This is a genomic window from Vibrio sp. Vb1729 (assembly GCF_033338655.1).
GTDB classification, from domain to species: domain Bacteria; phylum Pseudomonadota; class Gammaproteobacteria; order Enterobacterales; family Vibrionaceae; genus Vibrio; species Vibrio alginolyticus.
The window spans coordinates 488532-546202 of record NZ_JAWOTB010000011.1 but is presented as its reverse complement, the minus strand read 5'-3'; the positions used below and the strand labels follow the sequence as shown (position 1 = coordinate 546202).

55 protein-coding genes (2 of these 55 cut by a window edge) are annotated in these 57671 nt (G+C 45.4%); 20 read left to right on the top strand and 35 right to left on the bottom strand.

The window, feature by feature from the left end; all coding sequences use genetic code 11:
• The 6 genes from mmsB to R7E29_RS07240 form a co-directional block, all read right to left on the bottom strand.
• On the bottom strand, window positions 1-391 hold the start of the coding sequence (gene mmsB, locus R7E29_RS07265; protein ID WP_054576060.1) for a 3-hydroxyisobutyrate dehydrogenase. It extends 506 nt beyond the left edge of the window; the window shows 391 of its 897 coding nt (coding positions 1-391); the start codon lies at window positions 389-391; its stop codon lies beyond the left edge, outside the window.
• A 19-nt stretch (window positions 392-410) separates the two neighbouring features.
• On the bottom strand, window positions 411-1541 hold the full coding sequence (locus R7E29_RS07260) for an enoyl-CoA hydratase/isomerase family protein (RefSeq protein ID WP_054576061.1): 1131 nt from the start codon (window positions 1539-1541) through the stop codon (window positions 411-413).
• 10 nt (window positions 1542-1551) lie between these two features.
• Window positions 1552-2328 (bottom strand): enoyl-CoA hydratase, encoded by a 777-nt coding sequence (locus R7E29_RS07255; protein WP_054576062.1) that lies wholly within the window; start codon window positions 2326-2328, stop codon window positions 1552-1554.
• Between the two features lie 49 nt (window positions 2329-2377).
• On the bottom strand, window positions 2378-3532 hold the full coding sequence (locus R7E29_RS07250) for an acyl-CoA dehydrogenase family protein (RefSeq protein ID WP_054576063.1): 1155 nt from the start codon (window positions 3530-3532) through the stop codon (window positions 2378-2380).
• A 93-nt stretch (window positions 3533-3625) separates the two neighbouring features.
• Window positions 3626-5119 (bottom strand): CoA-acylating methylmalonate-semialdehyde dehydrogenase, encoded by a 1494-nt coding sequence (locus R7E29_RS07245; protein WP_054576064.1) that lies wholly within the window; start codon window positions 5117-5119, stop codon window positions 3626-3628.
• A gap of 70 nt (window positions 5120-5189) precedes the next feature.
• The gene (locus R7E29_RS07240) at window positions 5190-6368 is read right to left on the bottom strand and encodes a thiolase family protein (protein WP_046264876.1); all 1179 of its coding nucleotides are present in this window, start codon (window positions 6366-6368) and stop codon (window positions 5190-5192) included.
• A 209-nt stretch (window positions 6369-6577) separates the two neighbouring features.
• On the opposite strand from R7E29_RS07240, the gene R7E29_RS07235 reads away from it, so the two are divergent.
• The 7 genes from R7E29_RS07235 (at window position 6578) to R7E29_RS07205 (ending at window position 14209) form a co-directional block, all read left to right on the top strand.
• Entirely contained in the window at window positions 6578-6964 is a 387-nt protein-coding gene (locus R7E29_RS07235) for a MerR family transcriptional regulator (RefSeq protein ID WP_005373242.1), read from the top strand.
• Window positions 6965-7009: 45 nt separating this feature from the next.
• Window positions 7010-8179 (top strand): isovaleryl-CoA dehydrogenase, encoded by a 1170-nt coding sequence (locus R7E29_RS07230; protein ID WP_054576065.1) that lies wholly within the window; start codon window positions 7010-7012, stop codon window positions 8177-8179.
• Window positions 8180-8293: 114 nt separating this feature from the next.
• A complete protein-coding gene (locus R7E29_RS07225) occupies window positions 8294-9901 on the top strand; it encodes a carboxyl transferase domain-containing protein (protein WP_054574658.1) in 1608 nt (535 codons plus the stop codon).
• Window positions 9902-10006: 105 nt separating this feature from the next.
• Entirely contained in the window at window positions 10007-10789 is a 783-nt protein-coding gene (locus tag R7E29_RS07220) for an enoyl-CoA hydratase-related protein (protein WP_054576066.1), read from the top strand.
• Entirely contained in the window at window positions 10782-12830 is a 2049-nt protein-coding gene (locus R7E29_RS07215) for an acetyl/propionyl/methylcrotonyl-CoA carboxylase subunit alpha (RefSeq protein ID WP_054576067.1), read from the top strand. Before R7E29_RS07220 ends, R7E29_RS07215 begins: the two co-directional genes overlap by 8 nt.
• Complete coding sequence (locus R7E29_RS07210) at window positions 12811-13713, top strand: hydroxymethylglutaryl-CoA lyase (RefSeq protein ID WP_053307595.1); 903 nt, start codon at window positions 12811-12813, stop codon at window positions 13711-13713. Before R7E29_RS07215 ends, R7E29_RS07210 begins: the two co-directional genes overlap by 20 nt.
• 175 nt (window positions 13714-13888) lie before the next feature.
• Complete coding sequence (locus R7E29_RS07205) at window positions 13889-14209, top strand: DUF1840 domain-containing protein (RefSeq protein ID WP_005373256.1); 321 nt, start codon at window positions 13889-13891, stop codon at window positions 14207-14209.
• A gap of 98 nt (window positions 14210-14307) precedes the next feature.
• Here the strand turns inward: R7E29_RS07205 and R7E29_RS07200 are convergent, their stop codons facing one another.
• Window positions 14308-15174: a mechanosensitive ion channel family protein gene (locus R7E29_RS07200; RefSeq protein WP_054576068.1), complete on the bottom strand. Its 867-nt coding sequence runs from the start codon at window positions 15172-15174 to the stop codon at window positions 14308-14310.
• Between the two features lie 333 nt (window positions 15175-15507).
• On the opposite strand from R7E29_RS07200, the gene R7E29_RS07195 reads away from it, so the two are divergent.
• On the top strand, window positions 15508-16056 hold the full coding sequence (locus R7E29_RS07195) for a sugar O-acetyltransferase (protein WP_025767897.1): 549 nt from the start codon (window positions 15508-15510) through the stop codon (window positions 16054-16056).
• A 9-nt stretch (window positions 16057-16065) separates the two neighbouring features.
• On the opposite strand, the gene R7E29_RS07190 is transcribed toward R7E29_RS07195, so the two are convergent.
• Window positions 16066-17499, bottom strand: coding sequence for a PLP-dependent aminotransferase family protein (locus tag R7E29_RS07190; RefSeq protein ID WP_081008266.1), 1434 nt, complete (start codon window positions 17497-17499; stop codon window positions 16066-16068).
• 136 nt (window positions 17500-17635) lie between these two features.
• Between R7E29_RS07190 and R7E29_RS07185 the strand changes: the two genes are divergently transcribed.
• Genes R7E29_RS07185 through R7E29_RS07175 form a run of 3 tightly spaced genes read left to right on the top strand, consistent with a single transcriptional unit; the run spans window position 17636 to window position 20185 of the window.
• Complete coding sequence (locus R7E29_RS07185; protein ID WP_054576069.1) at window positions 17636-19000, top strand: cytochrome ubiquinol oxidase subunit I; 1365 nt, start codon at window positions 17636-17638, stop codon at window positions 18998-19000.
• Between the two features lie 28 nt (window positions 19001-19028).
• Complete coding sequence (cydB, locus tag R7E29_RS07180) at window positions 19029-20036, top strand: cytochrome d ubiquinol oxidase subunit II (protein ID WP_047101326.1); 1008 nt, start codon at window positions 19029-19031, stop codon at window positions 20034-20036.
• 20 nt (window positions 20037-20056) lie between these two features.
• Window positions 20057-20185 carry a DUF2474 domain-containing protein gene (locus R7E29_RS07175; RefSeq protein WP_074190543.1) on the top strand — a complete coding sequence of 43 codons (129 nt, stop codon included), beginning with the start codon at window positions 20057-20059 and terminating at the stop codon, window positions 20183-20185.
• A gap of 133 nt (window positions 20186-20318) precedes the next feature.
• On the opposite strand, the gene R7E29_RS07170 is transcribed toward R7E29_RS07175, so the two are convergent.
• The 3 genes from R7E29_RS07170 to R7E29_RS07160 form a co-directional block, all read right to left on the bottom strand.
• Window positions 20319-20825 (bottom strand): hypothetical protein, encoded by a 507-nt coding sequence (locus R7E29_RS07170; protein ID WP_020480907.1) that lies wholly within the window; start codon window positions 20823-20825, stop codon window positions 20319-20321.
• On the bottom strand, window positions 20818-21543 hold the full coding sequence (gene hxpB / locus R7E29_RS07165; RefSeq protein ID WP_054576070.1) for a hexitol phosphatase HxpB: 726 nt from the start codon (window positions 21541-21543) through the stop codon (window positions 20818-20820). Before hxpB ends, R7E29_RS07170 begins: the two co-directional genes overlap by 8 nt.
• Before the next feature lie 129 nt (window positions 21544-21672).
• On the bottom strand, window positions 21673-22554 hold the full coding sequence (locus R7E29_RS07160) for a LysR family transcriptional regulator (RefSeq protein ID WP_054576071.1): 882 nt from the start codon (window positions 22552-22554) through the stop codon (window positions 21673-21675).
• Window positions 22555-22651: 97 nt separating this feature from the next.
• Here R7E29_RS07160 and budA point away from each other — a divergent pair, with 97 nt between their 5' ends.
• The 3 genes from budA to R7E29_RS07145 are packed head-to-tail and all read left to right on the top strand — an operon-like array spanning window position 22652 to window position 25925.
• The gene (gene budA / locus R7E29_RS07155; RefSeq protein ID WP_017633685.1) at window positions 22652-23437 is read left to right on the top strand and encodes an acetolactate decarboxylase; all 786 of its coding nucleotides are present in this window, start codon (window positions 22652-22654) and stop codon (window positions 23435-23437) included.
• 29 nt (window positions 23438-23466) lie between these two features.
• Window positions 23467-25170: an acetolactate synthase AlsS gene (alsS, locus tag R7E29_RS07150; protein WP_054576072.1), complete on the top strand. Its 1704-nt coding sequence runs from the start codon at window positions 23467-23469 to the stop codon at window positions 25168-25170.
• Window positions 25167-25925: an SDR family NAD(P)-dependent oxidoreductase gene (locus tag R7E29_RS07145; RefSeq protein ID WP_064354692.1), complete on the top strand. Its 759-nt coding sequence runs from the start codon at window positions 25167-25169 to the stop codon at window positions 25923-25925. The genes alsS and R7E29_RS07145 overlap by 4 nt, the downstream gene beginning before the upstream one ends.
• Before the next feature lie 288 nt (window positions 25926-26213).
• On the opposite strand, the gene R7E29_RS07140 is transcribed toward R7E29_RS07145, so the two are convergent.
• The 9 genes from R7E29_RS07140 to R7E29_RS07100 form a co-directional block, all read right to left on the bottom strand.
• Entirely contained in the window at window positions 26214-26810 is a 597-nt protein-coding gene (locus R7E29_RS07140) for a methyltransferase domain-containing protein (RefSeq protein WP_054576074.1), read from the bottom strand.
• A 136-nt stretch (window positions 26811-26946) separates the two neighbouring features.
• Window positions 26947-28149 (bottom strand): phenylacetate--CoA ligase family protein, encoded by a 1203-nt coding sequence (locus R7E29_RS07135; RefSeq protein ID WP_054576075.1) that lies wholly within the window; start codon window positions 28147-28149, stop codon window positions 26947-26949.
• Between the two features lie 9 nt (window positions 28150-28158).
• A complete protein-coding gene (locus R7E29_RS07130; RefSeq protein ID WP_017633695.1) occupies window positions 28159-28980 on the bottom strand; it encodes an ABC transporter ATP-binding protein in 822 nt (273 codons plus the stop codon).
• Between the two features lie 80 nt (window positions 28981-29060).
• Window positions 29061-30305, bottom strand: coding sequence for an ABC transporter substrate-binding protein (locus tag R7E29_RS07125; protein WP_005373285.1), 1245 nt, complete (start codon window positions 30303-30305; stop codon window positions 29061-29063).
• A gap of 45 nt (window positions 30306-30350) precedes the next feature.
• A complete protein-coding gene (locus R7E29_RS07120) occupies window positions 30351-31418 on the bottom strand; it encodes a branched-chain amino acid ABC transporter permease (protein ID WP_005382737.1) in 1068 nt (355 codons plus the stop codon).
• 11 nt (window positions 31419-31429) lie between these two features.
• Entirely contained in the window at window positions 31430-32323 is an 894-nt protein-coding gene (locus R7E29_RS07115) for a branched-chain amino acid ABC transporter permease (protein WP_005373295.1), read from the bottom strand.
• Window positions 32323-34275, bottom strand: a complete 1953-nt coding sequence (locus R7E29_RS07110) for a long-chain fatty acid--CoA ligase (protein WP_054576076.1) — start codon at window positions 34273-34275, stop codon at window positions 32323-32325. The genes R7E29_RS07115 and R7E29_RS07110 overlap by 1 nt, the downstream gene beginning before the upstream one ends.
• Complete coding sequence (locus R7E29_RS07105) at window positions 34275-35075, bottom strand: ABC transporter ATP-binding protein (protein WP_005373297.1); 801 nt, start codon at window positions 35073-35075, stop codon at window positions 34275-34277. Before R7E29_RS07105 ends, R7E29_RS07110 begins: the two co-directional genes overlap by 1 nt.
• A 242-nt stretch (window positions 35076-35317) precedes the next feature.
• On the bottom strand, window positions 35318-36955 hold the full coding sequence (locus tag R7E29_RS07100) for an electron transfer flavoprotein-ubiquinone oxidoreductase (protein WP_054576077.1): 1638 nt from the start codon (window positions 36953-36955) through the stop codon (window positions 35318-35320).
• Between the two features lie 155 nt (window positions 36956-37110).
• On the opposite strand from R7E29_RS07100, the gene R7E29_RS07095 reads away from it, so the two are divergent.
• The 3 genes from R7E29_RS07095 (at window position 37111) to R7E29_RS07085 (ending at window position 40904) form a co-directional block, all read left to right on the top strand.
• On the top strand, window positions 37111-37863 hold the full coding sequence (locus R7E29_RS07095; protein WP_054576078.1) for an electron transfer flavoprotein subunit beta/FixA family protein: 753 nt from the start codon (window positions 37111-37113) through the stop codon (window positions 37861-37863).
• Window positions 37860-38786 (top strand): electron transfer flavoprotein subunit alpha/FixB family protein, encoded by a 927-nt coding sequence (locus R7E29_RS07090; RefSeq protein ID WP_054576079.1) that lies wholly within the window; start codon window positions 37860-37862, stop codon window positions 38784-38786. Before R7E29_RS07095 ends, R7E29_RS07090 begins: the two co-directional genes overlap by 4 nt.
• Before the next feature lie 87 nt (window positions 38787-38873).
• Complete coding sequence (locus R7E29_RS07085) at window positions 38874-40904, top strand: acetoacetate--CoA ligase (protein WP_155489398.1); 2031 nt, start codon at window positions 38874-38876, stop codon at window positions 40902-40904.
• 178 nt (window positions 40905-41082) lie between these two features.
• On the opposite strand, the gene R7E29_RS07080 is transcribed toward R7E29_RS07085, so the two are convergent.
• Window positions 41083-42633 carry an alpha-glucoside-specific PTS transporter subunit IIBC gene (locus tag R7E29_RS07080; RefSeq protein WP_054576204.1) on the bottom strand — a complete coding sequence of 517 codons (1551 nt, stop codon included), beginning with the start codon at window positions 42631-42633 and terminating at the stop codon, window positions 41083-41085.
• 55 nt (window positions 42634-42688) lie between these two features.
• Window positions 42689-44017 carry a 6-phospho-alpha-glucosidase gene (locus R7E29_RS07075; RefSeq protein ID WP_005373308.1) on the bottom strand — a complete coding sequence of 443 codons (1329 nt, stop codon included), beginning with the start codon at window positions 44015-44017 and terminating at the stop codon, window positions 42689-42691.
• A gap of 180 nt (window positions 44018-44197) precedes the next feature.
• On the opposite strand from R7E29_RS07075, the gene R7E29_RS07070 reads away from it, so the two are divergent.
• On the top strand, window positions 44198-44905 hold the full coding sequence (locus R7E29_RS07070) for a GntR family transcriptional regulator (protein ID WP_005373312.1): 708 nt from the start codon (window positions 44198-44200) through the stop codon (window positions 44903-44905).
• 19 nt (window positions 44906-44924) lie between these two features.
• On the opposite strand, the gene mnhG is transcribed toward R7E29_RS07070, so the two are convergent.
• From mnhG to R7E29_RS07025, 9 genes are all read right to left on the bottom strand, one after another.
• Complete coding sequence (gene mnhG / locus R7E29_RS07065; protein WP_005373314.1) at window positions 44925-45218, bottom strand: monovalent cation/H(+) antiporter subunit G; 294 nt, start codon at window positions 45216-45218, stop codon at window positions 44925-44927.
• Window positions 45218-45496: a cation:proton antiporter gene (locus R7E29_RS07060; protein ID WP_005373317.1), complete on the bottom strand. Its 279-nt coding sequence runs from the start codon at window positions 45494-45496 to the stop codon at window positions 45218-45220. Before R7E29_RS07060 ends, mnhG begins: the two co-directional genes overlap by 1 nt.
• On the bottom strand, window positions 45489-45965 hold the full coding sequence (locus R7E29_RS07055; protein ID WP_005373320.1) for a Na+/H+ antiporter subunit E: 477 nt from the start codon (window positions 45963-45965) through the stop codon (window positions 45489-45491). Before R7E29_RS07055 ends, R7E29_RS07060 begins: the two co-directional genes overlap by 8 nt.
• Window positions 45962-47458, bottom strand: a complete 1497-nt coding sequence (locus R7E29_RS07050) for a Na+/H+ antiporter subunit D (protein WP_054576081.1) — start codon at window positions 47456-47458, stop codon at window positions 45962-45964. Before R7E29_RS07050 ends, R7E29_RS07055 begins: the two co-directional genes overlap by 4 nt.
• Window positions 47455-47808 (bottom strand): Na+/H+ antiporter subunit C, encoded by a 354-nt coding sequence (locus tag R7E29_RS07045; protein ID WP_054576082.1) that lies wholly within the window; start codon window positions 47806-47808, stop codon window positions 47455-47457. The genes R7E29_RS07050 and R7E29_RS07045 overlap by 4 nt, the downstream gene beginning before the upstream one ends.
• Complete coding sequence (gene mbhE / locus R7E29_RS07040; RefSeq protein ID WP_318082518.1) at window positions 47808-50477, bottom strand: hydrogen gas-evolving membrane-bound hydrogenase subunit E; 2670 nt, start codon at window positions 50475-50477, stop codon at window positions 47808-47810. Before mbhE ends, R7E29_RS07045 begins: the two co-directional genes overlap by 1 nt.
• A 164-nt stretch (window positions 50478-50641) precedes the next feature.
• On the bottom strand, window positions 50642-50833 hold the full coding sequence (locus tag R7E29_RS07035) for a hypothetical protein (protein WP_005373328.1): 192 nt from the start codon (window positions 50831-50833) through the stop codon (window positions 50642-50644).
• A gap of 109 nt (window positions 50834-50942) precedes the next feature.
• Complete coding sequence (locus R7E29_RS07030) at window positions 50943-51878, bottom strand: universal stress protein (protein ID WP_054576083.1); 936 nt, start codon at window positions 51876-51878, stop codon at window positions 50943-50945.
• Window positions 51879-52270: 392 nt separating this feature from the next.
• Window positions 52271-52990: an SDR family oxidoreductase gene (locus tag R7E29_RS07025; protein ID WP_054576084.1), complete on the bottom strand. Its 720-nt coding sequence runs from the start codon at window positions 52988-52990 to the stop codon at window positions 52271-52273.
• Window positions 52991-53125: 135 nt separating this feature from the next.
• Here R7E29_RS07025 and R7E29_RS07020 point away from each other — a divergent pair, with 135 nt between their 5' ends.
• Window positions 53126-54034, top strand: a complete 909-nt coding sequence (locus R7E29_RS07020; protein WP_005373334.1) for a LysR family transcriptional regulator — start codon at window positions 53126-53128, stop codon at window positions 54032-54034.
• A gap of 90 nt (window positions 54035-54124) precedes the next feature.
• Here the strand turns inward: R7E29_RS07020 and R7E29_RS07015 are convergent, their stop codons facing one another.
• Window positions 54125-54898, bottom strand: a complete 774-nt coding sequence (locus tag R7E29_RS07015; RefSeq protein WP_054576085.1) for an AraC family transcriptional regulator — start codon at window positions 54896-54898, stop codon at window positions 54125-54127.
• 99 nt (window positions 54899-54997) lie between these two features.
• Here R7E29_RS07015 and R7E29_RS07010 point away from each other — a divergent pair, with 99 nt between their 5' ends.
• A complete protein-coding gene (locus R7E29_RS07010; RefSeq protein WP_053304701.1) occupies window positions 54998-56134 on the top strand; it encodes a multidrug effflux MFS transporter in 1137 nt (378 codons plus the stop codon).
• Window positions 56135-56248: 114 nt separating this feature from the next.
• Here R7E29_RS07010 and R7E29_RS07005 read toward each other — a convergent pair whose 3' ends face one another.
• From R7E29_RS07005 to R7E29_RS06995, 3 genes are all read right to left on the bottom strand, one after another.
• A complete protein-coding gene (locus tag R7E29_RS07005; protein WP_017633710.1) occupies window positions 56249-56659 on the bottom strand; it encodes a hypothetical protein in 411 nt (136 codons plus the stop codon).
• A 101-nt stretch (window positions 56660-56760) separates the two neighbouring features.
• Entirely contained in the window at window positions 56761-57249 is a 489-nt protein-coding gene (locus R7E29_RS07000) for a hypothetical protein (RefSeq protein ID WP_017633712.1), read from the bottom strand.
• A gap of 21 nt (window positions 57250-57270) precedes the next feature.
• Window positions 57271-57671: the 3' portion of an imm11 family protein gene (locus tag R7E29_RS06995; protein WP_017633713.1), read on the bottom strand. Its footprint extends 166 nt past the window's final position; only the last 401 of its 567 coding nucleotides appear in the window; its start codon lies off the right edge, out of view; its stop codon occupies window positions 57271-57273.

Sequence of the window (57671 nt, the reverse complement as noted above, 5' to 3'; positions counted from 1 at the left end):
CTGTTGCTGCGCCCGCAACGCCACCAGATACTGGTGCATCAACAAAACTGATACCAAGTTGCGATGCTTTTTCGCCAACCAAACGAGCAGTCGCCGGATCGATGGTGGAAGAATCAATCAGCAAGGTACCTGATTCGACGCTATCTAAGATGCCATCTTGACCAAGATAAACGCTTTGAACGTGTTGGCTCGCTGGCAGCATAGTGACAACCACGTCAACACCTTGTACTGCCTGCTGAACGGAATCGGCACTTGAAGCGCCCAATGCGGTCAACTCCTCAACTGCGTTTGGGTTCAAATCAAATACTTCGACGTTCAAGCCCGCTTTGAGTAGATTCTTAGCCATAGGCGCACCCATGTTACCAAGGCCAATAAATGCAATTTTGTCCATATCGTATTTCTTCCTTGTACTAAAGTGCCGCTATAGCTACCGACGGTGCGGTCAGTGGGTATTCTGCTGAGTCAATTGGCGAGAAGAAGCGCTCCAAAACTTGTGGCGTTACGTCAGAAACCGTGCGATGTTGCCAAGTCGGTTGATTGGTTTTATCAATAATCAGCGCACGAACCCCTTCTCTAAAATCACCTTCTAAGCCACAACGTAGTGTTAGGTTAAATTCCATATCAAAACACGCTTTCAAAGAGAGGTTTTGATACTGCGTTAACTGCTGATAAGTGATACTGAGCGACAACGGACTGCCATAGTTCAGTGACTTCTGCGCATTGACGAACCACTTGTTATCAACGTTAGCACGGCTGATTGCATCAACAATTGACGCTAAGTCACCCGAACATAACTGCTCAATCAATTCCGCATAGGGCATCAACATCCCTTCGGTTGGCTCGTCCACGTGTACCGAACGCAGCGTAGTGGCGATTTTTTCGTTGATGTTCGCTTCACCTTTCCAACTTACCGATGCAAGCAGATCCAGCAGCACTTGCTTGTTTTCTGGCTGTGCAATCCATTGGCTTAACCCCAACGCTTTCATATCTGTTGCGTTAATTTGGCAAGCAGTCAAACTTAAGAACAGTGCCAAATGTTTTGGCAACTGGTTCAGGAAGTACGTCGCGCCTACATCTGGGTAAAGGCCAATTTTAATCTCTGGCATTGCAAAGCGTGTGGTGGTTTCTGCTACGCGATGGCTAGCACCCATAAATAAGCCCACACCGCCGCCCATCAAATAACCATGTCCCCACGCGATGATCGGTTTTGGATAAGTATGGATAAGATGATCACAGCGATATTCGAGGTCAAAGAAGGTTTCCATCGCTGAAAACGCAGAATCAAAATCTTGCTCTTTGTTTTCAAGTGCACGATAGATCGCTTGAATATCTCCGCCAGCACAAAACGCTTTTTCACCTTGAGCATGCAAGAATACCGCGACGACGCTGTCGTCCGTTTGCCATTCACTAAGCTGTTTGTACAACTTCTCAATCATCACGTAACTCAACGCGTTGAGAGCAGTTGGATTATCAAGCTCTAGCACACCAATAATAGAGCCATCAGCGCACTTAAGTTTTGAAACATTTACTGTACCTGTCATTTGGCCTCCGCTAGCTGTTTGTCCATTGTGGCTTGCGCTTTTGCAAGAACGCATTCACACCCTCAGTCTGATCTTGTGTATTGAACAGCTGTAAAAACAGTTCACGCTCTAAAACCAATCCAGCTGCGTGAGTTTGGCTGCGTCGACCTTGAATTAGCGTTTTGCACGCAGACACAGATTTCGGTGATTGACCTGCAACACGCTGTGCTAGCTCCATAGCCGCTTCGAGTGCTTGACCTTTCGCCACCACCTCTTCGACTAACCCAATTTTTTCCGCTCGCTCGGCCGTCACACGCTCGCCACACAGGATCATACGCTTCGCCCGACCTTCACCTACCAACGCGGTCAGGTTTTGTGTCCCACCCGCACACGGCAACAAACCTACCGATGCTTCAGGAAGTGCCATTTGTACTTGTTCTTCTGCGATACGAATGTCACACGCCATCGCCACTTCCAGACCGCCGCCCATCGCATAGCCATTAATCGCTGCGATAGAAACCCCATCGAATGCAGAAAGCGCTTCAAACGCTTCACCAAATGCGAACGCCATGTCTGCTGCTTGTGATTTATCACCCGATGCAAAGTTATTAAGATCTGCTCCAGCAGAGAAGAACTTCTCGCCTTCGCCTGTTAAAACCAACGCATAAATAGAGCGATCATTGCTAAGTTCAATCGCCAACTCTTTTAGCTGATTCAAAGACTCAAGTGTCCAAGTGTTCGCTGGCGGATTACTAATCGTGAGCTTGGCAATATGCGCTTCGCGCTCTAATTTGATTTGTGCCGTCATAATCTTTCAGTCCTTTTTAATTTCTTTAGGTAAGGCTGTGTCTCGCTGACTAAAGCAGCTCAACGCCTTCCGTTAGTAATCGTCTTGCGACGATCAGACGCATGATTTCGTTGGTACCTTCAAGGATTTGGTGAACACGAACGTCTCGGAAATGGCGCTCGACTGGATATTCTTTGATGTAGCCATAGCCACCGTGAATTTGCAGCGCCTGATCGCAGACTTTAAAGCCCACATCAGTAGCAAAGCGTTTTGCCATGGCACAGTACGCACTTTTTTCTGCGTGCTGGGCATCGAGTTTAGCGGCAGCGAGTCGCACCATTTGACGCGCAGCGACCAGCTCAGTCGCCATATCAGCAAGCTTGAACTGCAACGCTTGAAATTGCGCCAGTGAACGGCCGAACTGTTTGCGTTCGTTCATGTATTGCTTGGCTTCGTTCAGTGCTTGTTGCGCAGTACCGACGGAACAAGTAGCGATATTGATTCGACCACCATCAAGGCCAAGCATGGCGAACTTAAAGCCTTCTCCCTCTTCACCCAACAGATAGTCAGCCGGAATACGAACATTTTCGAAGGTAATCATGCGAGTTGGCTGGCAGTTCCAACCCATTTTGGCTTCTTTTTTACCGTAGCTAATGCCTTCGCAATCAGCAGGAACAACGAATGCAGAAACGCCACCCGCTCCTTCGCCGCACGAACGCGCCATCACGACAAGAACGTCCGTATCACCCGCACCAGAGATAAATACTTTTGCGCCATTCAGGACAAACTCATCGCCGTCACGCACTGCACTGGTCGTCAGTGAAGCGGCGTCAGAGCCTGCATTAGGTTCGGTTAAACAGTAGGAAGCGAGCTTTTCACCCGAAATTAGATCCGCGCTAAACTGCTGCGCCACTTCGGCTTTGGCAAAGCTGGTGATCATCCACGTCGCCATGTTGTGAATGGTCATAAACGCAGTAGTCGCGGTACAACCCATAGCCAACTGCTCGAAAATGGTCGCCGCATCCAAACGAGACAATCCCAAACCACCATGCTCTGGCGGCGTATAGATGCTCAGAAAGCCAAGTTCACCTGCTTGACGCAGTACATCTTTAGGGAAATGATGGTTTTCATCCCACTCGGCCGCGTGCGGCGCTAACATTTGGTCTGCAAACTGCTTTGCTACTTCGGCAAACGCGAGTTGATCTTCGTTTAATTCAAAATCCATCTTGAAGTCCTAAGGTCTAATTCGTTGCATTTGTATCCGAGCCAAGCCCACTTAAACGGTGGCGCTTGGCTAGAGGTGTCGCTAATCCAGTAATTAGCTAAGTTGAATGGTCATGTTTGGACCGCTTGGAATGTCATCTTCAAACCAACGCGCGGTGACAGTTTTCGTCTCGGTGTAGAAGCGAACCGCTTGTTTACCGTAAGCATGCAGGTCGCCGTAGAAGCTGCCTTTCCACCCAGTAAATGAGAAAAATGGCAATGGCACCGGAATCGGAACGTTGATGCCTACGTTACCTACTTCGATATTGTGTTGATACTTTCTCGCGGCAGCTCCGTTCGCCGTAAAAATAGACGTACCATTACCAAAGCGGTTTGCATTGATCAGTTTAATCGCTTCATCTAGGTCATCCACTTCCATAGTTAACAGCACAGGCCCGAAAATTTCTTCCTGATAAATCGACATGTCTGTGGTCACGTTGGTAAACAGTGTTGGCCCCACCCAGTTACCGTTCGGGAAGCCAGGCACTTGGTAGTCTGTTCCATCCAGAACACAATTCGCGCCTGACGCTTTGCCTTCATTAATCAGATTCACCACTCGCTGCTTCGCTTGAGGGCTAATCAGCGGACCATAACCGGCGGTTTCATCATCCCACGCGCCAGGCTGAACCTGAGCTAACGCCTCTTTAAGCTCTGGAATCCATTCTTTGGTTTCGCCGACAAATACGGCAACCGAAATCGCCATACAGCGTTGGCCTGCAGCACCAACTGACGCGCCAACTAGGTTATTGATGACTTGCTGTTTGTTTGCATCCGGCATGATGACCATATGGTTCTTAGCACCTGCAAATGACTGCACGCGTTTCAGGTTGTCTGTACCTGTTTTGTAGATGTACTCACCAACGGGCACAGAGCCAACAAAAGAGATCGCACGAACAACTGGATCAGTCAGAATGCGGTCGACTTGCTCTTTGGTCCCGTGAACAACTTGCAATACGCCTTTTGGTGCGCCAGCTTGTTCAAACAGCTCCGCCAGTTTCATTGCCGTTAGTGGCACTTGCTCTGACGGCTTCAAAATAAAGGTGTTGCCACAAGCGATCGCCATCGGGAACATCCACAATGGGATCATCGCAGGGAAGTTAAACGGTGTGATGCCAGCACAAACACCGAGCGGTTGAATGTAAGAGTAACCATCAATATTGGTTGCGACATTCTCAACCGTTTCGCCCATCATTGAGCTACAAATGTTCGCCGCTTGTTCTACGACTTCAATCCCACGCCAAATGTCACCCTTTGCATCCGCGAGGGTTTTGCCTGTCTCACTTGAAAGCAGTATCGCCAACTCATCGTGTTGCTCTTTTAGCAAATGTTGGTAACGCAGCATCAATCTAGCACGCTCCGGCGCTGCAACTTCTTTCCAGCGTTTGAACGTTTCTGTTGCGCTGGCAATCGCCGCATTCATTTCCGATTCCGTGGCACAAGGTACTTGTGCAATCACTTCGTTGGTTGCCGGGTTGGTTACATCTAGCCATTGTTTTGAATCGGAGATGGCAAATTCACCACCGATATACTGCTTTACTTGTTCTGTCATGATGACATCCTTGTATTTTTCAGCTTGTTACTGACTACTGTTATGTAAGTGAAACTTTGTTGAGAGTGATTTAGCAGATTTCAATCGCGATAGCGGTAGCTTCGCCGCCGCCAATACAAAGCGATGCAACGCCACGCTTACCACCAGTTTGTTTTAGCGCATGAATCAAAGTGACAAGGATTCGATTGCCACTTGCGCCTATTGGATGCCCCAGCGCACAAGCCCCTCCGCGAGGGTTCACTTTGCTCTCGTCCAGTTCGAGTGCTTTTACCGCGTATTGAGTCACGACAGCAAAAGCTTCATTGATTTCCCAAAGGTCCACGTCCGATTTGTCCCAGCCCGTTTTTTCCAGCAGCGATTCAATCGCGAAGACTGGTGCGATGGTGAACTCATCAGGCTGTCTTGCATGCGTGCTGTACGCGACAATTTTGGCTAGAGGCTGAAGGTTTTCCTGACGACCAAACTCACTATCGACTAAGATCATTGCCGACGCACCATCCGAAATGGAACTAGAGTTTGCTGCGGTTACGCCGCCATCTTTGGCAAACGCAGGGCGTAAGGTAGGAATTTTAGTGACGTCGAGTTTGCTCGGTTGCTCATCATCTACAACCAAGGTTTCGCCGCGCCGACTTTTTACGTTAACAGGCACGATCTCTTCTTTGAACAAACCTTGCTCGATTGCTTGCTGCGCACGAGTCACCGACTGCTGCGCCCAGGCATCCATACTTTCACGGCTGAACTGATACTTTTGCGCCGTCTGTTCTGCAAAGACACCCATCAGCTCGCCTTGGTAGGCATCCTGCAACCCGTCATAAAACATGTGATCAAGCACTTGCTCGTGACCTAAACGGAAACCATCACGCGCTTTCTTTAATAGATAAGGAGAAGACGACATGTTTTCCATGCCACCAGCGATGACAGCATGCGCATTACCAGATTGAATAAGGTCATATGCCAGCATCACGGTTTTCATACCCGATCCACAAACTTTGTTCAGTGTCGTACAACCAATCGATTGTGGCATTTCAGCTTTAAGGCTTGCTTGTCTTGCCGGCGCTTGCCCCACACCGGCGGGTAAAACGCACCCCATCAACACTTCGTCTATTTTGTGCACATCGAGTTGGCTTTCGGCTAGCGCCCCTTGAATGGCTTTCGCACCGAGTTCCGTGACATCTGTTGAAGCTAATGCACCTTGAAAAGAGCCGATAGGCGTTCGCTTAGCGGCAACAATCCATGTTTCATTTTTCATTCCATTAACCTTTTGTTGACGTTTACGTCATAACTATACTAACATTTACGTTAACGTCAAGTTTGAGGTTATTGTTTGTTCGAGTGATTCTTTTATTTCGAGTAAATGCGAGTGATATCAAGGCTCAAGAGTGGATGTTGTTTGTTTACTTTAACGTTAACGAATTGTATATTCATGTAAATGTTATACGAAAGTCGTAAGGTTAAGGAATGAACACATTTAAGATCAGCGAGCTCGCGAAAGAGTTCGACATTACTACTCGAAGCATTCGCTTCTACGAAGATTTAGGTCTCCTAACTCCAGAACGTAAAGGCAACACTCGAATCTACAATGGTCGCGATCGAATTCGACTAAAGCTGATTTTGCGAGGTAAGCGATTGGGCTTTTCTCTTGCAGATATCAAAGAGTTATTTGAACTCTACGATACCGATCAAAGTACTGAGCAGTTGAACTATATGATTCGGTTGATCGAAGAGAAGAAGGCAGCATTGCAACAGCAAGCAAACGACATTCAAGCGGTAATGATGGAGTTAAATGCTGCGCAGTTGCGATGCCAAAACACACTGAGATCCATGAAAGGCGAAAAAGTCACCTAACACCTCAACTCTGGGATGTAGGTGACGTAAAGGCAAGGACACGCAATGAAATCTACCTACTCTTCCCTGAACTTTGTTTATGACGAAAATACCGATTTGCTTCGCGAGCAAATCAATAGTTTTGCTGCAAGAGAAATTGCGCCGCTAGCGCAATCTATCGACCAAACTAACGACTTTCCAAACCATCTTTGGTCCAAATTAGGTGACATGGGTCTTTTAGGTGTGACCACCAGCGAAGAGTTTGGTGGTGCAGGCATGGGCTATCTCGCCCACGTTATCGCTATGGAAGAAATCAGCCGAGCATCCGCTTCGGTTGCGTTAAGTTACGGCGCTCACTCCAACCTTTGCGTCAACCAAATCCACCGTAACGGCACACAAGCGCAAAAAGAGAAACACCTACCTAAGCTCATCTCCGGTGAACATATCGGCGCCCTTGCTATGAGTGAACCCGGCGCCGGCTCTGATGTGGTCTCTATGCAGCTTAAAGCGGAACGTAAAGGCGATATTTTCCTGCTAAACGGCAACAAAATGTGGATCACCAACGGCCCTGATGCACACACCTATGTTGTCTACGCAAAAACCGACCCAAGCCAGCACTCCAAAGGCATCACGGCGTTTATTGTGGAACGCGGATTCCCTGGATTTACTCAAGCACAAAAACTCGACAAGTTGGGTATGCGCGGCTCGAATACGTGTGAGCTGGTCTTCCAAAACTGCGAAATCCCTGCGGAAAATATTCTCGGCGAAGAAAACCAAGGCGTGAAAGTATTGATGAGCGGCCTCGACTACGAACGTGTGGTGCTTGCAGGCGGCCCACTTGGCATCATGCAGGCGTGTATGGATATCGTTGTGCCTTACATTCACGACCGTAAACAGTTCGGTAAATCCATCGGTGAATTCCAGCTAGTTCAAGCAAAAATCGCGGATATGTACACACAAATGAATGCCGCTAAAGCGTATGTTTACGCCGTCGCTGCCGCTTGTGATCGCGGTGAAACCACACGTAAAGATTCTGCTGGCGCGATCCTCTACAGCGCAGAGCTGGCAACCAAGATGGCACTGGATGCGATTCAACTACTTGGCGGTAACGGCTACATCAACGAGTTTGATACGGGCCGTTTGTTGCGAGATGCCAAGCTGTATGAAATCGGTGCGGGCACTTCAGAAATTCGCCGCATGCTTATTGGTCGCGAATTGTTTAACGAAAGCGCCTAATCAACATACCTAGGCGTTCTGAATCTAAATAAATTCCTTATTCAACCTAAATCTTATTCAACATAGATAAAGGCGGGTGGTGTCACCCGTCTACCGAATGGAGATCGGCTATTTATGGCTTGTTTGACGACCAATATTAATACCCACTCAGAGCAGTATCAGGAAAACTACCGCTCTATGGCGTCACTTGTAGATCAACTTTATACCGTGACTGCCCAAATAGAAGATGGTGGCGGTGAGAAAGCCCGCGAGCATCAGCAGAAGAAAGGCAAACTTCCGGTACGTGAGCGCATTCTTGCCCTACTCGACCCTGGTTCGTCCTTTCTAGAAATTGGTCAATTTGCTGGCTGGGATGTGTATCCAGATTACGTTCCATGTGCTGGAGTGGTTGCCGGTGTGGGTGTAATTGACGGCAATGAGTGCATGATCGTCGCGAACGACGTGACGGTAAAAGGCGGCAGTTACTACCCACTCACCGTGAAAAAGCACTTAAGAGCACAAGAAATTGCAGAAAAATGCCAACTGCCGTGTGTTTACTTAGTCGACTCTGGCGGCGCTAACCTACCCCGCCAAGATGAGGTATTCCCAGATAAAGACCATTTTGGCCGTATTTTCTACAACCAAGCCCGTATGTCGGCCAAAGGCATTCCACAAATTGCGGTGGTCATGGGGCTATGTACCGCTGGCGGCGCTTATGTTCCTGCGATGTGTGATGTTTCCATCATAGTCAAAGAACAAGGTACGATTTTCTTGGCAGGTCCACCTCTTGTAAAAGCAGCGACAGGTGAAGAAGTCAGCGCGGAAGATCTTGGTGGCGCAGACGTTCACTGTCGCACCTCTGGTGTGGCGGACTATTACGCAGAAAATGATCACCACGCGTTAGAGTTGGCAAGACAAGCGGTTTCACAAATCAACCACTTGAAACCCGTTCAACTCAAGCAAAAAGCACCTCAGGAACCACGTTTTCCTGCCCAAGAGCTGTACGGCATCGTCGGAACCGATCTTAAAAAGCCGTTTGATGTTAAAGAGGTCATTGCCCGAATTGTTGATGATTCCCAGTTCGATGAATTTAAAGCCTTGTTCGGCGAAACCTTGGTCTGTGGCTTTGCCCATATTCACGGTATGCCGATTGGCATTGTCGCTAACAACGGCATTCTATTTTCGGAATCAGCACAAAAAGGCGCGCATTTTATTGAGCTGTGCGCACAACGCAAAATTCCTCTGCTCTTCTTGCAGAACATCACGGGCTTTATGGTCGGTCAGAAGTACGAAGCCGAAGGCATCGCCAAACATGGTGCGAAAATGGTAACTGCTGTTGCGTGTGCAGACGTGCCGAAGTTTACCGTGGTTATTGGTGGATCGTATGGCGCAGGAAACTACGGCATGTGTGGCCGCGCTTATGATCCAACCATGATGTGGATGTGGCCAAACGCGCGCATCTCCGTCATGGGTGGAGAGCAAGCGGCTGGCGTGATGGCGCAAGTGACCCGCGATATCAAAACTCGCAAAGGTGAAAGCTGGAGCGCGGAGGAAGAAGAAGCGTTCAAACGTCCAATTGCGGAGCAATATCAGACTCAAAGCCATGCGTATTACGCCAGTGCTCGCCTGTGGGACGATGGCATTATTGATCCTGCAAAAACCCGTGATGTTGTCGGCATTGCTCTGTCTGCTGCGCTTAATGCGCCGATACCAGACAGCAAATTTGGCATCTTCCGTATGTAGTCGGATGCAAGGCAAACCTTAACTCCTCGCAAACACCGATGTTTATACAAGTAACGGTTAGCGAGCATTGGAATAGAGACTGAAATGTCAGACAAAGGAAGTCACATGACCGGACTACTGCTTGAAAAAGACAGCAATGGCGTTGCTTGGTTGAGCCTCAATCGACCAGAAAAACACAACGCGTTTAATGACGCATTGATTGCCTCACTAATTGAGACACTAGAACAGCTCGAAAAGGACGATTCTCTCCGTGCACTGGTGTTTACTGCACAGGGAAAACACTTTTCTGCGGGAGCAGATCTGGGCTGGATGCAGTCAATGGCAACCAAAACCGAGGGTGAAAACCTGCAAGATGCACAGCAACTAGCAAAACTTTTGCATACGCTGGATACCTTTAGCAAACCAACCATTGCTATGGTGCACGGCGCTGCATTTGGCGGCGCGCTTGGGCTTATCTGCTGCTGCGATATCGCTATTGGTACACCTGAAAGCCGCTTCTGTTTGAGTGAAGTGAAGCTCGGTTTGTTACCCGCCACCATCGGACCTTACGTAATCCGAGCGATTGGACAAAGACAGAGCCGACGCTACTTTTTAACCGCGGAACTGATTGATGCCGAAACCGCACTATCGATGAGTATTCTTCATCAGATAGACGCTCAACCACGTGAAGCCGTCAATCGCACCATTGATCACCTGCTTAACAACAGTCCACAAGCCATGCAGGCAGCAAAAGCACTCTGCTTACGTTGTGACAATCAACCTATCGATCACTCATTAATTGAATACACCAGCCAAGCTATTGCAACCGCTCGCGTGTCCAGCGAAGGACAAGAAGGACTAGCTGCATTTTTTGAAAAGCGCGCCGCCAATTGGAGGAATCATGTTTAAAAGAATACTGATCGCAAACCGCGGTGAAATTGCCTGCCGAATCATTAAAACCGCAAAAAGCATGGCTATAGAGACGGTTGCCGTCTATTCCGAAGCGGATCGCAGCAGCTTACATGTTAAACAAGCGGATTTCGCTGAATTCATTGGCCCCGCTCCGGCGAGTGAATCGTATCTCGATATCGATGCGATTATCGGCGCTGCGAAAAAATGGCAAGCCGATGCTATCCACCCTGGGTATGGTTTTCTTTCCGAGAACCCGAAACTGGCGAAAGCGTGCAGCGAAAATGGCATCGCCTTTATTGGCCCTTCCACCAGCGCAATTGAAGCAATGGGTTCGAAGTCGCACGCCAAAGCCATCATGTCTGAGGCGAACGTGCCCTTGGTTCCCGGCTATCACGGCACAGACAACAGCGTAGAGCACTTATTAGCGGAAGCTGAAAAAATCGGTTACCCAGTGATGCTTAAAGCAACCCAAGGGGGTGGCGGTAAAGGCATGCGAGTAGTCAATAGCGCAGCCGAAATGCCTCTGGCCATCGACGGTGCGCAGCGTGAAGCACTTTCAAGCTTTGGCGATAAGCAGCTTCTAATCGAAAAATGTATATTGCAGCCTCGCCACGTTGAAGTTCAGGTATTTGCTGACCAACATGGCAACTGTGTCTATCTTTCTGATCGCGATTGCTCCATTCAACGCCGTCACCAAAAAGTAGTCGAAGAAGCACCAGCTCCCGGTCTTAGTGATGAACTGCGTAAACAAATGGGTGAAGCTGCGGTTCAGGCCGCTCAAGCGATCGACTATGTTGGCGCTGGCACGGTGGAGTTCTTACTCGATAGCCGAGGTCAATTCTACTTCATGGAGATGAATACCCGTCTGCAAGTTGAACACCCTGTCACTGAATTGATCACCGGCGTTGATTTGGTGGAGTGGCAATTCAAAGTCGCAGCTGGCGAGCATTTACCTATTTCGCAATCTGAAATCACCCACAACGGTCATTCAATTGAGCTGCGAATTTACGCAGAAGATACAGACAATGACTTTATGCCGTCGACTGGCCGCATTGACTACTTAAAAGAACCCGTATCAGACAGTAATGTGCGCCTAGCGTACGTACGAGTTGATAGCGGTGTTACCCAAGGCGATAGCATCAGCGAATATTACGATCCAATGATCAGCAAGCTGATCGTCTGGGGGCAAACTCGTGATATCGCTCTAAAGCAGCTTAAGCAGGCGTTAACTAAATATCACGTACGTGGCGTAACGACAAACATTGGTTATCTGCACAGCATTATTTCGCAGCCAGCCTTTGCAGAGATTGAGCTTGATACAGGTTTCCTCGTCACACATCAACAAGGCATAAATGAGCAGCAAGACGTGTCGGATTCAATCTGGCTTACATTGGCGGCGGTTGCTCGCCGGAATGATCTGATTTCAAAATCAGACAGCTCAACGTTACCCGCGCCAACCAAACGAGGTTTTAGACTGTCGGTTGACAACGTTTACCGATTTAACTTCACGGATGCCAATGCCAACCATCAAGTACGTTTGCAACAATCATCGCAAGATACAGGATCTCACTTCACTGTCCGATGCGGCGAGGATCTGCATCAGGTCATCCTGCTTGAAAGTGACAACCAATTTATCGTCGATATTGATAATATGCGTTACACCTTTAATGCACTTAGCGATGAACAAAGAACAACACTATTTTATCTTGGTCAGCAGCGCACGTTCGCTCATCAACCTAACTTTGACTCTGCAAAAGATGTAGATGATGAACTAAGTCCAACCGCACCACTCAACGGCATAATTTCAGCAGTTATGGTGGCTAAAGGTGACGAAGTGGCGGCGGGCGATCCGCTTTTGGTACTCGAAGCAATGAAAATGGAATACACCATCACGGCTCCGGTCGCAGCAACAGTCGACGAATTGTTTTATCAGCACGGGGACCAAGTACAGCACGGTTCCATACTGCTGAATTTGTCTTTGATATCGGATAACGTCAGTGAAGATAAGGAGCGCGAATATGCTACCAGCGAAGGTTAATATCGTCGAAGTCGGCGCTCGTGATGGTCTGCAAAATGAAACGGCAGTGACGCTGGTTGATAAAATCCGTTTGATTAACCAACTAAGCAGCAGTGGCTTAAAGCATATTGAGGCGGGATCTTTCGTCTCTCCAAGGTGGGTGCCTCAAATGGCCGATTCCGATCAGGTGTTTGCTGGTATCTCAAAAAAGCCTGACGTGGTTTATAGCGCGCTCACACCAAATCTCGCAGGGTTAGAACGTGCGCTGGAAAGCGGTGTAAAGCGAATTGCGGTGTTTGGCTCCGCTTCAGAAACGTTCAGCCAGAAGAACATCAACTGCAGCATTACCGAAAGTCTCGCTCGATTTGAACCCGTTATCGAATTGGCGAACCAGCACAACATTCCTGTACGCGGGTACTTGTCTTGTACCATGGTGTGTCCATATGAGGGAGTAATCAAGCCAGAGCAAACTACCAAGGTCGCCAATACGTTGTTTGATATGGGATGTTATGAGATTTCGCTCGGTGATACTGTCGGTAAAGCAACGCCTAATCGCGTTATCGCCATGCTGGATTCGTTGTTAACGCTACTGCCAAAAGACGCGCTCGCGGTACATTTTCATGACACCTATGGACAAGCATTAGCCAATATCTACCAAGCCTTGTTAATGGGCATCAACACCATTGATAGTGCGGTTGCTGGTTTGGGCGGCTGCCCTTACGCGAAAGGTGCCAGTGGCAATGTTGCAACGGAAGATGTACTTTATCTGTGTGAGCAACTTGGGATTGAAACGGGCGTTGACCTTAGCGTCATCAATGAAGCGGGTTGGCAAATTTGCCGTGCGTTAGGAAAACCTCCAGCTTCTAGGGTCGCATTGGCTCTAGGCGATCCGTATAGCTTGTAAATCATCAACCATCATAATCAAATAATGTATTTAAACGGGCATGCAGACGTACGTGCCCGTTTTTTATTGCTACTCATAAAAACCTTAACGCTCAACGGTCTTCATCACATTAATTAGTGCCTGATTTCAGCTACAATTTAGTTTCAAAGCGAACATATAAAACAGGATCAGGTAAATGCTCATAACATTTCGTTGTCGAAGCCACTCAAACGTCACAATGTTTGGTGATATTGCATTAGATATGCTCAAAATGATGGGTCACAGCGGCACTGTGCCGGGATCAATTTCCGCTCAAGATGTTCCTGACGCGCTATCAAGATTAACTTCTGCTCTATCGGCGAAAAATGCAGCTGAAGAAAACCTCCCTACTGATGTAGACGAAGAGGAAGAACAAGCAGAGCCCGCGGTAAGCCTAGGACGCAGAGCGTTTCCACTGATTGAGTTGCTAAAATCAGCAATCAAAGAAGAATGCGAAGTCATGTGGGACAACCAATAACGCCTTCAAACTGGTTTCTAGCGAGGTTAATCCGTGTTGTGACCGCCTCGCTATCACTACTCGAAGCCAAGATAAGGGCACCAACACCGCTTATCGCCCTATCCGTTTCTCTCCCTAGACAACTTGATTTGCCCATCAATGTGCACATCTTGTTGTGGAAACGCGATTTCAATACCGTGCTTTTCGAAAGCTTCATAGATTTCAAAACGTATGGCACTTGCGACCGATCGAATCCCGCCCTCAACCGTTGAGTTAATCCAAAAATAAGATTCGAAGATCAAAGCATTGTCACCAAAGTCTTGAAAAAACACGTCTGGAGCTGGCGAACTCAGAACTTGCGCTTGCTGCGAAGTCACTTCCGCCATTAAGGCAGCAACCTGTTTGACATCGCTCCCATACGCGACACCGACGACGACCGAGCCACGAACTAATCTGTCGCATAACGTCCAGTTGATCACCACGTTCTCAATCAACTGACTGTTGGGTATGAGCATATGAACACCATCGGTTCGCCTGATTCTCGTTGAGCGTGTATTTATTTGCTCGACAGTGCCTTTGGCGCCCTCAACCTCTAAAAAGTCCCCAATTCGGATTGGCTTTTCACCAATCAAAATCCAGCCACTTATGAAGTTGTTAATGATGTTTTGCGCACCAAAACCGAAGCCGATAGCGATGGCACCAGACAGAAAGGCGAACGCGGTGATTGGCACATTGATCATCGAAAGTGTGGTCATAAAAATAATGGCTAGAGCGATGACAAATAATATCCGTTTAACCAAATGAATCACGTTTGGATCTTTCCCCGATGAGGACATTCTTGACGTAACGGTTTTGATTAAAATTTTGGACAACCATAAAGCGACAATCACCCATGTCGGCACCATCAATATCGCCCACAACGTGATAGGTTGTTCGTTAAAGGTAAACAGTGTTGTTTCTAAAAATGAAATGACCCGTTCGAACATAAAGTGCTCACTCTTGATTCATCGTTGCCAGCAAGCCAGAGCGCATAAGTCATAAATTTTTGGATCAATCGATAGCGCAGCGGCTCAATTAAGTTCTTCTTATTAACTATATTGTAATCTACGTAAAACGCTTCGAGTGGTTTCCCACTTTGGCTTCAACCGATTAAGCCATTTAGGGAATACGTCTTTGTGAACTAAACGAGCCAATCAACCAACTGGATACGCAAGGCAAATCAGTGATAACTTTCTGATTTTTAAGCATCAAATTTTCACTTCGAATCACTCTCACTTATTATGCACCTTATTGCAAATAACATTGATGGAATGATTGTTATGTCAGAACTGACTCGGATGCGCTCTGGAGAAACCTATAATTGTCTGGATGAAGAACTAAAGCTAATGCGCGCCAAAACTGCGCAGCTTGTCTTCCAATTTAACCACGAGCCAAACCCAGATATCCGTAGACAACTATTGGCGGAAATGGGCGTCCAATTAAAAAACAGCGCCTGTATAGAGCCACCGCTACAACTTACCTACGGTTGTCACTTGTCCATCGGAGAAAACACCTACATCAACTGGGATGCCATTATTCTGGACAATGGGCAGGTTGAGGTTGGCGCGAACGTCATGATTGGGCCTAGAGTGCAAATTTACACAGCCGCTCATTCACTCGATACACAAAGACGCTTAGCCGGAGATGAGATCGCCAAACCGGTAACAATTGGCAATAACGTTTGGATTGGTGGGGGCGCAATCATACTGCCGGGCGTGACCATTGGCGATGAGGCCGTCGTCGGCGCTGGCTCTGTCGTAACCAAAGACGTTGCGCCGGGCGATCGAGTTGTTGGAAATCCGGCGCGCTCCATTAAACCAAAAAACTGAAGAAAGTCGCTATTTCGCCAAATGCTCGCGAATAATATTAGCAAGCAGATTGAGAGCATGAACATATTTGTCATTGAGCTCAAAAGAAGCGTTAAGACGAATACAGTGATCGTATTGTTCTGTCAGGCTGAACATCTTTCCCGGTGCGATGCTGATATTACCTTTTAGCGCTTCTCGATATATCTGCAAGGCATCAATATGCTTGGGAAGCTCTAACCAAATAAAGTACCCACCGCTTTGGCTTAACACTTTGACTGCTTCAGGTAACAGCTCACTAAGCAGAACCGTCATCTTACTTTTACGTTCAAACAGCTTTTTCCGTAACTGCTTCAAATGAGATTCATAATTGCGGCTTGTTAAATAGTGTACCAATGTCATTTGCACTGGTGCACTCGTCGCTAATGTACTCATTAACTGTAACTTTTGTACCTCTAGCGCCCGCTTTCCCGCCGCAACCCAACCAATACGTAGCCCTGCGATTAACGATTTTGAAAACGAGGAGCACAACATGGTATTGCCCGTGTCATCAAACATTCTTAGTGGGTAAACCGAGTCATTCTCGGCATGCAGTTCGCTGTACACATCATCTTCAATCACTGGCACGTTATATCGCTGTGTCAGCTCAATCAGCTTTTGTTTTTTCTCGTTGGTGAGCGTAAAACCCAGAGGATTTTGGAAGTTCGACATCAGCCAACATGCTTTCACATCGTGTGTTTGCAGCGCTCGTTCCAATGAGTCTAGGTCAATGCCCGTGACTGGGTCTGTTCTTACTGAGAGCGCTTTCAAACCTAACCGCTCTAAGGATTGCAATGCACCATAAAATGCAGGCGACTCCACAACCACCCAATCTCCCGGTCTTGTGCAGGCTTGCAAACTGAGCGTTAACGCCTCCAGCGCGCCTGCCGTAATGACAATTTCATCGGGTGAAATTTCAATGCCTTTCGCAGCATAACGCTTCGCGATGATGGTGCGTAATTGCTCGTTTCCCGGCGGTAAGTTATCAAAGGTGGTGGAAATCGGCATATTGCGAGCGGCTGCGCTCATCGCCCGATTCACGTGATATCGTGGGTACAAACTTGGGTCTGGATAGGCAAAGCCAAAATTGATCATGGATGGATTTTTACTCGCCTGCAGAACATCAAAGATAAACTCATTGATGTCTACCTGCTCAGTCCACGAAACCGCGGCTGGCGCTTGGGGTTCATTTGAGCTCTTAATATTGGGCGCGACTCGATAACCAGATCGCGGCTGTGACGTGACCCAGCCTTGAGATTCCAGAATTTGATACGCGTGCAACACCGTCATCAAGCTCAAACCCGAGTGTTCAGATTGGCGACGCAGCGAAGGCAGCTTGTCACCCGGATGCCATATCCCCGATTTTATCTGCCTTTTAAGCTGTTCCACTAACTCTTGATACTTCGCCAAACGCAAATCCCCTTCCATAAAGCCGAATTCAAAATAATAACACTTCAATATTTAATCTGTTATAGGTTTATAGTCACTGTCTGTACCTACTTCCCTCATTCCGCTCCTTTTAAAATAGCTCTCTCATAAAACTTAAAAGATCAAAGGAAGTTTAATGTTTGGCCTCGACGCATTTATGCTTGCACGGATACAGTTCGCCTTTACGGTATCCTTTCATATTATTTTCCCCGCTATCACCATAGGTTTGGCCACCTATCTCGCCGTGCTGGAAGGCTTATGGCTAAAAACACGTAATCCCGATTACCAAAAGCTCTATCACTTCTGGTCGAAAATTTTTGCGGTTAACTTTGGAATGGGTGTTGTATCTGGTCTTGTCATGGCCTATCAATTCGGCACCAACTGGAGTGGTTTCTCCGACTTCGCTGGTTCTATCACAGGCCCATTACTGACTTATGAAGTGTTAACGGCTTTCTTTCTCGAAGCCGGATTTCTTGGCGTAATGCTGTTTGGGTGGCGTCGCGTCGGCGAAAAGCTGCACTTTTTTGCAACCTCGATGGTGGCGTTAGGAACGATCATTTCAACCTTCTGGATTCTCGCCTCCAACAGTTGGATGCAAACGCCACAAGGCTATGAAATTGTCGACGGACGTGTGGTGCCAACCGACTGGTTTGCTATCGTTTTCAATCCTTCATTTCCTTATCGTTTGGCGCACATGAGCGTCGCGGCTTTCGTCAGTTCAGCACTCTTTGTAGGCGCGTCAGCCGCTTGGCATTTATTGAGAGGCAATCAATCGACTTCGGTAAAAACCATGTTTTCGATGTCGCTCGGGATCTTAGTGTTCCTTGCGCCACTCCAAGCCGTGATTGGCGATGTGCACGGGCTAAACACCTTGGAATACCAGCCCGCCAAAATCGCCGCCATCGAAGGACATTGGGATAACAGCGATGGCAAACCAACCCCATTGATATTGTTCGGCATGCCAAACATGGAACAAGAACGCACAGACTATGCCTTAGAAATTCCTGTTTTAGGAAGTTTGATCCTACGCCACAGTTTAACTGAGCCAATCCCGGCGCTGAAAGACTTCCCGAAAGAGGAACGACCGAACTCACCTATCGTCTTTTGGTCATTTCGAATCATGGTCGGGCTAGGACTTCTGATGATTTTTCAGAGCTTCTACAGCATATGGTTACGAAAAAAGAACACGCTTTATACCTCGCGTTGGTTCCTCAAGTTTTCATTGTTTATGGGGCCATCTGGTCTTATCGCAATACTCGCTGGCTGGTTTACGACAGAGGTTGGTCGGCAACCTTGGGTCGTGTATGACGTACAAAAAACGCGTGATGCGGTTTCTGCACACGGAGACCTACAAATGAGCATCAGCCTGCTGTGTTTCCTTGTTGTATACAGCTTGGTGTTTGGTTTTGGGTATTACTACATGATCCACCAAATCAAGAAAGGCCCCGATGCAATCGAACACGATGAGCACGACATGACGACCGTTTCAGGTCGCATTTAGAATTTGTCACAAAGTGAAGGTAGAAAATATGCATTTTGATTTATCCGTGATTTGGTTCGCGATCATCGTTTTTGCCACTTTGATGTACATCATCATGGACGGCTTCGATTTGGGTATTGGAATACTGATGCCCTTCATCAAGGATGAAAAACAAAAAGACGTCATGGTCAACAGTGTCGCGCCAGTTTGGGATGGCAACGAAACTTGGATTGTGCTTGGAGGCGCATCTCTATTTGGCGCTTTTCCGATGGCTTACGCGGTGATTATTGAAGCGCTAACCATCCCTTTAACGTTGATGTTGATTGCTTTGATCTTTCGTGGAGTCGCATTTGAGTTTCGCTTTAAAGCATTGGAAAACCACTTAAAGTTCTGGGATCGCTCTTTTATGGTCGGCTCGATTTTAACCACGTTTTTCCAAGGCATCGTTGTTGGCGCGGTAATTCAAGGCTTTGCGGTGGAAAACCGCGTCTTCGTAGGTAGCCAACTCGACTGGCTCAGCCCTTTTCCCATCTTCTGTGGTTTGGGTTTAGTCGCAACGTACGCGCTGCTTGGTAGCACATGGCTCATCATGAAGACGGAAGGTGAACTGCAAAACACGATGCACCGCTTCACTAACAAAACACTACTGGCGATGATCTCCGCATTAGTCATTGTGAGCGCTTGGACTCCACTTGCTTACCCTGCCATTGCGGAAAGATGGTTTTCTCTGCCTAATTTGTTCTACTTACTGCCCGTACCTGTCATTACTGGGCTGGTATGTTTGAAGATTGCCGACTCCGTTAAAAAGCGTAAAGAGCGCAGCCCTTTCGTGATGGCGTTAGTGATCGTGATTCTCGGGTTCGCTGGGCTTGGCATCAGTATCTGGCCAAATATCATTCCTCCTAGCATATCAATATGGGAAGCAGCGGCTCCTGCAAGCAGTCAGCGCTTTATGCTCGTTGGAGCAGTGATCATCATCCCGATCATTCTGGCTTACACCTTTTGGAGTTACTACGTCTTCTCCGGAAAAGTAAAAGAAGGCGAAGCGTACCATTAACGAGTTGATAAGGAGTGAGTATGAAAATCAAAAATTGGTGCCGCCAATGGGCTTGGATGATTGGAATATGGGTCGTTAGCGTCGCTGCATTAGGGTTAGTGTCTATGTTATTTCGCGTCATGATGACCGCTGCAGGGTTAAAATCTTAGCGCGGCATTTTTAAGTCAATAAAAAATGGATGCCTCTAGATCTTGTGTAAGAGCTAGAGGCGTTGAACCTAATACTCAATCTTAATGAAAAAGCCAAGCGTTAAGAATCTACTCAAAACATTCTTTCATAAGTCTACATTGCCTGAAGTCGTTCATGCATGCTTACGAGATCAAAAGGTTCAAGCTTTTTCGCAATGCTCAGTAATGCTTCCTTTTTATCTTGCGGTAAACTTTGAAACTTCGACTCTAAACGTAAATCCACTTTGCTAAAAAGTAGCTTTCTAATTTGACTAGCTTTTGCCTTTGATAATTGCAATCCATCATTATCGGAGGTTTCAATTATCATGATAATTCTTGCTAAATCACTGAATTCATCATCAGAGCATAAATAAAGTGATTGTTTGTATAAATAGCCAACCGAAATTTCAAAATCAATATTAAGCGCTTGAATCTGACCGACAATGTTTTCACTCATATCATTTTGAGAAGCAGAGTTGATACAATCATCAAATCGCCTTTCAAATGTAACAAATCGATTATTGAGCTCGTCCAACATAGTCGTATCTTTTGCGAATGATTCTATAGGTAAAACCAATAAGAACATTGGCAGTAGGTATTTTTTCAGCGACCGACTATTCACAATCAAGTCCTTCTTCTAAAAAACTTTCATGCGGTGTTGGTGCAATTGTTTCTTTCAAATTCAAGTCCATTAAACTCGCCAAATGGCTTTCATTAAACTCTGATAGCTTTTGCAGCTTTAGACTGGCTTCATTAAACTCTTGGTAGAACTTATCAGGTTGAGGTATCACGACTGTTTTTATGTTTGCTCGTGTTGCCGCAAGCATACCCGAATAAGAGTCTTCAAAGGCAATACAGTTACTTGAATCTACACCTAGTTTATTGATTGTTAAAAGGTAGACATCTGGCTCTGGCTTACCCTGCTCTACATCGTCTGACGATGATATCGCGTCAAAGTAACTGGCAATACCGAGTTTGTTCAAAATGATGGGAATGAGTTGATAAGGTGAATTAGTAGACAACCCTATCTTAAACCCTTTTTCCTTAAGCAATTTGAGTGTTTCTGTAACACCCTCTAATTCGCATCCTTTTTCAATTATTAATGTCTCCACTTTATCCACAACAGCATTCTCTACTTCCTCTAGGCTCTTTTCTTGCCAAGGATTACGTTCATACCAAAACCTTGTTACTTCACCTGTCGTCATAGTTGCAGTCTGCTTTGACAGCACTTCGGTCACTTGGACACCAACTGATGAAAACACCTGCTTTTCCGCTTCCTTCCACAAAGGTTCTGAATCAATCAGCAACCCGTCCATATCAAAGACCGCAGCGTATATCATTGGTACATCCTCAGTAAGTTCTATTCGTTGAGTAAGATTTGTCTATTCAACCAAAGCATAGCTTTGCATATAACGAGTGAGAGTATCACATTTGCCTGTGGCTATCAGAGCCAGTTCGATGACTCATCTTTAAGCCTCAACATGACCGATGTGCATGGCTACTTTTAGCGCTTGTTTATTGAGATTAGATGCCTCCCAAGCAACAACAACACGACTAATGAGAGGGATATCCTCAATCTCGGCGACTGTCGCGGAATCATCGAGATGTTCAGCCAGTGAGCGCGGTACGAGAGCGATACCTAACCCGGCCTGCGCCATGGCAATCGTCGTACGAAGTTGCGGTGCTGCGAACTGTGGTTCGAGCCTTACTCCTGCGTCGGAAAAAAGTGTGCTCATGCCATCAAACAATGCGGGGCCCGTCTCTCGTGGAAACAGTAAAATTTTATGGCCTCTCAACTGTTTCATCTGGATACAGGGATATTTTGCCAGCTCGTGGCCCGCCGGAATCACTGCGACAAACGGGTCGTTAAACAACACCTTGTGCTCAAAAGGCTCACTGGCGTAACAGGGTAGCCGCATGATTGCGAGATCAAGTTGTTTGCTTTTTAACTGAGTGGCAAGCTCTGGCATTGATAGTTCCGCCGTCTGTAAATGAACCCCATTCTCTTGAATACGCCCAATCCTCTCCAATACCTTAATGCAGGTTGATGTTGACGTCGCGAACCCAATTTTAACCTGCGTATTTTCACCACGGGCAATCTGTCGGGCTTTTGCTTTAGCGCGTTCCACATCAGCAAGAATATTTACCGCATCCGTATAAAAGACTTGCCCTGCATGGGTCAGTTCTACTCCTCTAGACAAGCGCTTAAATAAGTCCACGCCAAGCTCGTGCTCTAGCTTTTTGATTTGTTGACTCAAAGGAGGTTGCGCAATCCCTAACTGTTCAGCTGCTCGGGTAAAGTGACGAGTCTCGGCGACCGCGACAAAATACTTCAGGTAGCGAAATTCCATATATTTTCCATATCAAAATAAATCTTTTTTATATTGGATTTAGCACCGTGTAGAAGTCAATCTAAATATACTCTTCATTGCATAACTGGTCTTACTCATGCGTGGATTTTATAACCCTCTATGTGCTTGTTCGCTTGAAGTAGCGAAAGAATTTTCTGAATACCATCACGTTACCGGAGATGGTGAGATTTATCAGACTTCGTTAATGAGTGCTTTGATCGCTGGTGTTTACGAAGGCTCAACAACCATAGAAGAACTGCTGAAACATGGGGATTTTGGTTTAGGTACGTTCAATGAATTGGATGGTGAGTTGATTGCGTTTGATAAGGAAGTTTTTCAACTCAAGTCGGATGGCTCCGCAAACCCGGCAGACCTGGCGCAAAAAACGCCCTTTGCTGTCATGACTTTTTTTAAGCCTGATATCGAGCTGCCACTGACATCGCGCATGTCACGTCATGAAGTCCATAGCATCATAGACGAGATGGTTCCAAGCGATAACCTATTTTGCGCAGTGCGCATTGATGGCGTTTTCGATTCAGTTCGTACTCGCACCGTACCTAAACAAACACGCCCTTATCGGCCAATGCTTGAAGTGGTCAAAGAACAACCAACGTTCCGCTTCACGCATAAGCAAGGCGTGGTCGCCGGCTTTCGCAGTCCTAAATATACGACTGGCATCAATGTGCCCGGCTATCACGAACACTTTATTACCGATGACCGCCAAGGAGGTGGTCATATTCAGGATTACAGCATTTCGTCAGGGTTCCTCCAGATTGGCAAAGTCTCGCGGCTAGTGATTGATACCCCAGTATCGACAGACTTCCTCAACGCCAATTTGGCTCCGGAAGATATAAATACCGCCATAGAAAAGGCGGAAAAGTAACAAAGTCAGGCAAATAATAAGGACAACAAATGCAATCCAAACCTTCAAATAAAAATGGAGCTCAGTTGATCGCTCAACAGCTAGAGTCTCTCGGCATTAAGTACATTTTCGGTATTCCCGGTGCAAAAATCGATCGACTGTTCGATGCGATTGAAGACACTAACATCCAAATGATTCCGGTACGCCACGAGGCTAACGGCGCATTTATGGCGGGCGTTATGGGAAGACTAACCGGCAAAGCAGGCGTCACAATGGTTACGTCAGGCCCTGGCTGTGGAAATCTAGTTACGGGGGTTGCAACAGCAAACTCCGAAGGCGATCCGCTGATTGCTATCGGTGGTGCGGTGAAACGAACTGACCAACAAAAACAAACACACCAGAGCATGGATACCGTCAGTATTTTTCGCTCTATAACTAAGTTCAGTGCTGAAGTGCAGCATGTGGACGCCGCAAGCGAGATCATGGCGAACGCATTTCGTATCGCAGAGTCAGGTCGTCCTGGGGCTTGCTTTTTGAGTCTCCCCCAAGATGTTTTATCCGAGCAAACCCAAACGGACATTATTGTCCCCTCGCCTTACACACAGCCTGGTTGCGCAGACATCGCAGCAATCGAAGAAGCGGTCAGTCGAATCAGTAAAGCAAAGCGCTGTGTGGTTTTACTTGGCCTTCACGCGAGCCGCAGTCAAAACGCTGCTGCTATCGCTCGGTTTCTTCAAAATACGCAGCTACCCGTTGTCGGCACTTACCAGGCCGCCGGCACGGTAGACATCAATTACTATCATCACTTTGCTGGGCGTGTCGGTTTGTTTAATAACCAACCTGGCGATGTTTTACTGCGGGACGCCGATTTAATTCTCACCATCGGCTTTAGCCCAATAGAGTATGACCCTGAGCTTTGGAACAGCCACCGCAACCCAGTGATTCACCTCGATATTGAACCAGCAGAATACCAACTTAATTATCTGCCTTGTGTTGAAATCGTCGGAAACATTGCGCAGTCATTAGACAAGATGGGCAGCTATATCTCTGAATATGCTCGCCTTTCCCCAACGGCACTTTCAGTACTGGAAGAGGTAGCACTGCAACGGCAAGTGATCAAGACCTATCCCAATGTCTATAACAAGCAAGGGTTTCATCCACTGGCGCTAATTAAAGCCATGCAATCTATCATCACACCAGATACCACGCTATGCCTTGATATGGGGAGCTTCCACATCTGGATCGCTCGTTACTTAAGCTGTTTTCGAGCTCGCCAAATGCTGGTGTCTAACGGCCAACAAACGATGGGCGTTGCACTGCCATGGGCCATTGGTGCCAGCCTACTAAAACCTGGTAGCAAAGTGGTATCGATATCAGGAGACGGCGGTTTTATGCAATCGAGCATGGAGTTAGAAACCGCGGTTAGACTGAACTGCAATATCGTCCATATTGTGTGGGTTGATAACGCCTACAACATGGTAGAAATGCAAGAGATCAACAAATATCAGCGCTGCTCTGGTGTGAAATTTGGACCAATTGATTTCAAGGCGTACGCCGAATCATTTGGCGCGAAAGGCTTCGCAGTGACTAGTCAACACGAATTACTACCGACATTGAATAAAGCCATGGATGTTGAAGGACCAGCAGTGGTGGCTATCCCCGTAGATTACAGCGACAACGACAAACTGATGTTGCCGCGCACAGAGAAAAATCAAGATCCCGTTTTTGTAAGTTTCGAAGGAGAAATCGCATGAGAGGATTAAAAAATAAAGTCGCACTCGTGACTGGCTCTGCCAATGGCATTGGTTTGGCCATCGCAAAACGTTTGTATGAAGAAGGCGCAAACGTCGCTCTTGCCGATTGGAATGAAGAGCAGTTGGCAAACGCCGTTGAGGGCTTTGATAAACAGCGTGTGTCGGCACATTCCATTGATGTTTCTGATCCAGACAAAGTCGCAGCACTGATTTCTGATGTTGTTACCCGTTTCGGTAAACTGGATATTTTAGTAAACAATGCTGGCGTACATGTCCCAGGTTCCGTGATTGAAGGTAGTTTGGAAGACTGGAAGAAGATCTCTGGTGTAAACATTGATGGTGTTGTTTATTGCGCGAAGTTTGCTTTGCCTGAACTCTTAAAAACGAAAGGTTGTATGGTAAATACCGCGTCCGTTTCCGGTTTGGGTGGTGACTGGGGTGCCGCATTCTATTGCGCGAGTAAAGGCGCAGTGGTGAACCTTACCCGAGCGATGGCATTGGACCATGGTGCGGATGGGGTAAGAATTAACGCCGTATGCCCAAGTTTAGTAAAAACCAACATGACAAACGGCTGGCCGCAGGACATCCGCGATAAATTCAATGAGCGCATTGCGCTTGGCCGAGCAGCCGAACCTGAAGAAATTGCGTCTGTCGTGACTTTCTTGGCAAGTGATGACGCATCTTTCATTAATGGCGTAAACCTACCTGTAGACGGCGGTGCCACCGCATCAGATGGTCAACCTAAAATAGTATAAGCATGAAATAGACAGATCAGTAAGAGACGTTCTACTACCTTTCGGATCGATGCTGATCTGTCGCTTTACGCTCTGAGCACATAACCCGTGCCAGCAATAAACTCAACCACTCAACCGCTGTTAGAGATATCTCAACAACTTAAACCAGCAACGAGAAATTAATGTTTCACACAAACCGACAAACTATGTGAGCATTCCATCAGACATAGAGTGAAGACTTATGTATCAGCGATTCACAAAGAACCAGACAGTTTCCGCGAATACTTTCTAAAGAAGTCTCAGTGACGACTAACGTTTCTGCCACACCATCCATTGCTCTCTGCCTTTAAAAACCTCAACACTGTTTGCCACCACTGAGGACTTCACAAGTTCAAACGTGGGCTCTAGAAAAGATGCCAGTTCCCCACTTCTCAAACAAAATGGAGGGAAGCGTGATAGGTAATCATCATCTATAACGAAATAACCAATTAACAAACCGTCTCTTGGCAGCAATTTATCCACCATAGCAAAGTATTCTGACCACATGTCTCTCGGTAGTGCTGCGAGAAAGGCCCGCTCGTAAATGACATCAAACGAGTGAGAAAAATCGGCATTAAATACATCACCCAATACGACTTTATCTTTGTAGTTACCTAACGTTGATTGCGCCATTTTTACCGCTTCTTGGCTGTAATCCATCGCGATCACGTCATGCCCATATTGAATAAAAGTGCTCAGTTCATAAGCGGCACCACACCCAGGAATAAACACTGACTGGCCTACATGAAGTGAATTGTCGAGATAATCCTTGAGTTCTTGAGGTGTCGATTGGGCATCCCAAGGCATAGTGCCTCGGATAAACAAATCATCCCAGAATTGTGTGTTAATCATTGGTGCCTGTTTCATTTACCCGCTCCCTGATTGCGGTAGTAAAAAATAAAGGGATACGCAGCGCAATGTGGTATCCCTTTTCTAGCCTTTTGTCTGACGTTGTTAGTTTTTTATGACAACCACTTTCTACTGCACTTATGCCACCAATGAGTTAACTGCGAAGATCATTGATTAACGGCTGCTCCGCTTGGTTCGGTACAAACTGGACATTGCCTTTCAGTTTAGTGACAGACTGGAGTGTTGCTTGAATGTCCTCTGCTGATACATGCACATCATGACAACAGAAAGTAATGGCATCGTTGAAGCCATCGCGCTCAATTTTCAAGGAGCCTTTAATATCGTGGCGACGACAGACTTCTTGGATCTGATGCGGATAAACAAACAGCCCTTTTACTTTCACCGCGGAGTCTGCTCGTCCCATCCAGCCCTTAATTCGTGCATTCGTGCGTGAAGAATCAGAACTAATCTCTAGATATGCCGATAAATCTCCCGTTGCGTAGCGAATCAGCGGGAACTTCTCATCGAGCGACGTTACAACGACTTCACCGACTTCTCCCGGTTGTACAGGAACACCATCAGGATCAACGATTTCAACAATAATATCTTCGGAAATCACTAATCCTTGTTCACCAGACACTTGATAAGCAATCAAACCAAGCTCTGCACTTGCGTAGGCTTGAAATACTGCAATGCCTTTTTCCTCAAACATCTGTTGCATGTCTGCTGTAACCGCTTCACCAGAGACCAGAGCTTTCTCAAAGCTAGGCAGCTCATTGTATTTCTCTTGATACTTTTGTAGCAACGTCAGCAAATACGAAGGTGTACCAGTGTAACCATTAGGTTGAAGCTGTTTAATTGCCTCTATTTGCGCTTCGGTATTGCCTACTCCAGCCGGAAATACCGCACAGCCACAAGCCCTTGCGCCACCATCCATAATAAATCCGCCAGGAGAGAAATGGTAAGAGAGCGTGTTATGCACTAAATCACCCGCACAGAACCCAGCAGCGTGAAACGCGCGCCCCATACGCCAGAAATCGGCCTCATTCGTTTGAGCCTCATATAAAGGCCCAGGAGACTGAAAAACACGTGCCATTTGACCAATGGCAACGCTATTTAAGCCACCAAACGGCGGTTTAAGTTGCTGCTGATTAGGTACATTGAACTTACGTGTAATCGGGAACTGAGCAAGCCCTTCACGATTGTTTGCCAATGTAGGCTCTAACTCAGAAAAATGCGCCGCGTAATGTTCGCTATTGGCTTTCGAATTTTCAATCAGTGCTGGCAAACGTTGAAACAGCGACTCTTCTCGCGCCTGTAGAGACAACGATTCTTTCGCATCAAATAGTTCGTTCATCCTTGCTCCTTACAACCAACGCTTACGACGTTTGTAAGATTTCAGATTCTTAAAGCTCTTGCGATCTTCATCGCCGCCGCCAAGGTAGAATTCTTTTACGTCTTCATTGTTTAGCAATTCGTGCTTGCTGCCATCTAGTACGATTTTGCCTGATTCCATGATGTAACCGTAATCGGCCGCTTGAAGAGCGAAGTTGGCATTCTGTTCAACCAAAAGCATGGTAATACCTTGCTCTTTGTTGATCTTGTTAATAATGCTGAATACTTCTTTAACTAGCAGTGGAGAAAGCCCCATAGACGGTTCGTCCAACAAAATCATCTTCGGTCGAGCCATTAACGCTCGGCCAATCGCTAACATTTGTTGCTCACCGCCAGACAAATAGCCCGCCAGGCCAGTGCGCTCTTTGAGTCGCGGGAAATAGTCAAACACCATTTCGATGTCTTGTTCAACTTCGTTGTCAGAGCGTGTATAAGCGCCTAAGCGAAGATTTTCTATTACCGTCATATCTTCAACAATTCGGCGCCCTTCCATAACTTGGAAGATGCCCGAACGGACGATCTCTTCCGGGCTTTTGTTGTCTATACGCTCGCCCATGAAGTTGATTTCGCCGCGCGTCACTTCACCATCTTCGGTTTTCAATAAACCAGAAATGGCTTTCAACGTTGTGGATTTACCCGCACCGTTGGCGCCCAGTAAGGTCACAATCTGCCCTTTTGGAACTTCTAAACTCACACCGCGAAGTACTAGTATTACTTCGTCGTAGACGACTTCAATGTTGTTCACTGAAAGCAGTATTTCTGCCGGTTCGATATTCGTTGCTAATTCAGCCATCAAACTACTCCTTGCTAGGGTGAGAGTGTTCTCTCACCCATCCTTATTTTCAGTAAGCTTTGTTATTAATAAGTCGTAGATTAGTAACCTAGCCAATCGTCACGACGTGACAATGTCACCTGAGATACTTTCTTAATATCAACTGCGCCGCCATCGTTGTTGCCCATAAAGACGTTCACGGTTGTTGTGCCTCGGTGATCTTCCGGTTTCCAGTTCGCAGGGACACAAACACCTTCTAAGCCTTGTGGTACCCAGTTGTCATGGACATACATGCCCTTCTTGATGTTTTCACCTGTGATGCCACCGTTGTCTTTCGCCCACTCCATTGCTTCTTTCATATAGAACGCAGAACAAATACCGCGAATGTAATGGTGAGTTCTGAATTCGCCCGGCTCTGATTCAGACTGCTTAGAAATCTCACGGACCAGTTTCATGCCTTCATTATCGTCTCCCCAAAACGCCGTCATACCTGGGAAAACGTAATCTTTAAGGCCATCGCCTGCTGCTTCAAGCACTGGCTTGTCGCCGCCCCAAATGTTTGCCATGTACTGGAACTCTGTCCCAACCGTGTTACAAGACTTCACTAGTGAGATAACCGAGCTACCGATATTGGCAATGTAACCGTAGTTGGTGCCTGACTCTTTCAGCGACAAACATTGCGCTTTAAAGTCCCCTGGTTTTAGTGACACAACGACTGGGTTTTGCACATCAAAACCAAGCTCTTTGGCGTACTCTGCACACGCTTCTTTTGGCGCATTCGGGAATGGATGGTTATCGCCAATGTGCGTAAATTTCGGCGCACCTTGATTGCCCTTAGATTCCCAATCTTCTTTCGCCCACTTAACTAGCGCACGGCACGCATCTGAGTACGACGCACCATAAAAGAAATTATAAGGCGCTGGTTTCGCGGTTTTTGGGTTTTTGCCAGTTGGGTCAGTTAAGTGACCAGAGTAAGAAGCAGAGAACACCGGCACTTTGTCTTTGGTAACAAACGAAATAAGCGCTTCGGTATCCGCCGTACCCCAACCTTGCAGCGCAACCATGTCTTTACGCGCAACCCAACGTTTATAGTTAGAAATCGCCACTGGTACTTTGTACGCCATGTCTACTGTTTCAAATTCGAGCTCGGTACCGTTAATGCCACCGTTTTGGTTAATCCAACGCAATGCGTCTCGCACGCCAGAACCATAAGGCTTGCTCACATAGGCAGTTGGTCCAGAAAAGTCGACTAATTGCCCGACAAACACAGAATCTTTTGCCCAAGTTGCGGTAGTAAACAGTGCAGATGACAGCACCAACGTTGTCGCTAAATGTCCTTTGTTCATAACTCGTTGTCCTTGTTATTGAGGTATATTCCACTTAATTCCACGTTAATATGAGAACGGATAGTGTTTCCAATATGCTCGAATCTGTTGCCAGCGATGCGATAATCCTTGAGGTTCGAAAATAAGGAACAACATGATGACTAAACCAATCGCCATCTCTTTGAAGTAAGCCAGACCATCAGTGAAAGCGGTGGTATCACCAAACGCTGAAAGCCCCGTTACGCCAAACTCCAAAACTTCAGGCAGCAATACGATAAATATCGTCCCCATCAATGTGCCTTTGACTGAACCCAAGCCACCAATGATGATCATTGCCAAGAACTGGATAGACATCATGATGGTGAAGCCTTCTGCTGATACAAACCCTAGATAATGTCCGTAGAGTGCCCCCCCGATGCCTGCATAGAATGCACACACTCCAAATGAGAGCAGACGATACTTGGTTAGGTTGATGCCCATGATCTCTGCTGATAGATAGTGATCTCGTACTGAGACAAACGCGCGACCGTCACGAGAACGGATTAAGTTTGATGCCCACATATACATGAAGATCAGCGCAAACAGAGCGATGTAGAAGAAGCTTTCGTCAGTCGTAAACTCAAAGCCAAACAAATTAATTGGGTTCGCGCTAGCACCGTATGAGCCGCCACTGAACCAATCTGCGCGAGCAAAGAAGTCCTCTAGAATAAACTGCGCCGCCAACGTTGCGATAGCTAGGTATAAACCTTTAATTCGAGCAGCTGGCAGACCAAACAGCATCCCCACAATCATGGTTAAGTAACCCGCGAGCGGAATCGCAAACACGACTGGAATGTTAAACTGGTTATTTAGCCAAGCCGATGCAAAGGCGCCAAAGCCAAAGAACGCACCGTGACCTAGCGAGATTTGTCCGGTAAAACCAACCAAAATGTTTAAGCCCAATGCCGCGATACCGAGGTATGCAATCTGAATAAACAGGTTTAGGAAGTAAATATCCAAGACCAGCGGTGCTGCCAGCATGGCGATGACACCTGCAATCGCAAGGCTTCTGATGGTTTTGGTTTCAAAAATTGGCGTATCGCTTTTGTATGTGGTTCGAAAATCCCCACATGGGCGCATGCTAAGTTGAGCCATGTTATTTCTCCTTAAATACGCTCAATATCTTTGGTACCAAACAGGCCATATGGCTTGAAGGCAAGAATGATTAACAGCACATAGAATGGTGCGATGTTGTACAGGTTACCCACTTGCAGGTATTGGCTATCAAAAAACTCAGCCAAGTTTTCTAGCACCCCGATGGTAATACCACCGACAATTGCGCCGACTACCGAGTCTAAGCCACCTAAAATAACGGCTGGGAAAACTTTGATACCAATAATGGATAGCGCGTCAGATACGCCGTTAACGATACCGATAACAATCCCTGCTGTTGCAGATACCATTGCCGAAATGGCCCAACTGATGGCGAACACTTTCTTGATGGAAATGCCAAGACTCTGGGCTACTTGCTGGTTGAATGCCGTTGCGCGCATTGCCAGACCCATTTTGCTGAATTTGAAGAACCAGTAGAACGCGCCCATGATGAGCATTGAGAAGATCAAGCTCAGAATGTAAGCAAACTCAACATTCAAACCTCCGATATTTACCACGTTGGTTTCGAACACTTGCGGGTACGACACAGCAGAGACACCGAATATCCACTTCATCAGCGCTTGGAAAAACATCGATAGACCGATGGTCACCATGATCACAGAGATAATCGGTTCACCAATCAACGGTCTGAGCACAATGGTTTGCACGGCGATACCAAAAATCATCATGAACGCGAGCGTGAGTAAAAAGCCAATAAAAAACGGTAACTGTAGGTGCACCAATGCCGCCCAACATACCCATGCGCCAATCAACAAGAACTCACCCTGAGCAAAGTTGACCACCTGGGTCGATTTGTAAATCAATACAAAGCACATGGCGACAACGCCATACAACATGCCAACGATCACGCCATTAATGACGAGTTGCAGTAATAAATCCGTATTCACTATGCGATCCTCCGTTGTTCGCTATCCACTAGTGTTGGCTCATGCTCAATAAGCGTTTCAATAACTAGCGACGTTTGAATGCGTGTTTTAGTGCCATCTTGATAAGTGATCACTGTATCGACATCGACTTTTGGATCGTCGCTGTAGATGGTTTCGATGATGTCTCCGTATTTCTCTGCAACCACACCACGACGCACTTTACGCGTACGAGTTAACTCGCCATCGTCGGCATCCAACTCTTTGTAAAGTAGAATGAATTTGCTGATTTTCTGTGCATCCGGTAGGGATTCGTTCACTTTTTGAACTTCTTCACGAATCGCTTGGTACACTTCTGGTTGAGCAGATAAGTTGGTGTAGTTGGTAAATGCCAAGCCGCGTTGCTCTGCCCACTTCGCGACGATCGCATAGCGAATACAGATGATGGCAGACAGCCAAGGTCGACCTTTACCTACCACCACGGCTTCTGCAATAAACGGCGAGAACTTGAGTTTGTTTTCGATAAACTGTGGCGAATAACGGTCGCCATGGCTGGTTTCCGACATATCTTTCAGACGATCAATCACCACCAAGTGACCGGAATCTTTAAAATAGCCCGCATCGCCTGTGTGCATCCAACCATCTTGAACATCTTCATCATATGCTGCTTGGTTGTTTAAGTAGCCAGTAAACATGCCTGTACTTTTCGCGATGATTTCACCAACGCCATTGCTGTCCGGGTTGATGACTTTCACATCTGCATTATCAAACGCAACACCAACGGAATCGTAATCCACATCATCCGCTTGGTGCACGGTGTATGCGCCACACATTTCGGTCTGACCATAAAGCTGCTTAAGTGGCACACCAATAGCTTGTAGGTAACGGAAAGTATCAGGCCCCATCGCCGCGCCGCCCGTTGCAGCAGATGTTAGGTTCGAAAAGCCTAAACGGTCTCGCAAAGCACGCAAAAGAATCCATTCGGCGAGTTTAGAACGTTTGCCCTGCTCTAACGCTTTGTTGGCTAAGCTCATGCCCAGTTTGTACATCTTTTGCTTAAACGGTGTCGAATCCATCATTCGTGCAGACACGTCTGCCACAATGTTTTCCCACACACGTGGCGCTAACAGCACAAAGTTTGGACCGATTTCACGCAAGTCGGACATCATGGTTTCTTGTTCTTCCACAAAGTTAACGATTTGACGAGAAATCAACGCCTGACCAACCACGTAAACCTGCTCCATAATCCAAGGCAAAGGCAGAACAGAAACGTAGTTGTCGCCTGGGGAACGAGGGTCTGCACGCAAGTAAGCCGCACAGTGATCCAAGAACGTGCCACTGTGTAGCTGAGCCAATTTTGGTTTAGAAGTCGTACCCGACGTTGTACAAAGAATTGAAAGATCGCTGCCTTTGGTTTCAACAACCATATTGAGATATTTGTCTGGGTCCGCTTTATCAATCAGCTGACCTTTTTTGTAGACCTGTTCAACATCAATCAATCTTGGATCATCGTATTTACGCATTCCACGAGGATCGCAGTAAATAATGTATTCAACGCTAGGAATTTCATCACCAAGCTCAAGCAGCTTGTCGCATTGCTCTTCATCTTCGGCAATCACGACTTTTGCTTTGGCATAGTTGATAAGGTACGCCACCTCTTCGTGCATAGAATCTTGATAGATGCCCAGCGAGAAACCTTTGATCGCATGTGCCGCTAACTCGCCCCATACCCATTCCGGGCGGTTATCACCTAACAAACCAACGACATCTTGCTCACCAATACCCAAATCTTGTAGTGCCAGTGCCATCCACTTGACGCGGTTTTCGTAATCCTTCCAAGTGAACTCTCGCCAAATACCAAACTCCTTTTCACGCATTGCGACTTGTTCGGGCCAGTTCTTGGCATTGTGTTGCAACACTTTTGGAAAGGTATCTAAGCGGGTTATATCTGCCCAATCATTATGTTGCTGTGCCATTATGCACTCTCCTCTAATGTCGGTAACTCTTCGCCTAAGTACGCTTGTTTCACATGTGGGTTGGCCATCACTTCTTCAGGCTCACCCGTAGCAATGTGTTTACCGAAATCCAAAACCAAAACGCGATTAGAGATGTCCATGACCACGCCCATGTCGTGCTCAATCATGATGATCGTGATATCTAATTCTTCATTCAGATCCATGATGTAACGTGCCATGTCTTCCTTTTCTTCCAAGTTCATACCTGCCATTGGTTCATCAAGCAGCAGTAACTTAGGTTTTAAGGCAATGGCACGAGCAAGCTCTACACGCTTACGTAAGCCGTAAGATAGGGTGCCTGCAGTCGCTTTTCGGATGTGCTGGATTTCTAGAAAATCGATCACGTCTTCCACATATTTGCGGTGCGCCATCTCTTCTTTCTGCGCATTAGAGAACCAATAGAGTGGCCCCGTGACGAAGTTGTTTTTTAGTAGGTGGTGTCGGCCAACCATGATGTTGTCCAGTACCGACATGTGAGAAAAGAGCGCTAAGTTTTGGAAGGTTCTTCCCAACCCTAACTCAGCTCGTTGGCTAGGTGTCCGTTTAGTTACGTCATCTCCAGCGAAGATTACAGAGCCTTTGTTTGGTGTGTATCGACCAGAGATGCAATTGAGCATTGAGGTTTTACCTGCACCGTTTGGACCAATGATTGAAAAAATTTCCTTTTCATTCACATGGAAGCTCACGTCAGTTAAAGCTTTCACCCCACCAAAAGCCAATGAAATATCGTTTACCTGCAACAGAGGCGATTCCGATACCATAGTTGATCTCCCTTTCGTTATTTTAAGTGCGTTCCATTGAGCACTATTTGATCAAACCTAACTTTGATACTGGTAACCGCTTTTACACCTATGCATCAACTTTGTATTCAGTTTACGTAAACGTCAATTTAAAATCAGAATAGTGCCTGAAAGATTAAGTTGCAATCGAGTTCATCGAGAAAGATTTGAACTAACGCAAACTTTAAGTAAATAAATTGTTAATAAAAATTATTCTCAAACGCTTACATATTTGGATAGTTCGGACCACCACCACCTTCTGGCGGAGTCCAGGTAATATTTTGACTTGGATCTTTGATGTCGCAGGTCTTACAGTGGATACAGTTGGCCGCATTTATTTGCAGCTCTGGCTGCTGCTCCCCCTGTACGATTTCATACACGCCAGCCGGACAATAGCGCTGTGCTGGCTCTGCATATAATTCAAGGTTCTGCTCAATAGGGATCCGCTGGTTCTCCAGTCGTAAGTGGCATGGTTGATCTTCCTCATGGAAGATATTGGATAGATAAACGGAAGAGAGGCGATCGAAACTTAACACGCCATCAGGCTTCGGATAGACAATTTCATTGCTGTTTTCCGCCAATAACAGAGACTGATGATCAGGCTTATCACAGCGGATATGCCACTTAGCTTTACCTTTTAACACGTTATGTTCCAGCAGCGCTAAACCACCGCCCAGCCACGATCCAAAGCGGTGGATTCCACTTGAGAAGTTACGTGCTTGATAAAGCTCTTCATACAGCCAAGACTGTTTGAAATGCTTTTGATAATCAGCAGTAACTGACTGACTCTCAAGGGCTTCACATACTGCTTCAGCAGCAAGCATTCCAGATTTTATTGCGGTGTGTGTGCCTTTGATTTTAGCGCCGTTAAGTGTTCCTGCATCACAGCCAATTAACAAGCCACCAGCAAACTGCTGCGTGGGAAGCGAATGAAAGCCGCCCTTGGTAATCGCTCTCGCGCCATAGCTAATACGCTTCCCATTTTTGAGGTATTGCTCAATCAACGGGTGGTGTTTAAAACGTTGAAACTCATCAAATGGACTCAAGTGCGGATTCTTATAATTCAAGTCAACAATCAACCCGACGGCAACTTGGTTTCCCTCTAAATGGTAGAGATAACTGCCACCTGTAGCTTCATTTGATAACGGCCAACCTAATCCGTGCACTACTAAACCTTGCTGATACTGCTCTGATGGGATTTCCCACAGCTCTTTAAAACCGATAGCGTAGTGTTGAGGCGTTTTCTCTTCAGCAAGATTAAATCGGTTAATCAACTGCTTACCAATATGCCCCCGTGCGCCTTCAGCAAATAAAGTAAACTTCGCTCGCAGTTCAATACCAGGTTCGAAATTTCCTTTTTGTTCACCATTTTTATCTAATCCCATATCGCCCGTGATCACGCCACAAACACGACTATCTTCATCGATGATCGCTTGACTGGCGGTAAAACCTGGGTAGACCTCCACCCCCAAGTTCTCAGCCTGCAACGCCATCCATCGGCATAGACTGCCCAAACTTATGATGTAATTACCTTTGTTATGTAACGTATTAGGCACCGCCCAAGAAGGCAGTTCATGACCATTGATGTCATTGCCTAGATAGTAGGTTTTATCTTGGTTTACTTTGGTATTGAGCGGAGCGCCTTTCTCTTCCCAGTCGGGAAAAAGCTCATCCAAACTCCGCGTTTCAAACACCGCACCCGATAAAATATGCGCTCCAACTTCAGAACCTTTTTCTACCACGCAAACAGAGAGGTCTTGTTTTTTTTCTGCTGCTAATTGTTTGATTCGGCATGCCGCAGACAAACCTGCGGGACCAGCGCCTACAATCAGAACATCAAATTCCATGCAGTCTCTTTCCATGATTGCATTCCTTTTTCTTTGCATGTTGCCAACTTGTTAATCAACAATATATTTAAAGTTGACGCAAACGTAAAGGTAAATTAACATCATTTTAAAGACGTCATCACATCGTCTTCACTGTAAACACATAGTCTTCACTGTAAAAGGAATCTAACGTGAAAATACTAGTGCCAATCAAAAGGGTCATTGATCCCTACGTTAAAGTTCGCGTGAAAGCGGACCATAGCGATGTTGAAACCAATAACGTCAAGATGACGATTAATCCATTTTGCGAAATAGCCGTTGAAGAAGCCGTACGACTAAAGGAGCAAGGTATTGCAGATGAAGTCATCGTTGTCAGTGCTGGCGGTAGCCAGTGTCAGGAGCAACTACGTACCGCGCTTGCATTAGGCGCCGATCGCGCTATTCATGTCGATACTGAAGACAAAATAGAGCCATTAGTTGTTGCTAAGCTGCTCAAAGCTCTAGTTGAGCAAGAACAAGCACAGCTTGTGATTACGGGTAAACAATCCATTGATACGGACAACAACCAAGTGGCTCAGATGCTGGCCGCCCTACTTGACTGGCCTCAAGCAACTTTCGCTTCCGACGTGAAGATTGAAGATCAAAAAGTTCAGGTCGTGAGAGAAGTGGACGGCGGCTTGATGACGGTCACGATGAACTTACCTGCGGTGATCAGTACTGACTTACGCCTGAATGAACCGCGTTTTGCCTCTTTGCCTAATATCATGAAAGCTAAGCGCAAGCCGTTAGATACCATCACACCTGACAGTCTGGGTGTTGAAGTGGTATTTAGCCAAACCATTCAAGAAATCACACCGCCAGCGCAAAGAAAAGGTGGCATCAAGGTTGAATCTGTCTCAGAGCTTCTCGATAAGCTGCGTAACGAAGCGAAGGTGATTTCATGAAGAACTTAATCATAGCAGAGCATGACAATAACCAATTGCATGCGGACACACTCAAAGTGGTTAATGCAGCAAAACAAGTCAGCCAAGACAATGTTTTGATCGTAGTGGGCCACCAGTGTGAAGAAGTCGCTCAGCAAGCTTGTCGCGTTGATGGTATATCAAACGTAATTTGTGTCGATGATGAGCAACTTAAGCATCAATTTGCCGAGAGTATCGCACCTATTGTAGTGAGTATTGCTGAAGGTTTTGACGCAATCTGGGCTAGCTCATCATCAAAAGGGAAAGATCTTGCACCGCGAGTAGCAGCGAAGTTCGGCGTTGGGCAAATTTCCGATATTGTCCAAGTTATCGATGAAAACACTTTTATCCGCCCTATTTACGCAGGAAACGCATTTGCCAAAGTGACCACCTGCGACAAGGTTCGCGTCGTCACCGTGCGCGCGTCTGCGTTTGAGCCGGTTACTTGTCACAACCAAGCCGATATTAAGCATCAGCAGGTCACTATCTCAGCTCCAATGGTTGAATTGGTTTCTGTCGATAAAACCGTGTCAGAGCGCCCTGAATTAAGCGCGGCAGAGGTGGTTGTGTCAGGTGGACGCGGGGTCGGTAGCAAAGAGAACTTCGCGTTGATCGAACAAGTGGCCGATAAACTAGGTGCTGCCATTGGCGCTTCTCGCGCGGCGGTTGATGCCGGGTTTGTTGCCAACGACTTACAAGTGGGTCAAACCGGTAAAATCGTTGCACCTAAGCTTTATATAGCGGTTGGGATTTCCGGAGCTATCCAGCATCTTGCAGGAATGAAGGAATCCAAAGTGATTGTCGCGATCAACAAAGATCCAGAATCTCCTATCTTTGAAGTTGCCGACTATGGATTGGTTGGTGATTTATTTGAGGTACTACCTCAGCTTGCCGAACAACTTTAAACGATCAGATAAGGGGCGAACACTGCTATGTTCGCCCCTTTATTTTGTTTTTGGTCATATTCAAAAGAATTGAAATTAGAGGGACCTATGCCAAATTCTGCACCTATTTGGTCACCATCTGCTGAGCGCGTCAGCAATAGCAACTTATTACGGTTCATCGAAAAGGTTAATAAAGACAAAGCCGAAGGTACCGTAATCAACAATTACACGTCTCTACACCAGTGGTCCATTGAGCACAATGATGAATTTTGGCGACATACTTGGCAGTTTTGCAACGTAATCGGAGATATAGGTTCGCAAATCAAGAGCCTTGGCAGTCCCAAATGGACACAAACAGGTTCTAATCATCACCATGTAAATAGAGACACAGTATGGTTTGCTGACGCCACGCTGAACTACGCAGAGAACCTCCTATCTCAGGCTGAACAAGCACCAGAGCGTGAGTTTATTGTTTTTAGCAATGAAAGCGGTGAACACCGACAACTCACCGGTAAACAGTTGCTTGAACAAGTTTCCGCCATTCAACAATGGCTACTCAATTGTGGTGTCGGTAAAGGCGATGTCGTTGCGGGTTATTTGCCCTACCTTCCTGAAACCGTTATTGCCATGCTGGCCACCACCAGTCTTGGTGCCATTTGGACTTCAACCTCTCCTGATTTTGGTATCGATAGCGTCGTAGAGCGTTTTGGTCAGGTCAAACCGAAAGTTCTTTTTTGCTGTGATGGCTACCAGTTCGGAGGCAAAGCTTTCGATATGACGGACAAGAACACCACTCTTAGTAGTAAGTTAAGCAGTGCCTCCGAAGAGACTACTATTAGCGTATGCCAAATCGAATATTTACAAAACGCTGAGAGTGCTAGCACTTCTGAGTTTGTTTCTTGGTCCGATATTACTCACCACTTTTCTCCACAATCAATTCAATATCAACCAACGCTGTTTAATGACCCGTTATTCATTTTGTATTCTTCTGGTACAACAGGTCAACCTAAGTGTATTGTCCATTCCGCAGGCGGTACCTTGCTCAATCACCTCAAAGAACATCAACTGCATTGCGACATCAAATCGCAAGACAAGATTTTCTACTACACAACATGTGGTTGGATGATGTGGAACTGGCATGTTTCCGCTCTTGCGAGTGGAGCAACCTTAGTGATTTACGACGGTAGTCCGGTTTATCCTGATCACTCCGTCTTATGGCGATTAGCAGAAGAACATAACGTGTCGCTGTTTGGTACTTCAGCGAAATACTTAGAAGCACTGGAGCATGCGAACTGCTCTCCAAAACTAGAACATAACTTGAAGTCACTCAAAACTCTGTGCTCAACTGGTTCGGTGCTTTACCCAGAACAATTTAATTATGTCTATCAGCACATCAAGCAGGACTTGCATCTCGCTTCTATTGCTGGCGGCACAGATATTTGCGGATGCTTTGTACTTGGAAACCCAATCTCACCAGTTTACAAAGGTGAATGCCAAGGCGCAGGGCTGGGAATCGACGCACGTGTTCTAGAGGGTGATGGACATACTATTACGCAAAAACGTGGCGAACTGACTTGTAATAACTCACTACCTAGCTTCCCTATTGGTTTCTGGAACGACAACGGCGAACGTTATCACAACGCTTATTGGAGCAAGTTTACCGATATCTGGCACCATGGCGACGATGTGATGCAAACCGAACATGGCGGCTTTATTTTTTATGGCCGTAGTGACGCAACCTTAAATCCAGGCGGCGTACGAATCGGTACCGCTGAAATCTATCAACAAGTGAACGCGTTACCCGAGGTTGAAGACTCCATCGCTGTCGGCAAGTTAAACCAGCAGTCTGAAGAAATCTGGTTACTAGTAAAACTCGCTCACAACGTCGAGTTAACCCAACAACTCACCGATTCAATTCGCCAAACATTGAAAACAAAATGTTCACCGCGCCATGTCCCACGACAAATTTTTGCTATCAGTAATATTCCTAAAACGCGCTCAGGCAAATTGGTTGAGCTAGCAGTGAAACAATTGGTAAACGGACAAGCTGTAAAAAACATTGGTGCTATTGCTAACCCAGAAGTGCTGGAAGAAATTAAAACGCTTTTCAACATAGAAAGTGGCGCCACCGTCACTTAGAGACTCAACAAGTCTTCCAACAATACAGACGGGTATAACCTAACTGTATTTTTAGCTCGCTCGATAACTCCTCCCCACTTTCGTGGAAACTGCGCGAAATATGCTTCATGTACACAAAAAAGGTGAGATAATTCTATCTCACCTTTGAGCCATATGAGCTGGAGCATTAGTTTGGGGGTTAAGCTTTTATCAGTTGGCTCATATCTTCGCGAACTTGTGGCACCGTTAAACCAACGATGATTTGAAGGCTCTCTTGATTTCTAACAATATTCACCGCTCCGTGCTGTGTGAAAAATGCGTTCTCCTTTACCAGAGAGACATCTTTAACTTTAACACGCAGACGCGTCGCGCAATTAGTTAACAATTCAATGTTTTCTTTTCCACCCAAACCTTCAATAAAGGCACTAGCTTGTGACGGACTTGCGCTACTGTTATGGACCGCTTTCGCTTCTTTGTAGTCAGCTTTTGAATATAACTTACTATCTGCACCTTCACGTCCCGGAGTAAGTATGTTGTATTTTAAAATAAGCGCGCGAAACGTAACAAAGTAAACACCAGTAAACATGAGACCAATAATAATCTGAATCACGTATGTTCCCGCATGGTTACCAGCCAAAGGCAACCAGTTTTGGAAAATGAAGTCTATCAAGCCAGTCTGAAAGTTACCGGAAACACCAAACATAAAGGCGATCGTTGCCATTGTCGCAGATAACAACGCATGCAAAGCAAACAGCGCAGGTGCGATAAATAAGAATGTAAACTCTATTGGTTCGGTGATCCCTGTAAGAATTGCTGTGATTGCGGCTCCGAGCACTAACCCCATCACCATCTTTTTATTTTCTTTTTTCGCAACTGAATAGAGTGCTAGTGCGATACCCGTACAACCAAACACTTTACCCATTCCCGTCAACATCAAACCACCCTGAGGAAATTGTGTCGTTAAACTTTCCGAGCTCTGGGCGAATGTCTGTATATTTTGAATCCAATAGGCAACCGTTCCGCCATCGACTGCAACTGGCCCATAAAAAACGGGACCATATACGAAATGATGCAACCCCGTTGGTATCATGATTCGCTCTAAAAACGTAAATAGCCATACCCCTAACGATCCAGCAGAAACCAAGAATGATTGCAGATTATTAATACCATGCTGAATACTTGGCCAAGTCAAACAAGTTAGAATTGCCATCACGACCATAATGGGGAAACTAATGATCACAACCAATGGCGTTCCGCCAAATACAGCTGCCCAATCCGGTAGCTTTTTATCAAAGAATCGGTTGTGAACCCAAACAGAGAGACTTGCAATTAAAATGGCACCTAGCAAGTTGGTATCAAGCGTTAGAATGCCACCAACTTCAGTCAAACCTCGCTCACCTTCCGTATAGTTCACGCCCAGTTCTGGCCCCCAAAATTGAAGGATTCCACCAATAACGTAGTTATACGTAATATAGGAAACAAGTGTTGCAAGTACAGCGCGACCAGATGCTTTTTTAGCTAAAGCGATAGGTAACCCAACGGCAAAAATAAGTGCCATATTTTTAAATACAGCGAGTGATGCCTGTAAAATGATCGTCGAGACTTTAACCCAAGCACTCCCCTCTAGTGCCCAAGGAAACACTTCTTGATTTAACAGCACAACAGAGAAACCCAATAACATGCCCGCTGCTGGAAATAATAGAACGGGAACAAACATCGCGGCCCCGAACCTTTGAATAATATCTTTCATATAAACCTCTTGTTTCATTCACGGAGCCTACAAGTAGGCTCCGAACGTCCAGTTGTTATTGAAAAAATTGAGGAAGGTAGGCTTTATTTTCTTCTAGTAATTGTTTTGTTATTTCTTTAGCTTTTGGCACATTAACCACGGTACGGTTAAGTGTGAGTGCATTAATCAGCTTTTGCTGACTTCCTTCGTACCAAGCATCCACAACTAATTTCTCGTAACCAAGTTGGCTCTCAATCATGGCTTTTTGGAAGGTTGGGATTTTTCCTACAGTAAAAGCTTTCGGTCCATCACTAGTTAGCGCAGCTGGAACTTCTACCATGGCATCATTTTGTAAATTTGTAATAGCACCATTATTCGGTACGATGACGAGATACACATCGCTCAAGTTGTAGGCTAGCGAAGCCGCGACTCTCACCATGTATCGACCATGGATATCGGCATGCAGTGTTTCGTGCTTCGTGGTGCCCGCTTCAATTATTCTTGCGTTCAATTCGAACACTCGTTTCTCACGGCCGTTAATTACCTGCCTTGCACGAGTATTATTGATATCCTCTTTCGCCACCATTTTTTCAGGGTACAAATAGTACTGAAGATACGTATTCGGCAAAAACTCTGGATTATCAGCAAGCATTGTTCTCATGTTTTTGAATGTGGCTTGCCACGATGGGTCATCCGCTATTTCCGCATCAACCGCACTGATCCCTTCTTTTAGGATGATATTTTTAATTTTATCCGTTAAGTCTTCACCCTGTTTATTACGAATTTTGGTAAACCAGCCATAGTGATTAAGCCCAAAATATTCAGGAACAAAGTCCCAAATTTCACACCCTAACAATTGCGCATAGCTGACCATAATCGCTGCTGGCATATCACAAATATTTAGAATTCGCTTATCATGCGGAAATTCACGATTTAAAGCTTCAGCGACAATTGCCGCCGGGTTGGTGTAATTAAGAATCCACGCATCTGGACACGTTTGTCGGATCTCGTTCACTAGCTGGATCATATCGCCGATAGAGCGAAGTCCATATGCCATTCCTCCCGCGCCACATGTCTCTTGCCCAACACAAGAGTTGGATAGCGGGATTTGTTCATCGCGCTCGCGCATGGCCAACCCGCCAGTGCGGATCTGGATAAAGAAAAAGTCCGAATCTGCGAATGCGACAGATTTATCCGTTGTATAAACAAACTCTTCAACTTCTGGATAGTGTTCTCGCAATAGAATTTCAGTAGCTAATGCATTCGACTCTTGGCGTTTCTCATCTATGTCGTAAAACACGACTTTTGCGAGTGGAAAGTTGTCTTTTTCGGCAATAAGGCTGTTCATCATACCAAGTGTGTATGTACTGCCAGCACCAACAATCGTTAATTTTTGACGTTTCATTTCGCTACCTCAAATGTTTACCCTGAAAATGTACAAAATAAGTATTAATACTTTTATGATACATTTAAAGTGTAAGCACAAAGATACGAGATAAAAATCACACAAAGATCCTAAGGAAAAGTATTAACTACATCTCAGATCACATTCTTGCTATCATGATCCAAGACTTAGCGAGGTATTATGAAACCTAAATACATAGACATTGCGGAACGATTAGAAAAAAAGATCAAAGATGGGGAACTACAACCTAAATCGATGCTTCCAAAAGAGAGTGATTTGCAAGAAGAGTTTTCCGTAAGCCGCGTAACCATCAGAAAAAGCTTACAAATTCTGGTCGACAATAATTTAATTAGTCGGACAAGAGGTAGTGGAACTTATGTAAACGATCTAAAAGCCCAACATGATGCCTTACATTTGCTGGGTTTTATCGAGGAAGTCAGTAAACAGGGGAAAACGCCTAGCTCTCAAGTCATAAAGTTCGAACTTAAAAAGCCGAATGAGCAGGTTGCTAAGCAGTTAAATCTCTCGCCCAATGATGATACATATGAAATACATAGACTCAGATGTATTAATGATGAGCCTGAAATTTACGAAGTCACTCATATGCCAGCAGTGTTATTTCCAGACTTGAGCATAGCCATAATGAATGGTTCTAAATATGAGTACATTGAAAATAGCAAAGGATTGAAAATTGCGAAAAGCAGTCAGTCTGTCAAACCGTACTTGTTAGATGCAGAGACGGCCTCATACCTGAATGAATCAGAAGCTTCCCCTATTCTAAAAGTTGAGTCCACTGGTTACCTAGAAGATGGTCGTGCATTTGAATATACCGTCAATTACTTCCGACTTCATCAATACAGCTTCGAGTTTATTTCAACTAGGACGTAGTCCTATTCGACGCTAATGGTTAATCATTGCGCCAAATCTTATATCCGACCTCTCGCATTGCTCTGCCGAGCAGGTGGGAGGCGACTGGCGCAGTGAGAACGATAAACAACATCGTACCGATAACCCGAGAGATCACGGTAACTTCAGGGAGTGAGAAAGCGACCGCTAATAACAAGCAGCTCACTCCGACAGTTCCAGCTTTGGTCGCTGCATGCATTCGGGTATACAAATCCGGAAGCCTCAGGACACCTAGACTTGCAACCAAGGTCAACAATGTTCCTAAGCATAAAAATAGTCCAATCAACACGTCCATTATTCTTTCTCCTTTCTTTTAACGATCAAACGTGCAAATGCGATCGTGCCGAGAAATGCGACCAAACCTAATGTAATGGCGATGTCTAACAGAGCGTCCTCACCGCTGTCTAAGGTGTAAACCGTAATAAATCCGATAGTGATAAATGAAATCAGATCTAACGCCACAACTCGATCAGCTAGCGTTGGTCCTAGAATTAAACGAGCAAAAGCCATAACAAAGCTGAGTAGTAGCCCAGAATAGGCAAAAGTGACCGTTATTTGCAGCCAACTATCCACGCGTCACCTCCAAAATTCGATGCTCTAACCCATCTTTAATTCCGCGAATAACCTCTTCATGTTCAGGTGCAAACATGGCATGAACGATAAGATACTTTTTATCAGCCGTAACATCCAAACTAAGCGTGCCCGGTGTTAAAGAAACCATGTTCGCCAGTAATGTGATTTCTAGATCAGAATCGACCTCCAGAGGGACATAAACGATATCAGGCTGACTCAAATGAGTAGGTGTCACGACGTCCCACACCACTTTCGCAACCGATATAACCATTTCATAAGCGAAGTACACCAATAACTTCAATGCAGATGCAAAACGTTGAAAATAGCTCGTTTTCAATCCAAATGGTTGACTCAACCTTAAAGCAAAAAAACCGACCGTAAATCCGACAACAAAATTCAGACTCGAATAGCTGCCATTAAGCATCATCCACGCTAATGCTAAGAAAAAATTGAGGAATAGATAGATCATGCATTTCCTCCTAACACCACTCTGATGTATTCAGCCGGATTTAACAGTTGTTCTGCAGCTTGAACGGAAAATTGATAAAAAGGCTCCGCCACTAAGCCAATGATTAGCGTCAACGTCGTCAATACAATAATTGGAACGCAGTACAACCAATGTACTTTGGCCTGCAGAGTCTGTTCTGGCTTCTCTCTAAATGGCTTTTTCCAAAATGCCTCACTCCAAATTTTCGTCATCGAGTAGACAGTAAGCAACCCCACCAATAACGCGGTACCTGCTAACCAGTAATATTCAGCCTGTATGCTCGACTTGATGACCAATAGCTTTCCCCAGAAACCCGATAGCGGTGGGAAACCGGCCAGAGAAAACGCAGGTACAAGAAACAAGAACGCCAACCAAGGCATAGCTTTATATACCCCACCCAAATGTTCAAGTTGACTAGAGCCATATTTGCGCTCGATGAATCCACCTATTAAGAACAAATTCGCTTTTACAATGATGTGATGAACAATGTAGAAAATGGCACCGGCTAAAGCTAAGGGAGTGTAAATAGCCAACCCCATGATCATATAGCCTATTTGGCTAATAATATGAAAAGAAAGAATTTTCTTAATGTCGAACTGGCTAGCCGCTCCTAAAACGCCCGTTAACATGGTTAGCCCTGCGACCCAAATTAACGTCGGTTGCCAACCACTCTCGGCGAGCGGAAATACCAAGGTAAAGACTCTTATCAACGCGTATACACCGACTTTAGTAAGCAACGCGGCAAACAGTGCCACCACACCGCTTGGTAACGTGTGATAAGAAGCTGGCAACCAAGCAAATAAAGGAAAGAGTGCCGCTTTAATAGAAAAGGCAAACAAAAATAGCGCGGACAGCATCATGTTGATGCTCAATTCATTTTCCCCTACTTTGGTGTAGAGATCGGCCAAGTTCAAGGTGCCCGTTGCGCCATACAATAAACCGATAGCAAGCAAAAATACCAGCGTCGAAATCAGGTTCAACATCACGTACTTTACTGCACCATCAACTTGAGTTTTCGTTGCATCTAACACCATTAAACCAAATGATGAAATGAGCATGACCTCAAACCAAACGTACAGATTAAAAATATCTCCAGTCAGGAAAGCGCCATAAACGCCAGCAAGCAACATGTGCATTAACGCATGGTAATTGCTATAGGAGGGCTTTCGGTGAAGGTCCGCCATCGCGTAGACAACACATATCGCACCAATCACCGCCGTTATCATCACCATAGCAACGCTGAGGTAATCTGCGACAAACACGATACCAAATGGCGCACTCCACTGACCAAAAGCAACGGCTTGAATACCATTACTTATGATTTTTTCTGTGAGAAAGCCCGCAACGAAAAGGTTCGAAATCGCACTTACACCGCTCAACCACTCAACACTTTTTGTTGAGCGACGGACGAAGAAGATAGTCAACGCCGTACTCAGCGAGAGAACAACCGGTAACGTAAGCAAAATCGAACTCATTGACCCTCCTCAGAACGTTGCATTTCATCGACGTTTGCAGTTCCAGTGTCTTTATAAGCTCGATAGAACAGCATTAAAGCAAAAATAAGTAGTCCAAAACCGATGACTATCGCAGTTAAGATAAGCGCTTGAGGTAAAGGATTTGCCGCGCTATCTGGTGGTAAAAGAGCATTATCGCCAATCAATGGCGGTTCTCCGGGCGTCAGCCTCCCAGCGGTAAAAATAGCAAGGTTAACCGCACTACTGAGTAACATGATGCCGAACAAAAAGCGCAAGATATGCTTTTCAAGCATTAAATAAACACCTGCTGCGACAAATACTCCAACGACAACACTCCAGACTATTTCCATCACTCTAGCTCCTCATTAATACGAAGCAGCATACCCATCACGCCACCTATAACGGCAAGGTAAACACCAACATCAAAAACCAATGGCGTCCCTAGTGGTATCACGTCTTTCCACCACAGTCCGGTCAAAAACGGTTTATCAAACGCAAAGCTCAAAGCACCAGAAACTAAGCTCAATGCGATGCCAGATAACGCAATGAGAAACGGTTTGAAATACAACCTAGAACGAACGTATTTCGGTGATTCCGCGAACATGAGAAGTGATAAACCAATAACGGTAATCAACGCACCAATAAAGCCACCACCCGGTTCATTATGACCACGTAACAACAGATACACTGAAAATACGAGCATGAGTGCCGAAACAATGTGTGCCGTGGTTGCAAAAATTAATGATTGGATACGATTTTGCTTTTTCGCTCTTGTCTTAAGCAAACTCACTGCCGCAATCCCTGCAATAACAACGACGACAACTTCTCCCAATGTATCAAATGCGCGAAAGTCGACCAGAATAACGTTAACAATGTTTCGCCCATGTCCACCCGGGACACTGTTTTCTGCAAAGAAATCTGACACCGAAGAGTCCATCGGCTGAGACGTGATTCCTAACAAAAGTAAAGTAACCGAAACACCTATCACACCTGCTATGCAAATATTCGCTACTTTACGTTTTATTGAATGCTTGGGCACGGTGGCTAGACGCGGCATATGACGCATTAACAATGCAAGAAAGACCACCATTAATGTTTCCACTAACAGTAAAGTCTTCGCAACGTCCGGGGCGCTATAAATCATAAAAACAAGCGTGGTCATGAAGCCAATCATACCAAGCGCAGAAATCGCAAGAAGTCTTGCGTGGGACAACGTACATACGAGCGCAGCACCAATCAACAATAAGGCAATACCAATCTCATAGAAAGTGACACTTGAAAGTTCGCCAACCAAAGGCAGAGGAATAAGCGCTACCTGACTCAGTAACGCAACGGCAAGTACCGTGAAAAATAATAGGACATAGCGACTCAATTTCTTTTGCTGTAACCGCGCCGTTTGCCACTTCGCCACTGTCATCATGCCATCTAATAGTCGTTCAAAAATATTCTCCGCTTTGGGGACGAATAGATGTAACCGCTGAAAAAATGCAGACACAGCTGGATAAACACGGTACACCACATACCCCAACGCTAGCGTAATAACGCTTAACACTAACGGTACATTCACGCCATGCCATAGTGATGTCTCTTTAAGAGCTGCTGTGGGCAGAATGTCAGCAGAGCCCGGAAAAATAATATTGCGATCTAACCAATTTAAACCGAATAACGGGACCAGGAAACTGCCAAGTGCCAAGAGCAAAGGCGAGATCCACATGGCTTTTTTTGTCTCAACTGGTTTAGTTTCAATCGGCACGAGATCACGGCGAGCAAAGAATGGTCTCGCAATAAGCATAATGGTTAGCGCGACCATCAGTATATTCACGATTAATAGTACAAAGGCGATCCAGTTATTGAGCTCTACTGCGGACTTGTACATGTATTCTTTGCTCAAAAAACCTAACAACGGCGGGAACCCCGCTTTAGACAATGCAGCCAAACTCCCCGCAACCATGCTGATGACGAGAACTGACTTCAGACCGTACAATTGATCAATATCTCGTGTTCCTGTCGCTTTGTCGATATTACCCACCACCATAAACAGCGCAGCTTTATAGAAAGAGTGAGCGAGAATAAACATCAATACTGCACTAACAGCCAAATCTGTGCCCATACCTAGTAATAATGTTAATTTACCCAAAGCAACATTCGTGCTGTAGGCTAGCATCAGCTTCAAGTCAGTTTGTTTTAATGCGACAAATGTGCACCAAATGGCCGTGATACTCCCAGTGATGACTAAAGCATAAAACCAGATCTCGCTGTGGGCATAAACTGGCGATAAACGTGCTAATAGGTAAATGCCTGCCTTTACCATTGTTGCCGAGTGTAAATACGCACTGACCGGAGTGGGAGCTGCCATCGCGTTAGGTAGCCAAAAATGAAACGGGAATTGCGCAGATTTAGTAAATGCACCGAGTAGTATGATCACTAGAGATGGGATAAACCATTCATGCTGCGCAATAGTGTCTGCCTGCTCGATAATGGTATTTAGCTCATAACTCCCTGCCATTGCTCCCAGCAAGATAAGACCAGCTAGCAACGCTAGTCCACCAGCACCAGTAACAATCAGCGACTGCAAGGCGTTTTTCCGAGACGTTTTATTTTCGTGATTAAACCCGATCAGTAAATAAGAAGTGATGGTGGTGAGTTCCCAGAAAACAAATAACAACAGAATGTTATCGCTCATCACAATCCCTAGCATGGCAAGCATGAATAGGGTTAGATACAAATGAAAGGAAAACCGGCTATCACTTTCTCGTAAATAAGCCAAAGCGTAGATTTGAATCAGTGCGCCAATCCCACTGATCAGTCCCGCAAAAAGAAATGAAAGACCATCTAATCTAAAGCTAAGGTTGATATCGAGGCTTGGTATCCATTCCGCATTCCAGCTCACGCCTGCAGGAGTATAGATATAGAAGAGAAAAGAGAAGATTAAAACTGGCAGCGCAGGGAAAATCAGTAAGACCAACTGATTATCTAGGTTTTTCGGCAGGTTTTCTTTACCCGTTATGTTATTCAACATCGCAGCCCATTCGTTATTATAAGAAGGTACGCCCTATTCGGCGCAAATGACAAACTCCACTGTATTGTTTTAACCCAAGCGCTTCAAAAACGATCATGAAACCAAGGGAAAAGTAGCAAACAGTAATCACTGAGTGCTACTTAGAGGAACGCCGATACAAACCGCTATTTGCTGTCTGCTACGGCATAAGAACGTAGGTCACTACTTACGTGTTCTTGGCTGAATGTATATGGATTATCGTCATCAGCTAACTCGAATGCATCGTAGGTGCAGTCACCGATATCATTTCTCGGACAAACATAAACATTCGAACGTTCTATCATTTCTGTGTGGCATTTCGGGCATAGGTTTTTCATGTCACTCTCCTCTGATAACTTATTGATACATTGATAATTCCATGTTCTAGAGATCCATCTCCCTCCTTTACCTAAAACATCACTTAAACCCAACTTTGTTACACCCCAATTACTGAATCGGTGAGACAAAGCCATCGGGCTTAAGAGCGACCAAACTACAGTTAATCGATTGCAAAATATTTTCAGCCGTATTACCAATGACATAGCCAGATATACCAGTTCTCGCTAAGGTTCCCATTACCAGCACGTCTACCTCAATACTCTCTACGTAATCTGGAATCTTTTCGTCGGGTTTTCCATGCAGGTGGTGAATCACAATTTCACCTGTAATCCCAGACTCCTCCAACAGCTGTTGCAGAGCTTGTTTATGATCGGCTTTTGCTTTGTCGAGTTCATGTTTCAACTCAGCATCATCGACTTGAATCCAAGCGTTACCATTAAGGTAGTTTTCTAAGTAATACTCCCAGCAAGAAATCACGTGTAAACGACTATCGCAGGTGTCGGCTATCGAACGCGATAATTCGAGTAAACGCACGGCTAATGAGTGCTGTTCATCGCTTGCCGTTAATGGGTCGATAGCCACAGCAACACGGCGCTTATCTCTTGGCTTATCAATTGGTCGGTGCAACCAAAGCGGACAAGGGCATTTTCGTAACAGAGTCATATCAATAGCTTTGAAACCCTCAACACCTTCACCGAGCGGTTCAGCTTCTTTGATGATGAGATCTTTGTTATCAGCTAATGCTTCTTGAATAATACAGACAGCGGGCTTTTCACTGCTTTTCACAGTAAGAGGAAATGCGAGATCCTCTTCAGAGAGTCCCAGCTTCTGTCTGTATTCGTGAATACTTTGTTTGAGGGAGTCTTGCAGCGATTGCTCATAACTTTGCTGATACTGGATCATGTCTGTTGGGAAATCAGGACACGCTATTAGCCCTGAGACAGGCACTTTGTTGCTAGATGCAATCCTCATCGCTTGTTCGAGGGCGTCACTATGGCCTGGCAATCCTTGTGTTGCAAAAAGTATGTTTGCGAATCGTTTCATACACACCTCCTTGTTTGGTTAAATATTAACCACCCACAAAGTATAATACCTAACGGATAATTGTAACGGCTTGTGACGTTGATGAAATCAATTCTCATTAAGAGACGGATATTGCTTCATTTTGTTTTACGTCACACTCTCCTTTCTTCACAACTATCGCCTTCGACCTAAATAAATTCCGCTACCTAAATTGAGACCAAATAAAAACCCAAATTACTCAAAGTTTTTTCTCACCTTGAGTAACTTGGGTATAAGCAATAACACACTTAGTGTCCGGATTTAAATGGATGACCTAAATTTTCACGCAACTTAGTTTAAAGATGCCATCTCAATCACGAATCGATATGCAAAGTTTTACGGCTTTAGTGACCTAAAATCGCCGTAACTCAATGTTAAGGTTGTTGTTTTGTCGGTGCCAAAGCAATTTCACGAACACATACACCTTGCGGTTGCTGATAAGCAAACAGCACTGCGCGTGCAATGTCGTCTGCTGCCAACACACCGCCCATATCCACCTTCCAGGCGTCATAACCATCTTTAATATCTTGAGACGTTGTATGTGAAAGTAATTCCGTTTCCACTGCACCAGGTGCAATCGTCGTAACGCGAACATTCGATGACGCAACTTCTTCACGTACGTTTTCAGAAATAGCATGAACCGCAAATTTGGTACCGCAATAAGCAGCATGATCAGGGAATGTTTTCTTGCCCGCGACAGAGCTGATGTTAATGATCGTACCACTGTTACGTGCTTTCATAGGTGCTAGGACGGACTGCATGCCATTGAGCAAACCAATTACGTTCACATCAAACATGCGCTTCCACTCCGATGCTTCCTGAGTATCTATCTGACCTAGAAGCATAACGCCTGCGTTATTTACAAGTGCATCTACCGGACCATACAACGCTTCAGCTTTCTCAATTGCAGCCTCAAAAGAAGCTTTGTCGGTCACATCTACCTTTTCACAAAGCGTATTTGGTAAGTTTAATGCTTCCAAACGTTCTACACGTCTTGCTAACAAAAGAAGAGCATGGCCCTGTTCACTGAAGTGACGTGCAATCGCTTCACCAATGCCTGAACTAGCGCCTGTAATAACAATTAACTTTTTCATTTTGAATCCTTAATCGAACGGTTTACATCAGTGGCGGTAAGTTTAAGAAAACTTTGTTTGTTGATATATACCGACCTAGTTGAAACACTGTTGTTATACTGCAACAATACTTTTTTGAATTATGAAGAAATCATCATGCAAACACACATCAACCTTGCGGATATTCGCTCTTTCGTCCTAATCGCTCAACTAGGAAACTTCACGAAAGCAGCAGAGCAACTTGGCGTTTCTCGCTCACACGTTTCACGTCAAATAACAAATCTGGAGCAACAGATTGGTGTCACTTTGCTACAAAGGACCACTCGAACACTGAACCTCACCGAAGCAGGCAAGGTTCTGTATAAACAGTGTGAAACTGCCCTTCACAATATTGATCAAGCTGTTATGGCAGTGGTTGATGATGTAGAAGACTTAAGAGGTGACATTCGTATCAACTGTGTGGGGGGCTATTTAGGAGAAGACGTTGTCGCAGATATCGTTGCTCAGTTTCTAATCCAACACCCACAAGTGAGCATTAACTTAGATTTTAGTAGCCATCGTGTCGATTTAATCGCGGATGAATTCGATATCGCTTTTCGAATGGGAAAGTTAGACGACTCCAACTTTATCGCTCGCAAACTGATCGATGTGGAAATGGGGACATACGCAAGCCCAAACTATTTAGAAACATATGGCTATCCTTCGCATCCAAAGGACTTAGAAAAACACGTTTGTTTGACAGGTAGTGTGACACGGTGGGCATTTGAGAACACGAATACAAAGCAGTCAACGGAACACCAGATACGTGGACAGTTACGATGTAAGAGTGGCAGAGTAATGATAAAAGCAGCCTTGGCGGGAAATGGCATCATCCGTGTGCCAGCACTTTATTGTCAACAAGAACTCCAGACAGGCAAGCTAAAAGAAGTGTTTACCAATTGGAGCATTCCGAGTGTGGAATTTTCACTCCTTTATCATCACGACCGACATCAACCAAAACGCATCCGAGCCTTTGTTGATTTTACCACGCAATACTTTCGCAAACTGCAGAGTAAAGACAAGTAACCTGCATGTTGGTACCTGTCTATGTATGTTTTATAGGCTGAGCCTGCGAACCTGGGGTTTGTTCTAGAAAGAGTGTGAGCATTTTGACGCTTAAGGCTTGGTTTTCATAAACGTCAGAGGTGTTTGTCCAGTTTGCTTTTTGAAAAATGCAATAAAAGCACTGTCTGACGAAAAATCCAGCCAATCGGCAACTGCGCTGACTGGCATTCCCGTTGATAACAATTCAACTGCTTTTAAAAGCCTCCACTGTTGCCGCCAATCTTGATAATTCATGCCCGTTTCCGACTTAAATAATCGTGTTACCGTCTTGGTGCTTGCCCCAACTTTGCTTGCAAGAGTAGTAAGCGAAGGAGCTAGAAATGAAGGTTCAACCAACTCTCGACGAAACGTTGTTAAGCGCCGATGCGATGGCAAAGGCAACTGAAACGAATAACGTTTCGCAGCATAAAACTCCTCCCAAAAAAGCGCCGTCGTATTTACCATCTCGCTGCTAGGCTTATCCCACTCCCAAAATGACATTTTATCAATAAGAGCTTGGAGCAAATTATTCACTTCTATCATCGTGATCTTACTCGGACAGGCAAACTCCTCACAATCAAAATACAAAGATCGATACGCCACCACATTCGTCATTAGTGCGCGATGCGGCGTATTAGGTGGGATCCAAACCGCCTTTGTCGGTGGCAAAATACAAATCGAGTCTTCCAGAGCAAAACTCATACAACCTTGAGGTGCGTACAATAACTGCCCTTTCTTGTGCATATGCATACCTGAGTCGTGCTTGCCAATATCAGCAGCAATTCCCACTACATAATTAGTAATCTTGTCTGCATCAAATTGTGTTTTTTCGTTAATAAGCGCCATTTTGTCCGAATGTTGATGTATTTGGTTTTTATGTTGTTATTAGATCAATCATAGCCTCATTTATACTGCCCGCCAACTTCATTAACGATGGGTAACAATATGAATACTAAGCCCTCTTTATGGCTCATGCTGGTTATGTTGATGTTTCCGCAAATTGTAGAAACTATTTATAGCCCAGCGTTGAGCTCAATCGCTCTATCATTTGATGTAAACCACGCACAAGCAGCCCAAACATTGTCGATTTACTTCCTAGCTTTTGCCATTGGCGTTGTAGTTTGGGGAGTTCTCGCAGATAAACTGGGAAGAAGGCCCACCATGCTTATTGGGCTCTTTATCTATGGTTGCGCATCTTTACTCGCAACTCAAACCGAAAGCTTTGCTGTTGTCATGACCGCGCGAGCCCTAAGCGCATTTGGTATCGCGGTAGGATCCGTTGTCACACAGACCATGCTTCGTGACGCGTTTGACGGCCAAGAACTGAGTAAAGTCTTCAGCTTAATGGGGATGGGCATATCAATCAGCCCGGTAGTTGGCATGCTATTAGGTGGGCAGCTTACAGCGTTCGGTGGATACCGTTATGTGTTTTTTGCCTTGTTTTTAATCGCGTTAGTATTACTCGCTTATAACGTTATTAAGCTTCCTGAAACACAGAAGGAACAGACACCAGTGCGGTTGCATCAACTTAGCTGGGAAATGGTAAGAGACGCGCGAATTTGGCGCTCAGGATTATTGGTTGCTTTGTATAACATTGCTCTATTTTCTTATTACCAGCTTGGCGCATTTACTTTCTCAGCACTTGGGTATAACTCCGAACAATTTGGATACAGTGGCATGGTACTGGGGTTAGGCACTCTGCTTGGGAGTTATTTAAACAAATCCCTAGTGTCTAAAAATGTTCGAAAAAGCCAACTACTTTGGCTCTCAGCAGTATTGCTTAGTTTGGGATCAGTCGGTGTGTTGATTCTGAGCCAATCAATCTGGTTTGTTGCTCCAATGGTGTTAGTCGTCATGTCTTATGGGATTGCGATACCCAATATACTCAGTGACGCACTCGTTGATTATAAACAACAGGTAGGTAGCGCAGGCGCTTTATTTGGGCTCATGTACTACATCATGATCGGGACGGGACTAGCGATGGCTGGAACAGCACAAAACTTAGGTGTCGTTCTATTAGCATGTAGCTGTTTAGCGATTTTATTAGCGTTTTCTAAAAGGCAAGTTCATACCAACTTGTGACCAGATACTACGCATTGCTTGCCTAATCTTCCGAAGATTGGTCTACATCTTTTCTAACGGTTAACTCAAACGTAAATAAAAAGCGCCTGTCGGCGCTTTAATTATCCATAGATCTTATTGCCATGTTGGCTCGCCAAACTCTTCACAACGTTGCTTGTCGTAATTTTCAATGCGCCCGCGTTTACCTACAAACTGAACCTGAACAACCATTCCAGCTTCAACATATTCACTGAAATAATCGCAAGAAACACGAAAACTAGTATCGCGTATCACAATTGGTACCCATTCATAGCCGCCGCTGCGTGGTAAGTAAGACTTGAAGGTAATGACCCCGTCATCTGAAACGTTGATTTCTTCATCATATTCATTCAACTTATAAAAACGTTGTCCATCAAACTCTGCCTTTGCTTTTTCAATTATTTCGTTCGTTGCTGTCGATTGCATCGGCGTATTTGAGACCAGTTGACACCCAACAACAGATGTCAATACGGACAAAGTCAAAGCGAGTTTAGTTATTTTATTCATTTACCTAACCACTGTTGAATTATTCAACACTTACCACTTTAAAAGGAGGGAGACCATACTTTATTTTAAAGAAAATAAAAAGCGCCTTTCGGCGCTATTAATTATACATCCCTTACCCAAACGTCTTTGACGTCTTTCTTAAGAAGGTCAATCACACTCTGGTGAATAAAAACTAATCCAAAGTCTTCTTCTAGTTTAAATATTAATCGTTCTTCTAAGGGAATATTTTCTAATTTAGAGAAATCAAACTCCGTTGACTCGATGTCTAACCAGTTTAACTTGCCGTATTGTTTTTCTTTGTCCGTCAATTTATAAGTTTGATGGATGTAAGGCATTCGATAATCTTCGTAAACTTTAATTTGATCATCTGTTGGTTGGCCTGGAGAACAATCGACACGAGCGTCTAACCACTCTACTCCGTGTACGACCAGTTTCTCCACTTTTGACGCAATATCGCTGATGATAAATAACTTTGGAGAAAAGGTCATTTCAAGCAGTAAATCAGGCTCAACTGGCACTATTGGCTTAGGGCTTTGCTGGAATGGGAAGTCAGTCAAAGATTGTTTAGATAAAACTATGTAGTTAGTCATTATTATATTTACCTACTTACACTAGACTCGGGGCGTCTCTTCGGATGTATCAAATGAAAAGGCAACGATACTAGTGTTTATTTTACCCTCCTCATCTAAACGGACAAGCGCTTCAAACAACTCGATTGAGAAGAACGTTTTTGTCATTCCGACAGGTTTAAAAACATGCCTCTTGCTATCCGGAAGTTCCTTGATCTTTTCATCAGATAAGTAAAAACGAGTAGTTACGTCAGTCACTTTTATGCTTTTATCATAATCAACGACATCTACTAAGTTATCTACTGCTATTATGTAGCGCTCAGTTAACACTCCGTCTCCGGAACAGGTTAATTTTGCGGGATAAACTTCAACACCGTATGGGTCGAAACTCATAATTAGTTCAGCAATAGGCTTAGTGACATTAAAAGCGCCACCTTTGATTA

Coding starts and splice junctions, on each gene's coding strand:
- R7E29_RS07205 (WP_005373256.1), top strand. CDS start 13,889: ATGCTCATAACATTTCGTTGTCGAAGCCACTCAAACGTCACAATGTTT.
- R7E29_RS07085 (WP_155489398.1), top strand. CDS start 38,874: ATGCCAAATTCTGCACCTATTTGGTCACCATCTGCTGAGCGCGTCAGC.
- R7E29_RS07200 (WP_054576068.1), bottom strand. CDS start 15,174: ATGTTCGAACGGGTCATTTCATTTTTAGAAACAACACTGTTTACCTTT.
- R7E29_RS07235 (WP_005373242.1), top strand. CDS start 6,578: ATGAACACATTTAAGATCAGCGAGCTCGCGAAAGAGTTCGACATTACT.
- R7E29_RS07010 (WP_053304701.1), top strand. CDS start 54,998: ATGAATACTAAGCCCTCTTTATGGCTCATGCTGGTTATGTTGATGTTT.
- R7E29_RS07245 (WP_054576064.1), bottom strand. CDS start 5,119: ATGACAGAACAAGTAAAGCAGTATATCGGTGGTGAATTTGCCATCTCC.
- R7E29_RS07220 (WP_054576066.1), top strand. CDS start 10,007: ATGACCGGACTACTGCTTGAAAAAGACAGCAATGGCGTTGCTTGGTTG.
- R7E29_RS07100 (WP_054576077.1), bottom strand. CDS start 36,955: ATGGAAAGAGACTGCATGGAATTTGATGTTCTGATTGTAGGCGCTGGT.
- R7E29_RS07035 (WP_005373328.1), bottom strand. CDS start 50,833: ATGAAAAACCTATGCCCGAAATGCCACACAGAAATGATAGAACGTTCG.
- R7E29_RS07260 (WP_054576061.1), bottom strand. CDS start 1,541: ATGACAGGTACAGTAAATGTTTCAAAACTTAAGTGCGCTGATGGCTCT.
- R7E29_RS07145 (WP_064354692.1), top strand. CDS start 25,167: ATGAGAGGATTAAAAAATAAAGTCGCACTCGTGACTGGCTCTGCCAAT.
- R7E29_RS07185 (WP_054576069.1), top strand. CDS start 17,636: ATGTTTGGCCTCGACGCATTTATGCTTGCACGGATACAGTTCGCCTTT.
- R7E29_RS07025 (WP_054576084.1), bottom strand. CDS start 52,990: ATGAAAAAGTTAATTGTTATTACAGGCGCTAGTTCAGGCATTGGTGAA.
- R7E29_RS07110 (WP_054576076.1), bottom strand. CDS start 34,275: ATGGCACAGCAACATAATGATTGGGCAGATATAACCCGCTTAGATACC.
- hxpB (WP_054576070.1), bottom strand. CDS start 21,543: ATGATATACGCTGCGGTCTTTGATATGGACGGGTTGCTGATTGATTCA.
- R7E29_RS07190 (WP_081008266.1), bottom strand. CDS start 17,499: ATGGAAGGGGATTTGCGTTTGGCGAAGTATCAAGAGTTAGTGGAACAG.
- R7E29_RS07000 (WP_017633712.1), bottom strand. CDS start 57,249: ATGACTAACTACATAGTTTTATCTAAACAATCTTTGACTGACTTCCCA.
- R7E29_RS07125 (WP_005373285.1), bottom strand. CDS start 30,305: ATGAACAAAGGACATTTAGCGACAACGTTGGTGCTGTCATCTGCACTG.
- budA (WP_017633685.1), top strand. CDS start 22,652: ATGCGTGGATTTTATAACCCTCTATGTGCTTGTTCGCTTGAAGTAGCG.
- R7E29_RS07050 (WP_054576081.1), bottom strand. CDS start 47,458: ATGAGTTCGATTTTGCTTACGTTACCGGTTGTTCTCTCGCTGAGTACG.
- R7E29_RS07215 (WP_054576067.1), top strand. CDS start 10,782: ATGTTTAAAAGAATACTGATCGCAAACCGCGGTGAAATTGCCTGCCGA.
- R7E29_RS07055 (WP_005373320.1), bottom strand. CDS start 45,965: ATGATCTATCTATTCCTCAATTTTTTCTTAGCATTAGCGTGGATGATG.
- R7E29_RS07230 (WP_054576065.1), top strand. CDS start 7,010: ATGAAATCTACCTACTCTTCCCTGAACTTTGTTTATGACGAAAATACC.
- R7E29_RS07130 (WP_017633695.1), bottom strand. CDS start 28,980: ATGGCTGAATTAGCAACGAATATCGAACCGGCAGAAATACTGCTTTCA.
- R7E29_RS07160 (WP_054576071.1), bottom strand. CDS start 22,554: ATGGAATTTCGCTACCTGAAGTATTTTGTCGCGGTCGCCGAGACTCGT.
- R7E29_RS07175 (WP_074190543.1), top strand. CDS start 20,057: ATGAAAATCAAAAATTGGTGCCGCCAATGGGCTTGGATGATTGGAATA.
- R7E29_RS07135 (WP_054576075.1), bottom strand. CDS start 28,149: ATGAACGAACTATTTGATGCGAAAGAATCGTTGTCTCTACAGGCGCGA.
- R7E29_RS07020 (WP_005373334.1), top strand. CDS start 53,126: ATGCAAACACACATCAACCTTGCGGATATTCGCTCTTTCGTCCTAATC.
- mnhG (WP_005373314.1), bottom strand. CDS start 45,218: ATGGACGTGTTGATTGGACTATTTTTATGCTTAGGAACATTGTTGACC.
- R7E29_RS07105 (WP_005373297.1), bottom strand. CDS start 35,075: ATGGTATCGGAATCGCCTCTGTTGCAGGTAAACGATATTTCATTGGCT.
- R7E29_RS07120 (WP_005382737.1), bottom strand. CDS start 31,418: ATGGCTCAACTTAGCATGCGCCCATGTGGGGATTTTCGAACCACATAC.
- alsS (WP_054576072.1), top strand. CDS start 23,467: ATGCAATCCAAACCTTCAAATAAAAATGGAGCTCAGTTGATCGCTCAA.
- R7E29_RS07075 (WP_005373308.1), bottom strand. CDS start 44,017: ATGAAACGTCAAAAATTAACGATTGTTGGTGCTGGCAGTACATACACA.
- R7E29_RS07045 (WP_054576082.1), bottom strand. CDS start 47,808: ATGGAAATAGTCTGGAGTGTTGTCGTTGGAGTATTTGTCGCAGCAGGT.
- R7E29_RS07005 (WP_017633710.1), bottom strand. CDS start 56,659: ATGAATAAAATAACTAAACTCGCTTTGACTTTGTCCGTATTGACATCT.
- mbhE (WP_318082518.1), bottom strand. CDS start 50,477: ATGTTGAATAACATAACGGGTAAAGAAAACCTGCCGAAAAACCTAGAT.
- R7E29_RS07250 (WP_054576063.1), bottom strand. CDS start 3,532: ATGGATTTTGAATTAAACGAAGATCAACTCGCGTTTGCCGAAGTAGCA.
- R7E29_RS07090 (WP_054576079.1), top strand. CDS start 37,860: ATGAAGAACTTAATCATAGCAGAGCATGACAATAACCAATTGCATGCG.
- R7E29_RS07080 (WP_054576204.1), bottom strand. CDS start 42,633: ATGAAAGATATTATTCAAAGGTTCGGGGCCGCGATGTTTGTTCCCGTT.
- R7E29_RS07070 (WP_005373312.1), top strand. CDS start 44,198: ATGAAACCTAAATACATAGACATTGCGGAACGATTAGAAAAAAAGATC.
- R7E29_RS07195 (WP_025767897.1), top strand. CDS start 15,508: ATGTCAGAACTGACTCGGATGCGCTCTGGAGAAACCTATAATTGTCTG.
- R7E29_RS07240 (WP_046264876.1), bottom strand. CDS start 6,368: ATGAAAAATGAAACATGGATTGTTGCCGCTAAGCGAACGCCTATCGGC.
- R7E29_RS07030 (WP_054576083.1), bottom strand. CDS start 51,878: ATGAAACGATTCGCAAACATACTTTTTGCAACACAAGGATTGCCAGGC.
- R7E29_RS07225 (WP_054574658.1), top strand. CDS start 8,294: ATGGCTTGTTTGACGACCAATATTAATACCCACTCAGAGCAGTATCAG.
- R7E29_RS07015 (WP_054576085.1), bottom strand. CDS start 54,898: ATGGCGCTTATTAACGAAAAAACACAATTTGATGCAGACAAGATTACT.
- R7E29_RS07210 (WP_053307595.1), top strand. CDS start 12,811: ATGCTACCAGCGAAGGTTAATATCGTCGAAGTCGGCGCTCGTGATGGT.
- R7E29_RS07140 (WP_054576074.1), bottom strand. CDS start 26,810: ATGAAACAGGCACCAATGATTAACACACAATTCTGGGATGATTTGTTT.
- cydB (WP_047101326.1), top strand. CDS start 19,029: ATGCATTTTGATTTATCCGTGATTTGGTTCGCGATCATCGTTTTTGCC.
- R7E29_RS07255 (WP_054576062.1), bottom strand. CDS start 2,328: ATGACGGCACAAATCAAATTAGAGCGCGAAGCGCATATTGCCAAGCTC.